The following is a 56149-nucleotide window of genomic DNA, read 5'->3' on the forward strand; positions in this document are numbered from 1 at the left end:
CCCCGGGGTGAACTTCATACTCGGGCATTTCGGCATCCAAACCGGTGGCGTCTACTGTTTCGAGGCATTCTGGATGATCCAGGATTCGACGAACGTCATCGGCGAATCCGGCTGGTTGCTCCAATCGCGGATCGTGGAATTCGCGAAGGAGATGAAGAAGAGCAAAATGGTTTTCGGCACCGACTCACCGCCGAACGAGCCGGGGATGTGGGCGCGCGAGCTCGAGGTCCTGTGCCACGAGCCGCCACAGGGGCTGAGTTTGTCCGAGGACGACCTCGAGGGTTATCTGGGCAACAATATGGCGAAACTGCTCGGGCTGGCCCCGACGCCGCCGCCCAAGGACAAGGCCGAGGCCGAGGCGTATCTGCGCGGCGAGGTCCCACAGGCCTCGGCCACCAACTCGCACGCCGATCATTACAGCGGCTACACCCCGTCGGCCTGGGCCGAGGAAGCGGCATTGGATGCCGCGAAGTAGCCGCTAGCGCGGGGTCTCGACGGGGCGCGTACGACGGTGTGCGCGCCCTGCCGGGTCCGGGGATCCGTCGTCGCCGACGAGCAGCGAGAAGTTTCGCCGGCGCGGTGTGCCGCCGGACCGGTCGTCGCGGGTCGTCGCCTGGGACAGCCGCACTCGAAGTCGGGAAATGTGGCGCCGCGCAACGGTTTCGGCGAACTCCGGATCGCCGGCGGCCATCGCGTCGACGATCTGGATGTGCTCGTCCAGCGCGAGCCGGGGAGCGTCCTTACCGCGCCACAGGGAATGCAGTGCGAGGTGCGACCGGCCGGCGATCGGTTCCAGCGCTGCCGTCAGGTGGGCATTCGCGGCGATGTCACGCAAGGTGCGGTGAAACCGGACATCCAGCTCGATATGCGCGGCGTTATCCGCGCCGCTGCCGAGGACGCGTTCGTGTTCGGCCACGATCTCGCGCAACGTGGCCAGACCGCCCTGGTCGAGGTTCTCGGTCGCCAGCCGCGCGGACAAGCCCTCCAGCGATTCCCGCACTACATACAGTTGCCGCAGGTCAGCGATATCGACCTTGCTGACCTCGGCGCCGCGGCGCGACACATGGTCGGCCAGACCCTCATAGATCAAACGCTGTACCGCCTCGCGCACCGGAGTGCGGCTCACCTCGAGCTGGCGGGCGAGTTCGGGCACGCTGAGCGCCGTTCCCGGCGTCAGTTGATTACGGAGAATCGCGGCCTTCAGGGCCTCGTAGGTGCGATCGGTGAGAAGTTCGCCGGAAGCGTTGCTCTCCAGCGCTGGCGACTCGGACATGGCGGCACACCTCCCTTTCCGGCAAGTGCCCGCAATATTACATGCAACTTCCACGGCCTCCGTCGAGGTCGTTCTCCAGGCGTCTCGAAGCGCCCGTCCATCCAAGGAGTCAGCTCATGAGCAGCGCAACCGGCACAGGTCGAACCCCATCACCAGGCGCGGCGGTCCCGAAGACAGCCATGGTGCGTGCCGCCCGAACGCACGAGGGAAAGGGCGTCGGCAGCAGCGCGTTGCGGCCGGACGGCGCGCTCAAGGTGACCGGCGAATTCGCGTATTCGTCGGATCTGTGGATCGACGGCATGGTCTGGGCCACCACCGTGCGCAGTCCGCACGCGGCGGCGCGCATCCGATCGATCGATATAAGCAAGGCGTTGGCGGTCGACGGCGTGCACGCGGTCCTGACCCACGAGGATGTCCCCGGCGCGAAGACCTACGGGATGAAGGTCGCCGACCAGCCCGTGCTCGCCATCGACCAGGTCCGGTACCAGGGCGAACCGGTGGCGCTGGTGGCCGCGGACCACCCCGAAACCGCCCGGCGCGCCGCCGAATTGGTGACCGTTGACTACGACCTCATGGCACCGGTCACCGATGCCGAGCGGGCCCTCGATCCGGCGACCCGGTCCATTCACGAGGGGTCGAATCTGGTGCGGCACGTCAAGATTCGCCACGGCGATATGGACGAGGCACGCGCGCGAGCAGAGGTCGTGGTCGTCGGCGACTACGAGGTGGGCATGCAGGATCAAGCCTTCCTCGGTCCCGAATCGGGTCTCGCCGTTCCGGCCGCCGATGGCGGAGTGGATCTGTACGTCTCCTCGCAATGGCTGCACAAGGATCTCGAACAGCTCGCCCCCTGTCTCGCACTACCGCCGGACAAGGTCCGGCTGACCATGGCGGGGGTGGGCGGCGCCTTCGGTGGCCGCGAGGATCTGTCGGTGCACGTCCATGCCTGCATGCTGGCGCTGCACCTCGGCAAGCCGGTGAAGATGGCGTACAACCGCTACGAATCGTTCTTCGGCCACGTTCATCGACATCCCGCGAAGATGCGCTACGAGCACGGCGCTACCCGGGACGGCCGGCTCGTCTACGTCAAGGCACGGCTGGTGCTCGATGGTGGGGCCTACACCTCGACCTCCCCGGTCGTGATCGCGAACGCCTCCTACTTCGTGGCGGGGGCGTACGCGGTCGAGCACGCGGAGATCGATGGGCTGGCCGTCTACAGCAACAATCCGCCGTGTGGGGCGATGCGCGGTTTCGGCGCGGTGCAGTCGGCCTACGGTTGCGAATCCAATATGGACAAGCTCGCCCGCGAACTCGGGATGGATCCGCTCGAACTGCGGCTGAAGAACGCGATGACCACCGGGACCGTATTACCGACCGGCCAAGCGGTCGACGGGCCTGCCCCGGTCCGGGAACTGCTCGAGGCGCTGCGCGCCAGACCGCTGCCGGCGGCGCAGACGAGCGACGACCTGCGCATGCTGCCGGGCGGGGTCGGCAACAGCACCCACGGCGAAGGCCTGCGGCGGGGAATCGGCTACGCGGTGGGCGTCAAGGCGATCGGCTACTCGGGCGGCGTCGACGACATCTCCACGGCCCGGGTGCTGCTTTCCGTCACGGCCGGCGAACCGGTGGTGTCGATCCATACCGCCGCGGCCGAATGCGGACAAGGCATCACGACCGTGCAGTCGCAGATCGCGACCACCGAGCTCGGCGTCACCCGAGTGGTGGTGCTGCCTGCCGACACCCAGATCGGCGACGCCGGTTCCGCGTCCGCGTCCCGGATGACCTGGATGTCGAGTGGCGCCGTGCAGGGCGCGTGCCGGCAACTCGCGTCGGAGCTCGTGCGCCGGGCCGCGGAAGCAACCGGCCGAAGCGCCACCACGCTCGTCCTTCGGGACAACGCGATCGTCGACGTGCTGACCGATGAATCGGTGGTCCCGATCGCCGATATGGTCGGAACGGACACCTTGGAACGGGTCTACGAGTATCACCACCGGCCGACCCAGGGCATCGACCCGGAGCGCGGCCAGGGCAACGCGCACATCGCGTTCGCGTTCTGCGCGCACCGCGCCGTGGTCGACGTCGATGTCGACCTCGGCCTGGTGCGGGTCGTCGAACTCGCCGTGGCCCAGGATGTGGGTAAGGCGATGAATCCGATGGCCGTCGAAGGTCAGATCGAGGGCGGCAGCGCGCAGGGCCTCGGCTTGGCACTGATGGAAGAGATCCTCGTGGATCACGAAGGGAAGGTACGCAACCCGTCGTTCACCGACTACCTGATCCCGACCATTCTCGATGTGCCGCCGATGCCGATCACCCTGTTCGAGTTCGCGCACCCGGATTCGCCCTATGGACTCAACGGAGTGGGCGAACCACCCACGCTGTCCGCCACGCCCGCCATCCTGAACGCGTTGCGCAACGCCACGGGACTGGAACTGCCGCGGATTCCCGTGCGTCCGAGCGACATCGCGTTGGATCCGATGAGGGCGTCGTGACCGGCGGCCGGCTCGGACCGGCTACCGAAGCGCGAGCGCCAGAAAGAAATTCGCTCGGTCTTCGAGGCGGGACAAGTCGCGACCGGTCAGGTCTTCGATGCGCTGGATGCGGCTGCGCAGCGTGTTGACGTGGATGTGCAGCAGCTCAGCGCATCTGGTCCAGGCGCCGGAGACCTCGATGAACTTTTCGAGGGTGTGGACGAGGTCGGCCCGGTGCAGCCGGTCGTAGGTGCGCAGCGGGTGCAGCAGACGGGTCTGGAATATCAGGCGTACGTCTTCGGGGACTCCGGCCAGCAGCAGCGTCCGGGCAGTCAGCTCGTCGTACCCGACGACGCTGTCCCGCCCGCCGCCGCCGGCCGCCAGCCGGCACGCCGCGCGGGCCTGTTCGACCGCTACGCGCAGCCCGGCGCGGTCGGCGACACCACTGACGCCGACCGCGAGCCGACTACCGTGCAGGCCGGGCGCCAACACCGCGACAATCCGGGTGATGTCCTCGACGGCATCCGGGTGAGCCGGCAGCACTGCGATCGCGTGGCCGCCCACCACCGCGACCGCCGGCCCGCCGCCGTGCAGGATCTCGCGTAGCAGCGCGCGTAATTCGTTCGGGCGCAACATATCCGCGTCCATCATCGCCGCCACCGCGATATACGCCGCGGCCGGCGCGAGGCCGGTCAGCTCCAGCCGCACCAGGATGTCCGGGAGTTCGGCCCCGGCCACGATCTGCTCGACGAGCTCCTGCGCGAGCCGCACCTCGGCGCGCTGCTCATCGTCGGCACGGGCATGTTCCAGCGCAACGACAGCGGCCAGATCGGTGACCATCGCGCGCCGCTCCGCGGGCCATTCGGTGTAGTCGGCCGCGAAGACCAGCAGCCAGTCCCCCGCCCGGGCGACGCGGCGCTCATCGACCGCGAAGACACTGCACGGCAGCTCGGCATCGCGCAGCACCACGGGCAGGTTCTCCGCCGCGAGAAAGGCGCTGACCGCGATGGGAGGCGGCGGTGTCGAGCCGGCCACCAGACGACCGGTCGACGACATCACCCAGCAGCGCAGACCGAAGTCGCGTTCGATCAACGTCAGCACCGAGTCGAGCCCGTCGCCGGCCGCCAACTCACGGTTGCGCCGCAACGCCGCACGCAGATCCGTGGCGCGACCGGTGGCGAACATGCGGTTGATGTATTCGGTCACGATCGCGAAGCCGACGGTGACCGGCAGCCGGAACAGCGGTATCCGGTGGCGCCGGCAAGCGTCGACGACGTCCTGCGGCACGCCGCCGTACCGGGCTTGGCCCGCGACCAGGCCAGCCACTCCCGCGTCGGCCAGCGCCGAGACGAACGACTCGCTGTCGGCAGGATGCTGCCGCCAATGCAACCCGGTGAGCACCAGCTCACCTCCGGACAAGTAACGCCGGGGATCGAGCAGATCCGTCGTGACCACCCAGCGCACGAAGCGGTCCTGATCTTCCTCGCCGACAAGGAGTTCCAAGCCCAGGTCAGCCAGGGTGAGCAGGGATCGCAATCGCACAGTAGCCAACTTACCGGCGGCGATTCAGAACTGTCCCAGATATTTTGGCGCGAACATCCACGACGACCGGGCGGTGGTGCGGGGCGTGCGCTACCGATCAGCACGACGGTGGCACAGTGAACCGCGCACGGGCCCGAGCGAGGAGGAACTGACCATGAGCGGACGTATCCCCAGTCAGTGGGAGCAGCTGACCGCTGCCAACCCTGCGCACTCGACGTCTTATGTGGAACGCTTCCGGGCTCTGGCGGCCGATGGCACGGACATCTTCGGGGAGGCGCGGCTGGTCGACGCGATGCTCGAGCGCGGCAGCCGGGTGCTGGACGCGGGGTGCGGCCCGGGACGCGTGGGCGGCTACCTGCACCGCGTCGGCCACGTCGTGGTCGGCGTCGACGTCGATCCGGTGTTGATCGCCGCGGCGGAGCAGGACTATCCGGGGCCGACCTGGATAGTCGGTGATCTCGCCGAGCTGGACTTGCCGAGCCGCGGTATCGCCGCCGACTTCGATGTCGTCGTGTGCGCGGGCAACGTCATGACCTTCGTGGCGCCATCCACCCGGCAGGCGGTGCTGGCCGGATTCGCCCGCCATCTCGCGCCGTCCGGCCGGGTAGTCGTCGGGTTCGGCGCCGATCGTGGTTACGAATTCCCGCAGTTCCTGACCGACGCCGAGGCCGCCGGACTCACGGTGGATTCGCGGCTCTCGACGTGGGATCTACGCCCGTTCACCGACGAGTCCGACTTCTTGGTGGCGGTGTTCTCGCGCGCGGGTGCATGACGAGCCTGGTTACGAATCCAGTCGCCCGCCGGCCTCCGGGACAGTCGCTCGCGGCTCGGTATCGAGGCTCGCCGACCGGATCCGGGTTCGGGTGCTGACCATACGACGTGCCCCGCCCGTGGCCACGATGTTGCCCAAGACCAGGCCCGCGCCTATGGCCAAGGTGGTGAGTACCGAAAAGGCGAACGCCACTCCTGATCCTGGCGAATGCCCGATGAACTGCAGTAATGAGTGGGCAACCGTCAGCGATGGGAGCAGGGCGCCGCAGAATGCGGGAACAACTATCGATGCCGGGGAAATGCGGAGCCGGGCGGCCGTCCATGTGCTGAGCGCGCCGAGTATCGCCGCACCGAGCATCAACGACATTTGCAGGCCGATATGCGCACGGGCACACAACTGCACAATCAACTGGGTGAATACGGCGACCGCCATAGAAATAGGCACCACCCGCGCGGTCGCCCCCTGAGCGAAGGCATTGGCCGCGGCCGCGATCGCCGAAGCAAAGAGCGCCCAGAACGGCGTCAAGCCGGTCAAATGGATCGCCGACGGATCGACTTCCAGATCGGCCCACCGGGTCGAAATCAGGCCCGCCTGAATGCCCGTGACCATCCCGAGCACCACCAGACCGATGCCGAGCCCGCGCACCAGAGCCAGGCTCCGAAATCCGGAAATCGCGTCCTGCGCCGTCGCGACGATCGACGGGTGTGGCAGCAGCAGCACCACACACGCCGCGACCATACTGGCCGCCTCCCCCGGATTGATCGGGCTGTACGCCATCGCCACACTGCCGGCCGCCGTCGCCAGCGCCATTTGCGCTACCGCGACGAAAAATGTTGGAAGATAACGTCTCCCGAGTATGCGACCGAGGTAAGTCAGCACGAACAGCAGAACGAACGCGCCGGCGGCCGACCAGTAGGTCCCGCCTGCTTGCAGCGCGACGACAATGCCCAGAACTCCCATTGCGCCCGCGACAACGCGATACGGCCATCGCGGATCCGACCGTATCTCCTCGACGAGTCGCTGGCTGGCCTGAGTCATATCGGTCCGATGGCCGACGATATCGTCGACAACGCCGTACACGTTGTTGAGCCGGTGCAGGTCGGCGCCCGTGTCCCGCACAGCCCGCAATCCGGCGATGGTCGGCTCGTCGGGCACGGCATACACCATGTGGATCGACGAGCCGGGAAAGTCGAGTTCGACCGCCGCCAGATTCCAGGTCGCCGACACCGCGACGATGGCCACCTCGACACTGCGCGCATCGGCTCCCGACGACAGCATCACCTCGCCCAGATCCAGACAGAAATCGATGACCTGGCGGGGCGAATACTCTTCTCCGGTCGCTGTCGGTGACGGCGACACTCCCGCGTAAATGCTCCCGCGCAGCAGCAGCGCGATATCGCGCCGCTGTTCGGCCGTGGTCACCCGTGGTCGACGCTGCCGGGCGGGACGCCGGGCACCCATCCTGGGCATGATCTCCAATCCGGTGCTGGACAGAATGATGAAACCAGTGATTACCGCCGCAGTGTGCTCGACCCTCGGGCCCGGGAGCTGCTCGAGCCCGCCCTCGACGGTGCTACCGCTGATGTGCACCGCCCACACCAGCATCGCCATTCATTACCCGTCCGCAATGACAAGATCGCGAATTGTGACGACACTAACTCCCCCACCGTGCGCAAGTGGGACTGGGGAGAACACCCACGCGCTGGTGAGGGAACGACGTATCCGTCTCCCCACTTGCCGACCTTGACCTGGCCGGCCGTCCGGCCGCAGATTTGTTTCCCGAGAAACGAAACACCGTTTCTCACAGTGAAACACCGGAGTTACATTGAGGATCCAACGCCTGCTGGTCGCCATCGGCCTGATCGCCGTCGCCACCGCATTCACCATTCCCACCGCCACCGCTGATTCCGCGGTCACCAAGGTGGAGAACACCGTCGAAATCCGCTGTGCATTCACCACATTGCGCCAGAGCAGCGACTGGTATTTCCCCGCGGGGACACCCAAGGCGCTGCTGTGGCTGCAACACGGCTTCGCCGGCGCCAACGACTCGATCGAGGACACCGCGAGAAAGTTCTCGGCGCAAGGCTTTCTGGTCTTCGCACCCACCCTGCCCACCGCGAACGCCCTCGGTTGCACCCTGGAGAACCTGGGCAACAACACCAACTTCCTGCACAACGTGGCCGATCTGTTCGGCAAAGCCGCCGACCCCGGTGACAAGCTCGGCCGCAGCTTCGCCGATGCGAAGAACAAGGCGAAACGCCCGGATCTCACCCTCCCGAAAGCCATGGTATTCGCCGGGCATTCGGCCGCCGGTGAAGCCGTTCCCTACGTCGCTCAGGTGCTACGTTCCGACTACTCCGCAGCGTTCGCCTCGGTGCGGGGTCTCATCCTGTTCGATCCCGTGAAGAGCTTCGTCGGCAACAACCTCGGCAGTTCGCTCAACCACCTCAGCAACACCACGCTGCCGATTCTGGCCCTCTCCTCCCCGCCCTACCTCTGCAACGGCAATGGCAGCGGCACCAAGGAGTTGATCGGGCAGATCTCCCGGCCGTTCGTCGGCGTCCGGCTCACCACCGGATCGCATGTCGATGTCGAAGCCGCGAGCGCACCCACCCCGGACAGGGTCGCCTGCGGTGCGCCTCAGGCGAAGAATGTCTCCGCACTGCAAACGCTGTCCGTCGCCTGGGCCGGTGACTTCGTCTCCGGAACGACCAGCGCCGACTACTACCCCGGCGGAACCTATTACGAAACCCAGCGTTCGGCCGGAACCCTGCAAACCCTGCCTTGATCAGCCGGAAGACGGGACGGCCAGCGGATTTTCCGGTGGCCGTTGCCGTCCGTGGTCAGTGCGCACCCAGCAGTTGTCCGGCCCCCTCGACCCGGTCGTCGAGCCCGTGCTCGCGCAGCGCGTGCCAGAGGGTGGCGGCGTTGATCGCGACCACGGGTTTTCCGAGTTCACCTTCCAGCTGATCCGCCAGTCCGACGAAAGACAGATTGGTACCGACCTGGACGATCGCTTCGACGTCGGGTCCATCGACTTCGGCGACGATCTCCCGCAACCGGTCGCCGCCGACCCTGGCGATGTCCATGGCGGTCGGGCAGCGCAGTCCGGTGATCGCGGCGACGTCGAAGCCCGCCTCGGTGAAGAACCGGCCCACCTCGACATCGGCGACCGGCTGATACGGCGAAAAGACCGCGATGCGATGGCAACCGAGTTCACGCAAGGCAGCGCGGCACGAACTCGCCCCGGTGGTCACGGGCAATCCGGTCCGGTCCCGCAGTCCCTGCTCGAAGGCCGCGTTGCCCGCGACCCCGCCCCAGAACGTCTCGGCGGACATGCCCATGACCAGCCGATCGGGTTCGGCGGTGAGCACATCGCGCACCGCGGTGTCGATCGAGGCGCGGATCTGGCCGAGCAGGGCGCGGAAGTCGTCGTCGTTGCCCATCACCGGATCCGGGATGTACATCGAGCCGGCGCGATAGGCGACCCCGGGCAGTCCGGCCCGCCAATAATCGTGTTCGACAACGGTATTCGTGCTCGGCACGATCACACCGAAGACGGCTCGAGACCCGACCGCGTTGGTCATCGGATCGAACTCACCAGCCGGGCCAGTACATCGTCGACCGCGCGGTGGGCCCGCTCCCGCCCGGCGTCTCGGCCGAGCAGCAGCGTGTCGACGAGCAGCGGCGAAACGATCGCCATGGCGGCCTCGTCGACCTCGCCTTCGTCGGTGACGCCGATCGCGCGGACCGACCTACGGATCGGGGCGAGTAGGTCCAACACATACCGTCGACGCAGCGGTACGCACTCCGGATCCGTCGACGAGGCGGTGACCAACGCGCGCAGAAAAGCGCCAACCGGCTTGTCGCGCAACCGATCACAGAGCAGATCCAGTTCGGCGCGCAGGTCGGCGACCGGGTCGCCGCTCGGTTCCGCCGCCTGATGCGGTGCGACCGAGATGAGGGCCGCGAGCACGTCGCGCGGCGTCGGCCAGTGCCGGTAGATCGTCGTCCGGGCGACGCCGGTGACCGCGTGCAGGCGCTGCGGCGTCAACGCCGAACCCCCTTCGGTCAGTACAAGTTCCAGGGCAGCGGTCAACACGATCTCCTCGGTGTCGGCGGCGGGGCCGACCGGGCGTCCGGGCTTGCTCACTCAATAAACGATACATCTTGTTTTGAATATTAATAACCAGTACATTTTGTATCGGTAATACTGCTCGCCCGAGGAGGACCCATGCGTCCACATGTCGAACTGATCGATGAACGCGATCTGATCCAGCACACCGCCGAGTTCCAGCACGCCACCGGCAGCGCCGAGCAACGCAACCTCAGCTACGACGAGGAGGACGGATCCGCCTCGCTCAAGGTTCGCTTCACCAGCGATTGGTCGCGGCCGGCAGGCGTGCAGCACGCCGAGACCGAATGGTTCGTGCTGTCCGGACAGGTCACGATCGGCGATACCGTGCTCGGCCCCGAGGGCTTCTGGATGGCGCCGAAAGGTGTGTGGACACCGCCGATTTCCGTCACCGCCGAGACCGAGATCCTGCTCTTCCGGGAAGGCGGAGACCACCGGTTCGAGCCGGCCGACGGTGACCGCGACTTCGTCCGTGCCGACCAGGAACTGGTCGTGCTCGACACCGCGGCGATGCCGTGGATCGACGTCAAGGACGGCAGCCCGATGCGCTTCGATCTCGGCGGCACTCCGGTCCCCGGGCTCTATATCAAGCTCCTGCACCGCGACCAGCAGACCGGCTTCTACACCCGTCTCATCAAAGCCAAGCCGGGTTGGCGCGAAGAACCCCTGGCCCATCACCCGTGCAGCGAGGAGGCGTACTGCCTCGACGGCGGATTCGACTACAACTTCGGCAAGATGTGGCCCGGCACGTATTTCTGGCGGCCCGCGCGTATTCGCCACGGCGACTTCACCGCCGACGCGGAACGGGGCTGCACGTGGATCGTGCGTTCCGATGCCGATCTGGTGGACTGGTATACCGACAACGCCAAGATCGAGGTGTCGGGCACGCCGACCAACTGGGGCCCGGACCTGCCGCACAGCCTCGCACCGCGCCCGGTCGAGCCGGTCCGCTCGCGCTCCATCGGGCAGTGGGCCGATCCCACCTATCAGTAGTCGTCACGCCGCTCACGGCCGGCCGCGGCGCAGGTACCGGCCGTGCGCGCCACCATCCACCTCGCCGTCACGGACAATGTGGCTGCCGCGCAGAAACACGTCGGTGACCGCGGCATTCATCTCGAAGCCTTCGAAAGGTGTGTACTCCTGCGCGGATTCGGAATCCGCCGCGCGTACCGTCCACCGCACGGCAGGGTCGACCAGCACGATATCGGCGTCGAACCCCGCGGCGAGGTCTCCTTTGCCCGAAAGTCCATAGCGCCGGGCCGGGTTCGCCGCGGTCAGTGCGGCGATCCGACCCAGTGGCAGGCCGCGTTTCAGTCCCTCACCGACCAGGCCGGGCAGCAGATACTCCGCGCCACCGAAGCCGGATTTGGCCAGGAACACGTCGTCACGGTCGGCGCCGAACTTCTCCTCGTCCCGGCAGCACGCGTGATCGCTGACCACCCAGTCGATATCGCCGGCCAGCAGGTGCCGCCACAGCGCCTCCACATCGGAGCGCTCACGCAACGGTGGATTCACTTTGCCGCCGATGCCGTGTGCGGTGTCGACGTCGGCGAGTAGATGACCGATGGTGACCTCCCGGCGAAAGTTCACCCGCGGGAAGGCCTTTGCCATCGTCATCGCGGCTTCGACCGCCTTCGCCGAGGACAGGTGGAGCAGGTTGATGTCGGCCAGGCCGGTCTCGTGCGCGAGATAGGACGCGATGGTGATCGCCAGCCCCTCGGAATGCGCCGGACGTGCGGCGCTATAGGCGCGCAGCCCGCTCTGCGTGCCGTCTTGTTCGACCAATGCCGTGTAGGCGGCCATGATCTCGGCGGTCTCGCAGTGCAGCGACAACGAGAGATGGTCGCCGAATCGTTCGCGGGCGCGCTGGATTCCGCGCATCACGAACTCGAAATGGGCCAGGTCATAGCGTTCGTTCGGCGGGATCATCAGGAAGTCGGACTGGTTCGATGATCGGCCGTGCAGTCCGTGGCCGCCGTAGAACATGAAGATCTTGAACGAGGTGATCCCGAATTCCTCGACCAGGTAGGGGATTTCGTCGATGTGCTCGGCGGTCATCGGGGCCAGATGCAGGCCGTAGTCCACCAGTGATCGTCCCGCCATCCGGTCGAGGACCTCGGGGACGAAATCTCGATACGAACCACCACGGTTGAGGTAGTAGCGGCCGGTCCGCAGATAACTCAGTGACGTGGTGACGCCGCCCTGCGCGCAGGCGCGGCTTTCGCTCTCGGTATCGGCCGCGAGGTCACGGTAGATGCCCCAGTGCTGATGCGCATCGACGACACCGGGGAAGGCGAGCAGGCCATGCGCGTCGACCACCCGCGTCCGCGCACCGGCGGCCAGCTCGGGACCGATCGCCTCGATCACGCCCGCCGAGACAGCGATGTCGAGTGGTTCCCGGTTGTCCGGCGACGGATCGCTCGCACGGACAACACGGGCATTGCGAATCAGGAGCTCGGGCACGACACTCTCCGGTTTCTCTGTACGAAACGCTGTTTCCAATCTGCCGATCTTCGCAGTACGATGCGCTGGTAGTCAACGCCGCGAGTTCGCATCACCGTTTCGGTGCGGGAAACAGATTGCGGCGCAAGGGAGGACCGATGGTGGCGCAACCGCTGGCCGGAATCCGAGTACTCGACATCGCGACCCTGTTCGCCGGCCCGCTGGCGGCCACGCTGCTGGCCGACTTCGGCGCCGAGGTCGTCAAGATCGAGCACCCGGACGGCGACCCGGTGCGCGGTCACGGCGCCCAGCGCGCCGGGGTCGGACTGTGGTGGAAGCTGCTCGGCCGCGGCAAGAAGTCGGTGACGCTGTATCTCGGCGAACCGCGCGGCCAGGAGATCTTCCGGCGCATGGTCGCCGACGCCGATGTCGTGATCGAGAACTTCCGCCCGGGAACCCTGGAACGATGGGGCCTGGGCTATCCCGAACTACGCGCGCTCAATCCGCGGCTGATCCTGGCCAGGGTCACCGGATTCGGCCAGTTCGGACCGTACGCCCGGCGTCCCGGCTTCGGCACCCTGGCCGAGGCGATGAGCGGATTCGCGGCCGTGACCGGCGAACCGGACGGCCCGCCGACCCTGCCGCCGTTCGGCCTTGCCGACGGAATCGCTGCACTGACAACGGCTTTCGCGATCATGACGGCGTTGCGGGCGCGGGAACGCGACGGTACCGGGCAGCAGATCGATCTCGCCATCATCGAACCGATTCTCACCCTGCTCGGTCCGCAGATCATCGCCTACGACCAACTCGGCGAACTACAACCGCGCATGGGCAACCGCTCCTCGAACAACGCCCCGCGCAACACGTATCGCACCGCCGACGGCGGCTGGGTCGCGGTCTCGACCAGCGCGCAATCGGTGGCCGAGCGGGTGCTGTGGCTGGTGGGACGCCCCGATCTGATCGACCAGCCCTGGTTCGCCACCGGCGCCGAACGGGCAACGCACGCCGACGAATTGGATGCCGCGGTCGGTGGCTGGATCGGCCGGCACAGCACCGAAGAGGTGCTGACCGCGTTCGAGCGAGCCGAGGCCGCGATTGCGCCGATCTACACCGCCGCCGACGTATTCACCGACCCGCAATTCCTGGCCCTCGGCTCGATCGTCGCCCTGCCCGATGCCGAGCTCGGCCAGGTGCGCATGCAGAACATCTTGTTCCGGCTGTCGGCCACTCCGGGCGGAATACGCTGGACCGGACCGCCTTTGGGAGCTCATACCGACGAGGTACTCGAGCATTACGGCGTCGATCAGGCCGGGCTCGCCGAGCTACGATCCGCCGGAGTGATTCGATGACCGGCACCGAGCCCACCCCGGAGCGGACCGCACCCGAACACCCTGCCGCCGAGGGTGATCCACTGATCACCGCGGTCCGCGGCAACCTACAGCTGATCGAGTTGGGTCAGCCCTTCTTCACCGGCATGCCGTGCTCGCCGAATCATCCCGGCTTCCGAATGACCCTGGCGCGCAGGCACGGTGACACGGTCCGCCCGGACGGCGGTTCGGCCGCGAACGAGCTCATCGTCACCGGCGGGCATGTCGGCACCCACATCGACGCACTCAGCCACGTGAGTCACAACGGTGCACTGCACGGCGGAATCGATGCGCAGGAGGCTCAGCGCAGCGGCAGGTTCAGCGCGCATGGCGCCGAGCACCTACCGGGCCTGCTGCGTCGCGGCCTACTGCTCGATATCGCCCGCTTACACGAGATCGACACGCTCCCTGGCGGTTACGAGATCACTCCGGACGATCTGGAATCGGCGGCCAGGCAAGCGCGAGTCAGGGTGCGAGCAGGCGACGTCGTGCTCATCCGTACGGGCTGGTCAAGGCTGTTCGACGATCCGAATGCCTACCTGGGCACCGAAACCGGCGTGCCGGGACTCGGCGTCCAGGCCGCGCACTGGCTGGCCGTTCGCGACGTGATCGCCACCGGTTCGGATACCACTGCCTACGAGTGCATTCCGCCTGGCACGGGTCACCGCGTGTTACCCGTGCACCGAGTTCTGCTGGTCGAGTTCGGCATCTACATCATCGAACATCTCGCGCTCGAGGACCTCGCCGCGAGCGGGATCAGCGAATTCGCCTTTCTGCTCGCCCCGTTGCGCATAGTCGGCGGCACCGGCTCGCCGGTTCGACCACTCGCGGCGGTGAGTCGATGAGCCGGCCGACGATCGTGCAGCGGCTGGCCGCCTTCGCCGCGTCCGCCCGTGACGGTGGCCTCGATGACGAGCTACGCGCCGACGCCGCACGACGAATCCTCGATGTGCTGGGCAACAGCGTGGCCGCGCTCGACACACCGGCCGCCCGCGCGGTGGTGACTCTGGTCGAGGACTGGGGCGGCAACCCACGGTCGACAGCACTCGGGCTACCGGGGCGATGGCCTGCCGCGAGCGCGGCACTACTCGGTGGAACCCTGGCGCATGCCTTGGATTTCGACGACACCCACCTGCCGTCGGTGTTGCACCCGTCGGCGACCGTGGTTCCGGCCGCCCTCGCCGTCGCCGAGGCCCGCAACGCCGGCGGCGCCGCCCTGCTCGACGCAGTCGCGGTAGGAGTGGAGATAGCGGTCCGGGTCGGTATGGCGGGTTATGACGCGGCACTGGGCAATTCGATCTTCTTCGAACGCGGACTGCACGCGACCGCCATCTGCGGCACGCTCGGCGGGGCCGCGGCGGCCGCCATGCTGGCCGGCGCCGACGCGACAGTTGTCGGGCACGCGCTCGGTATCGCGGCGAGTATGGGTTCAGGACTGCTGGAGGCAAATCGAACCGGTGGAACCGTGAAACGGGTGCACTGCGGATGGGCCGCGCATGCCGCGGTCGTCGCGGCCGAGCTCGCGTGCGCCGGGCTGACCGGACCGCCGACCGTGTTCGAGGGGAGATTCGGCCTGCTCCAAGCCTTCTGCGGTGAGCAGAGCAATCCGGCCGCGATTCTCGACGGCCTCGGTGCGCGGTGGGAGTTACCCAAGGTGTTCTTCAAGCCCTATCCCTGCAACCATTTCACGCACGCGGGCATCGACGCGGCGCTGCGGTTACGGGCCGGGGGCATCGCCACCGCAGACATCGAGCGTCTCGAACTCGGCGCACCGACCGTCGTGCTGCGCACCATCGGCGAACCGCATGCGGACAAGGCGCACCCGAAATCCGGTTACCACGCGGCGTTTTCCGGTCCGTACACGGTAGCGGCCGCGCTGCTCGGGGGCGGCGGGCTCGGCGTATTCCACCAGGACTTCACCGACACAGCGGCCGCTGCCCCGGAACGGCTTGCCTTGGCGGGCCGCGTCACCTGCGTCGCGGACGCTCGGTGCGACGCCATATTCCCGCATCAGTTCCCGGCTGTGCTCACCGCATGGCTGCGTGACGGGCGCGTGCGCACCGAACGAGTGGAGGTCAACCGCGGTGGTCCGGGAAATCCGCTGTCCGCCGGCGAGCTCGCCACCAAGTTCCGCCTGAACACCGAGCAGGTGCTGTCCGGCAGCCGCATCGACCGGATCACCGGGCTGGTGCTCGATCTCGCCGGGCAATCCGACCTCGTCGAACTGATGTCACTGCTGCGGACCTGATCGGTCAGCAAGGCGGGAACAGACCTGCCCGGCCGAGCAGCGCGGGCACCGGCCTGCCGAGCAATTCGCCCAGCCACAGACCGGTTTCGATCACCGGCTCGATCCGCACACCGGTGTGCGCGCCCATCCGGTCCAAGGCGTACAGGACGTCCTCGGTGGCGATATTGCCGGTCGCGGCCGGCGCGAAGGGGCACCCGCCGATACCGCCGGTGCTGGTGTCGAGCACGCGGACTCCGGCCTCCAGCGCCGCAACGGCATTGGCGTAGCCGGTATTTCGCGTGTTGTGGAAATGGCATCGCAGGGTTACCTCCGGCGCGATCCGCGCGGCACCGGCCGCCAGCGCGCGCACCCGATCCGGCGTGCCGACGCCGATCGTGTCGGCCAGCGCGAGCTCGTCGGGCTCCGCCTCGGCGACGCGGCGGATCAGTTCCAGCACAGTAGCTTCGGGGACTTCCCCGGTGAACGGGCAACCGAACGCCGCCGCGATCGTCACCGTGCGGAAGACCCCTGCTTCCCGTGCCCTGGCCGCCAGCTCCGCCCAGCGCGCTATTCCCTGCGCGGTCGAGCATCCCTGATTACGCATGCTGAACGAATCCGTTGCCACCACAACAACATTGATCTCATCGACGCCCGCGTCCAGTGCCCGGTCCAAGCCTCGGTCATTGAACACCAGGCCCGCATAGGACACTCCATCGATCCGCGGAACGGCGGCCATGACCGCCTCCGCGTCCGCCATCTGCGGCACTCGCCGCGGATCGACGAAGCTGACCGCCTCGATCCGGCGCAAACCGGCGTCGACGGAGCGTTGCACCAGCCGAATCTTGTCCTCCGCCGACACGATTTCCGATTCGTTCTGCAGGCCGTCGCGCGGCGCGACCTCGACCAACGTGACCTTCACTTGCCCTCCACGGTGCGACCCACCTTGCCACTTTGTTTCACTCAGGGATACATTGTATCCAATTCCGGTGATCGTGATCCGCCCTCGCGAAATCGACACGAGCGTCCGGGTGCGCAACAGGATGGAGACTGCGACATGGCCGCCGAATCAGCGAAATCGTCAGGGCCGCTTGCGGATCTGCGGGTGGTCGAGATGGGGCAGCTGCTCGCCGGCCCGTTCTGTGGCCAGTTGCTCGGCGACCTCGGCGCCGAGGTGATCAAGCTGGAGTCCCCGGGCACCGGTGATCCGATGCGGCAGTGGGGTCGCGAGCAGTCCCAAGGCAAGTCCCTGTGGTGGCCGGTCGTCGCCAGGAACAAGAAATCGGTGACCTGCAACCTGCGCGAAGCCGCCGGGCAACGACTGGCACGGCGGCTGATCGAGCGCGCCGACATCGTGATCGAGAACTTCCGGCCCGGCACGATGGAACGCTGGGGTCTCGGCTTCGACCAGCTGCGCGCCGATCATCCCGAACTGATCATGACGCGCGTCACCGGATACGGCCAGACCGGCCCCTACGCACCGCGCGCCGGATACGGCTCGATCGGCGAGGCGATGGGCGGAATACGCTATGTCACAGGTGATCCCGACCACGCACCGGCCAGAACGGGCATCTCCCTGGGCGACTCGCTCGCTGCGGTGTTCGCCACCATCGGCACCCTCGCCGCGGTGCACCACCGGGCGAATACCGGACGCGGCCAGATGGTGGACTCGGCGATCTACGAAGCGGTACTCGCCATGATGGAATCGCTGCTGCCCGAATGGGCGATCACCGGATATCAGCGCGAACGCACCGGATCGGTGCTGCCGAATGTCGCCCCCAGCAACGTCTATCCCACCGCGGGCGGCGAGATGATCCTGGTCGCCGCCAACCAGGACACCGTCTTCGCCCGGCTCGCCGAAGCCATGGGCCGTCCCGAACTGGCGGGCGACGCAAGGTATTCCACCCACATCGCCCGCGGCGCGCGGATGGCCGAACTCGATGAACTGATCGGCGCGTGGACCGCGACCATCGAGACCGATCGGCTGCTCGATCGACTACACGCCGCGGGCGTGCCCGCGGGCCGCATCTTCACCGCGCGAGACATGTTCGCCGACCCGCATTTCGCCGCCCGCGAGGCGATTGTCCGGCTCGCCCACCCGGAGTTCGGCGAACTGCCGATGCACAACGTGTTCCCGAAGCTGAGCGAAACCCCCGGCGCCGTCCGGCATCCCGGCCCCGAACTCGGCGAGCACAACCAGGAGGTCTACGGCGGACTGCTCGGCCTCGCCCCGGACGACCTCGAACAGCTCGCCGCCGACGGCATCATCTGAGGAGCAGGGCACCGATGACCGAGCGCGCCGCCGACTACCGCCGTTCCGGCTACAGCGCCCGCCTCGGCGCGGGACGCTCCCCCGCCGTTCTGGTGGTCGACATCTGCGCGGCCTATCTGACCGACGGCTCACCACTGCGCGCACCCGTCGCCGCCGCCGTGCGGGCCGCCGCCGAAATCGTTTCCCAGGCAAGGCATTCCGGCTTGCCGGTGATCTTCACCCGGGTCCGCTTCGAGCCCGGCGGCCCCGACGGCGGGCTGTTCCGCCGCAAAGTGCCGGCGCTGCGGGTATTCGACGCCGGTAACCCGCTCGGCGACTTCCTCGATGATCCCGCGCCGGCACCCGGCGACACGGTGATCACCAAGCAGTACCCCAGCGCCTTTCACGCCACCCCGCTGGCCGCGACGCTGACCGCCGAGCGCATCGACACGCTCGTCATCGTCGGCCTCACCACCAGCGGATGTGTGCGTGCCTCCGCGACCGACGCGTTGCAGCACGGTTTCCGGCCGCTGGTCGTCGCCGACGCGTGCGGCGATCGGGCCGCCGCGCTGCACGAGGCCAGCCTGCTCGATCTGGACATCAAGTACGCCGACGTGCTGAGTCTCGCCGAAGCCCTCGCGGTCTTGCGCTCGGCCTCCGTCGACGACCGGACACCAATTGTTTCCGAGACCGCCGCCGACGCGGAACTCACGTAGCGACAAGAGGATTCCATGGGTCAACACCCGCACGGTTGGTGGATCGTGCTGCATCTGGTGCTGTTCGTGTTCTGGCTCGGCGGCGACCTCGGCGTGTTCTATTCCAGCCGGTTCGTGATCGATCCCGAGCTCAGCGCCTCGGCTCGGGCGACGGCGCTGGCGATCATGAGCGGCCTGGATCTCGGACCCAAAGTCTGCCTGGTCCTGTTCCTGCCCAGCGGCGTCACGTTGATGGCGTTGGAGCCGCACGGCGCGACGATGTTCGGAATCGACTTGTTCCCTTGGTGGTTCGTTGTCCTGGTGTGGATCTTCGGCGCCGGATGGCTGATGCTGACCGTGCTCACCCACCGCACGCACGGACGGCTCGCCGCGGTACGGCGAGCCGATCTCGTCATCAGATTCGCGGTCATCACCGTGCTGGCCGGTACCGGCGGCTACGCTCTGCTGGCCCGCGATCCGTTCGGCGTGACCACCAACCCCCGCTGGCTCGGTGCCAAGATCCTGCTGTATACGGTCGCCGTTGCGGCTGGACTCGGCATCCGAATGACGTTGCGCCCCTTCGGTCCCGCGTTCGGCACCCTGATGACCGAAGGTTCCAGCGAACCCGTCGAGCGCACCCTGCGGCGCAGCGTCGACGGCTGTCTACCGTACGTCTGGCTGATCTGGGGCAGTGTGCTTGCCGCGGCGACACTGGGCGTGCTCAAACCCGGGGCCCAATTGTGAGCCCCCGCCGCGGTTACGGCGTGTAACCCAACTGAGCCGATACCGCCCCGGCCGCCTTCAGCAGCATGGGGACACACTCGTCCATCCGTGGCTGGAACCGCGACAGCGGCCCGCACACGCTGATCGCGGCCACGACCCCGCCGTCGTGGTCGAGGATCGGCGCGGCAATGGAGGCTGCTCCGATCTGCCGCTCCCCCAGCGAAATCGCGTAACCACGTTTCTTGGTGGCGTTCAGCTCGGTGCGCAACTTGCGCACGGAGGTGATCGTCGCGTCGGTGAACGCGGTCAATTCGTGCCGGCCCAGGTACTCATCGATCTCGTCCTTGCGCAGCAGCGCCAGGATCACCTTGGAGGAGCTGCCCGCGTACAGCGGATACGGCACCCCGAGGGCTACCTCCATCCGCAGTTCCTGTTCCGGCACAACCTGATCCACGTACATCCGGGTATCGCCGCGACGGATCGAGAGCGTGGCGGTCTCCCCGGTCACCGAGGCCAGCCTGCGCAGCTCCGGTGCGGCCATCACCCGAAGGTCGGTGCGCGCCAGATACGCCCGGCCGAGGGCGATGGCGGCATGCCCGAGCGCGTAACGGCGCGTGGCGGGTTCGAACGCGATGAGGTCGCGATTGCGCAGCGCGGTGAGGATGCGGTGCACCGCGGCCTTGGTGATGCCCAGCTCGGTGGCGATCTCGGTGACGCCGAGATCGGCCCGGCCGCTGCGGCCGAACAACAACAGCACGTCCATGGCTCGTTCGACCGCGGCGATCGACCGGCTCTGGTTGTCGGATTCGGTTTCGGACACGCCCCGAGTGTAAGCGGTGGATTTCCCTATGGGAAACATCATCGCCATCCCGGCTCGCCTTGCGCCGACCCCACGCCGGGCGTTACCTTGTGCGTAACAGCGTTTCCACTATCGAAACGGAACAGCGGTGGAACCCAATCATCTTCGCGCGGTGCTGGCGCAGTGGGCCAGCGGAGTCGTGATCGTCACCACGGTCCGGGCGGATGGCGGCAGGCACGGCATGACCGCCAGCTCGTTCACCAGTGTGGCGCTGGATCCGCCACTGATCTCGGTGTGCCTGGTTTCCACCAGCACGACGTGCCGAATGATCCGTGCGAGTGGCGTTTTCGCGGCCAACGTACTCGGGCACGATCAGCAGCACATCGGCCGGCGTTTCGCGTCCACCGTCTGGAACGCGGCGACCGATCGCTTCGGCACCGGACAGTGGGACACCGCGAGCACCGGCGCCGCCGTCCTCACCGACGCCGTCGCCTGGCTCGATTGCGCACTCACCGCCTGCTACCTCGCCGGTGACCACACCATCATCGTCGGTGCGGTGCAGGACGCCGCCACCCCGCGGCCCATCGCGCCACTCATCTACCACGACCGCACGTATCACGAGGGGATAGTCCGATGATCGGTGAACGACTCGTCGAGGACATGACCGACACCGAACGCGAACGCGCCCAACGGGTCGACGCGGTGCTGCCCGCGCTGCGTGCGGCCGCCGAGGAAGCCGATCGACTCGGCGTCTTTCCACCCGGCCATGTCGGACTGCTCCGCGACGCGGGCCTGCTCGGGCTGGTGGTGCCGGAGAAATTCGGCGGACTGGGCGGCACGCTCCGGGATCTGGCCGCGGCCACGTTCGCCATGGGCACCGCCTGCCCCTCTACCGCGCTGGCGTTCTTCTTCCACAACACCAGTGCCTCGCGCGGGCTGCTTCCGCTGGAGGCGATCGACGCCGGACTGTTCGCCGACACCGAGATTCCGGTCGTGCGCGCCTTCGCCGAGAAGGTACTCACCCGGATGGCCGAGGGCAGCTGGCTGGCGAACTTCGCCTCCGAGGCGGTCAAGACCGCCGCCGCGAACATCACCATCGCCACCACCGCACGCAAGGTCGGCGGTGGCTGGATCTTGCAGGGCGAGAAGTCATTCGGCTGCGCGACCGGTGTCGCCGACTTCTATCTCACCTCGGCCAAACTCGACGGATACGACACCGCGGAAGGGCTCGCGACCTTCTTCGTCCCCAGGGACGCGCCCGGCGTCGGGGTGCGCGCCCCGTGGGACGGACTCGGGATGCGCGCCACCGCCAACAACGGCATCCGCCTGGACGAGGTGTTCATCCCGGACGATGAGGCATTGGCAGTGCCGGGCGCGTTCACCAAGATGCTCACCATGAGCAGAGGCAGTTTCGTCGGTAACCAGCTCGCCATCGCGGCGGTCTACACCGGGTGCGCCCAGCACGTCTACGACGAGACGCTGGCCGCGACCACCGCGAAGACCTTCGCCGACACCGGCGACCCGATCGCTTCCTCACCGGTACATCAGGTGCTCATCGGCGAGATGACCAGGCAGTTGCAGACCGCATACCTGTGGTTGCGCTATCAGTTGACGATCGAGACCGCCCAGCCGCCGATCAAACCCAAGCCCGAGGTGTTCACCCAGTGGCGTCTGGGCAAGGGCGCGGTCACCGAGGCCTGCTTTCAGGTCGCACTCGGCGCGTTCAAGGCCGGCGGGACGTCCGCCGCGGCGATGGGCGGAGTCGCGGGCCGGGCGCTGCGGGACCTGGCGATGGGCTTGGTGATGACCTTCCCCGCCGAGCGCGGCATGCTCGAGGTCGCCCGCATCGTCACCGACGCCAAAGCGAACGAATTGTTCGCCACCGCACCGGCGAGCGCGGACCGATGAGCACCGACCTACCCGCGATCACCGACCTGATCGACGACGAATGGGGCACACCGGAGATCGATCTCGGTGTCGCACTGCAAGATCCGGCCACCAGCCGGCCCGTCGCCCGGGCAGTCGCCACGGCAGCCGACCGCGTCGAGCGTGCGCTCGCGGTCGCCGAAGCCGCCGCCGGCCGGATCGATGCCACCATGCTCGACGCGATTGCCGCCGATCTGGACGCGCGGTTGCCGCGGATCGCGGAACTGGACGCCCGCGCAACCGGTGTACCCATCAGCCAAACGGTTCCGCTGGCCGCGATCGTGTCCGGCTCGTTCCGCCTCGCGGCCGAACAACTCCGCGCCGGAGCGCTGCGCCAGGATCAGGACGGCGTCGAAGTGCATCGGCTACCGCTCGGCCCGGCACTGTGCCTGGTTCCGTGGAACGCACCCGCGCCCATGGCCGCGCACAAGGTGGTCAACGCCCTCGCCGCGGGTTGCCCGGTGATCCTGAAAGTCAGCGAACTGGCGCCCTACAGTTCGGTGGTGCTGGCGGAGGCGATCGCCGAGCACGTGCCCGCGGGAATGTTCCAGCTGGTGCAGGGCGGTGCGCAGGTCGGCGCGCAGCTGGTCGCCTCGCCCCGGATCAAGGCGGTCTCGTTCACCGGCGGACTCGCCGGCGGACGCTCGATCGCGACCGCCTCGGCCGCGAGCTTCCGTCCGTGTCAGCTCGAACTCGGCGGGAACAATCCGCTGGTCGTTCTGCCCGACGCCGATTTCGACACCGCCACTCGGATCGCCGCCGAACTGCTGACCACATTGAACGGCCAATGGTGTCGCGCCTTGGGCAGATTGATCCTGCCGGCGAAGCGCGCGGGCGATCTGGTCGAGGGGATCGGCAAGCGGCTCGCGGCGCTACGGGTCGGGGCACCGATGGATCCGCTGACCGAGTTCGGACCACTGGTGCACGCGAAACACGCGCAGGCCGTGCGGGCTTCGTTCGACGGCCGCGAGATGCGCAGCTTCGGCAACATGCCGGAAGCCGGAAACTATCTCGCCCCAACACTTCTGGACGGCGACCTGGCGAAGGAGATCTTCGGCCCGGTGGCCGGCGTCGTCACCTATGCCGACATCGAGGAGGCGGTGGCGCTGGCCAACGCGGTCCCCTACGGATTAGAGGGCTACGTCTGCGGCGCAGACGAACAACAAGCACTCGGCATCGCGCGCCGAATCCGCGCCGGCGAGGTGAAGGTGAACGGTTCTTCGATCATGAGCCTGCACCTGATGACCCCACGACCCGCCTGGGGGCTGTCCGGACTCGGCGAGGAGGGCACGGCGGAGACACTGCGCTTCTTCACCGGCGCCCGCGTCGTCGGTGTCGAGGGCCGCTTCGCCCTGCACGCCTCATGACTACCCCGGCGATCGTGGTGGTCGGCGCCGGACCGGTCGGACTCACCGCCGCACTGACCCTGGCCCGTCGCGGAATTCCGGTCACCGTGCTCGAACAGGGCGACGAGCTCGCCACCGAATCACGGGCTTCCACGTTCCATCCGCCGACCCTGGAGCTGCTGCGCGACCTCGGCGTCCTGGATACATTGCTGCACAAGGGAGTCGTCGCGTCGACCTTTCAATACCGCGACCGTGGCGGCGGCGAGATCGCGACCCTGGATCTTGCTGTGCTGAGCCAGGACACCCCGTTCCCGTTCCGGGTGCAATGCGAGCAGAGCAAGCTCACCCCGATCCTGCTGGACGCCCTCGATACCGCGGATGTGCGCTTCGGCTGCCGGGTGAACGGATTGCGGCACACCGACGATTCAGTGGTGCTGAGCACCGGCACGGGCCCGATCCACGCGGACTGGGTGATCGGCGCGGACGGTGCGCACTCCGCGGTCCGGCACGGGCTGGGCGTGGACTTCGATGGCAGCACCTATCCGGAGCGGTTCCTGGTGGCCTCGGTCGAGGAGGATCTGGCGCGCGCGCTGCCCGGCATCGCGCCGATCAATTACCTTTTCGACCCGGACGAATGGCTGGTGCTGCTGCGCACCCCGCACCATTGGCGGGTGCTGCTGCCGACTCCCGCCGACACCGACGACGAGTACGAATTGCGCAGACTGCCACAGCGTTTGGCCGCGGTCGCCGACTTGGGTAGGCCGTGGAACACAGCGCACGCCTCGCTGTATCGGGTGCATCAGCGAGTCGCCGGGCGATTCCGGCACGGCCGGGTCCTGCTGGCGGGCGACGCCGCGCATCTCAACAACCCGCTCGGCGGATTGGGCATGAACAGCGGCATCCACGACGCCGTCCAGTTCGCCACCGCGCTGGCCGATGTCCTCGGCGGCGCCCCGGACGAACGGCTCGACGAGGTTGCGGCACACCGCCGTACCGTCGCTGTCGACCACGTACAACGGACCAGCCATGACAACTGGAACCGGCTGCGCGGAGCCGACGGCAGCGGGCGCGAGCAGTTGCGGGCGCTGGCCGCCGACCCCGCCGCCGCCCGCGCGTATCTGCGCCGGGCCTGCCTGCTCGACTCGCTCGGGCCGCGGCCGTGAGGATCGAGCGGGAGAACCCCGCCCACCCGCGCGAGATCGTCGGCACGGTGAACCAGACGCCGCCGGAAGCGGTCGACGCCGCAGTGCGCAACGCGCACCGGGACTTTCACGAGTGGTCACGACAGCCGGTCGCGGCTCGACTCGCCGCGCTCGGCCGCGCCGCGGACGCGCTCGATGCCGGCAAGGTCGAGCTGGCAGTGCTGCTGGCGCGCGAGTCCGGTAAACCGGTTTCCGACTGCCGCGGTGAAATCGGCTTCGCCGCAACCTATCTGCGCTGGGTCCGCGATCACGCGGCCGAAGTCCTGCACCTGCACGGCACCGATGATGCGCAGGGCCGAATCACACCGGTGCGGCGAGCTTTCGGCGTGGTCGCCGCGATCACGCCGTGGAACGCACCCATCATCCTCTCGATGCTCAAGCTCGGTCCCGCGCTCGCCGCGGGGAACGCGGTGATCCTGAAACCGTCTCCGCTGGCGCCGCTCACCGTGTCCGCGGCGGCCGAACTCTTGCCCGCGACAACGGTTTTGCACGGTGGCGCGGATACCGGTCGAGCGCTGGTCACCCACCCGCTGGTGCGTAAGGTCGCGTTCACCGGCGGCGAGCAGGCCGGACGTGCGATCGCGGCGGCCGCGGGCGGCGCGCTCACCCCGATACTGCTCGAACTCGGCGGCAACGACCCCGCCATCTTCCTGGACGACTTCGCATTGACGCCGAACGACTTCGAGCGGCTCGTCCTCGCCTCCTTCGCCACCGCAGGTCAGGTATGCATGGCCGCGAAACGCCTCTACGTACCCGAGACCAGGATCACCGAGTTCGTCGAATCGTATATCGCTGCCGCACAACGCATCCTGACGGTCGGCGAGCCGACGGACGGGAACACCACCATGGGCCCGGTGGTCACCCGCATCGCCGCCGAACGCGTGAGCGGACTCGTCACCGACGCCGAAACCCGGGGCGCGCGCATCATTCCGCTCGCCTCGGCGCCGCCCAGCGACGGCTACTTCCTGGACCCCATCCTCGCGCTCGGCGCGCCCGACGACGCCGACCTGGTCCGCCTGGAACAATTCGGCCCCGCCGTCCCGATCCTCACCTACCGCGACGAGACCGAAGTCCTCACTCGCGCAAACGATTCCGAACTCGGCCTGGCCGCATCGGTCTGGTCCGCCGACGAAGAGCACGCCTTCTCCGTGGCCGCCCGCATCGAAGCAGGCTTCACCTTCATCAACACCCACAACCGCACCGGCATGTCGCTACACGCCCCCTTCGGCGGCACCAAGAACAGCGGATTCGGCCGCGAATACGCCGAAGAAGGCCTGCTCGAATACGTCCAGACCACCGTCACCCACGCACCCGCCGCCTTTCGCGCCGGCGGTGCGGGTCTGCCCGCCGGCGCTTATCCTGGTTGACCGCGTGCCCTCAGGTGTTCCGTCCGCGCCGGCGCGCGACGACGAGGACGACCGCTGCGACGATCACCACCGCGCCGACACCGATGCCGATCGCTGCGGCGGTGTTGCGGTCCGAGTCGTCGGGGTCCACTGAAGCACTGCTTGCCGCAGTGGGTTTCGGGGTTTGCGCCGCTGGCCCGAAGGTCAGCGGAACCGAGGCGATGATCTCGGTGGCGTTGGTCAGGCTGGTGACGCTGATCGTGCACGCGCCGGGCGCGACGGTGCAGTCGGTGCCGCCGACATCGGCCACCAGAGTGATCGATCGCTTGTCTCCGTTGGGTTGCCAATTGCCCTGCCCGTCAGCGGAGCCGAGCATCGAACCAGGCAAGTTGCAGTCCCCCGGACCCGCGATCTGCGGTTTGCATTGGCCCACCGCCACGGCGGCCATGTTCGCGGGCAGGCCGTCCAGGGTCACCGTGATCGCTTGCCCCGCAGTCAGTCCGGTGGATTGGCTCACCTGCAATGTGGGGGCGGCCGCGGCGGGACCCGCGCCGAACACTGCGGCGACGGTTACGCCTGCGAGGATCCCGAGTCTGGTGGCGATGTGCTTCATACTTCCTCCTGATGGATTCACCGTCGCCGCCGATCGGCGAACGCCGAGCCGGCGACTAGGACGAGTAGGGCCGCGGTTGCCGCCCACAGCACCGTGGATGGGCCTTCGGTGTCTGCCTCGGGTTGCGCTGTCGCGGTAGAGGTGGGTGCCGTAGTCGCCGTCGGTAGGCGTGAGCCCGCGAAAACAACCGACACCGCAGCGGAATTGGCGGCGATGATCTGGGGTGGTTCGGTGCCGGGCAATGGCGCGGCGGCGATCACGCACTGCTGCTCGGTGCAGTCGATGTCGTGAAATCGGTGGTGTGCGGTCAAGGTCAGTGGACCGAAGGCGCCGTCGCCGCCGATGTTGACGAAGGTCGCGCCGCCGTCCAGGTCGCAGTCCTTCAGCCCATTGCTGAAGCCCTGTTTGCACATGCCTACCGCGACGGCGGCGAGCCCTGCCCGAAAGCCGCTACCCTGCACAGTTATTCGTTGCCCCTCGGCCAGGTCCGCAGTCGTGCTGACCTGGATTTCGGCCGGTTCGTCAGCGGTGGCCGCCAGCGGCGACACCACCAGGTATCCGCTGAGGAATCCGACTACAGCGGCACGGGTCGCACCGGCGAACATGCTCATGACACGCCGCCTTCGACCGCCGTGCGCATCCGCTGTCGCGCACCGCTCCGGACCGCCGACCACACCACGACGAGCACGCAGAGCGCCGACACGGTCAGCGCGGATCCGGCGCCGATGAGCCGGCCGAGCAGATCGACAACTCCGAGCGCGGCCACCCCCGAGAGCGCCGCGACCGCGGCGGTGACGCCCGCGGCGGCAGTTCGCTCGGCACGCACCAGGCTCAGGCACACACCTTCGTCCAGCGTCGTCACCGCACGGGTACCCGCCGAAAGAGTGAGCGCGAGACCGATGATCAGCGTCGCCGGCCCCGGCGCGGTCGCGACGAGCACCATCCCGCCCGCCGCCAGGATCAACAGCACCGGCACGGCATCCGGTCGCCGCCTGGGCACGATGATCGCGACGACCGCGGGTGCGGCGGCAATCGACAACCACATGCACTGCGCGGCGCCGAATTCGTTCCACCGGAACAGCAACAGGTGCAGCGCGGGCAGCGTGGCACCGCCGATCGCGATACCGGCCGCAAGATATCCGGGTAACGCCGAGCGGACGCCGACACCGATCGCCGCGCGGCGTACCGGCGGGAGCGCGCCGACGCCGCGGCGGGCAAGCAGTCCGGTTGCCAGCCCAAGCACGGAGGTGAGCGCACCGGCGATGATCAGTCCGCCGCCGGGGTCCGCGTAATAACGGCCGGCCAGCCACGCGGCGGCGGCCATCCCCACCATGGCCGCCGCGTGCACGCGCACCAGTCCTCCGCGCCCGAGGTCGAACGCGAGCGCCCGACCCACGGCCAGCAAGGGCCCGGTTGCCGCACCGGCCACGAGCACCGCGATGGTGAACACGACGACACTGTCGACCGCACCCGCGACGATCACCGCGAATCCCGCGAGAACCCCACACGCACTTGCTGTTCCGGCAGCGGACCGCAACCGCCACAGCCAGAGTGCGGCGACGAGCAGACCGAGCACGGCGGCGGTGAGCACGATATAGCCGACCACCGCGCCGGGCACGCCGATCAGGCCGCCCAGCGGCTTTCCGAGCAGGACCAGCTGGCCACCGGCTACCGGCCCGGCCGCGATCGCGCAGAGCGCGGCAGCTCCAGCGCTCGCTCGGACGCCGTTTCGAGTCCCGATGGCGTGGTGATCTATTCGATCCGATGGTGTCCGTGACCGGCGACCGCTGTCGATATTTCCCAGGGATGCGCGATGCCTCGTCATCCTCAACCTCCACTCGCGTTCCACTGAGGGAAACGCAGTTTCACGATTGCCATATTGAACCCGCGGCGCCGACCAGTGTCAAGACAAGCGAAAGAGGCGACGTTTCCGGGAATTACGGCCGCGTGAAATGTCGGGCCACCCCTGGACAGATCCTTCGCCGGGGTACAGAATCGAGACCACGATGGAAACATCGTTTCGTTGTACGAAACACGATGTCCTACGAAACAGCTTCGAATGGAAGGGTCCTCGTTCATGACCCGAGTCGCGGCCGCACAACTCGCCGCCGGAACCGATGTCGCGGTCAACCTCGACGCCTGCCTCCGGATGATCGACGAGGCCGCCACCGCGGCGGCGGAACTGGTCGTCCTTCCCGAATTCTGTAACCATCTATCTTGGTACGCGGACCGCGCACACGCGCACCGAACGGCGTGCACCGTCGGCGACCCGTTCCTCACCGCGATCGCCCAGCACGCACGACGACACCGGCTCTACGTGAAGATCGGCGTCACGCTCGCCCGCGCCGGCGGCCGCACCACCGGCACCGGTCTGCTGTTCGGACCCGGCGGCGAGCTGCTCGGCGAGTCCGACAAACAGATCCTGATGGGTGCGGAGAACGACTATCTCGATCCCGGGCAGCGCGAATCACCGGTCATCGCAACACCATTGGGCCGCATCGGCATGTACGCCTGCATGGAGGGCGTGCTCAACGAGGTCACCCGATCGCTGGCGCTACGCGGTGCGCAGCTGCTGCTCAACAGCCTCAACTCGTTCGCCATCGATGAGGCGAGCCTGCACATTCCGGTACGCGCCGCCGAGAACAAGGTGTGGGTGGTGGCGGCGAACAAAGTGGGTCCGCTGCTGCCTGCCGCGCAGCTTCCCGCGATCGCCGCCCGGCTCGGCGTGCCGCCGGATCGGTTACACGGCGCGGGCGAAAGCCAGATCGTCGGCCCGGACGGCATTCCGGTCGCCGTGGCACCAGTCACCGGGGAGGCCATCGTGGTCGCCGATATCGATGTCGCCACGGCCGACGACAAGCACCGCCCTGACGGCACCGACATCCTGGCCGCACGCAGGCCCGTGCTTTACGCCCCGCTGTCCGGAGCATCGCGCGTACGCCGCGCACCGGCCGGAGCCCCGACGCTGTCGGCCGCTGTTTCGGTTGCAGACACCGCGGTGCTCGCCGTCCTCGCCGCCGACGGTGTCGACCTCATCGTGCTGCCCGAACTCGCGACCGTGCCGATTCCGGAAGTCGTTCGCGCACTGCGTGACACGACAGCGCACGCGGTACTCAGCGTGCGTGCCGGTGACGCGCATCATGGCGTGCTGGTCAACGCGGACGGGGTGGTCGGCCACCAGGCACAACTGCACCCGACGAATCGCCACCCATGGCTCACAAACCCCGGCGGTGAATTGACCGTCTTCGAGTTGCCCTGGGGCAGATTGGCCATCGTCGTGGGGGACGACGCGCTGTTTCCGGAATCCTTCCGCCTGGCCGCGGTTCAGGACGCGGACGTCGTCGCGGTGCCCTGCTCGCCCACCGAACCGTGGGAACTGCCGCTCGGACTCGCGGAGCGGTCGGCGGAAAACAGGCTGAACGTAGTGGCGGCGGGCACTGCCGAAACGGGCGGACTCGTCGGCGCGATCTATGCGCTCAGCCCGGATTTCACGCTCTGGACCGCGTGGAGCGGACCGTTCACCGGTGTGATCAGCCATCCGGTCGTGACCGGCGTACCTCCCGGCTCGACGAGCGTGCGGGCGATCGTGCGACCCGCCGAAGCCGTGCATCGCAACGTATCCAAGGGCACCGATCTGGTCGCCGACCGACCGCTGTGGCCGCTGGACGCCATGACGAAAGAAGCTCAGTGACAACACAACCCGGAGCGACGATGAGTGAAACCGTGCAACATGTCGAGCAGCTGGTCGACGCGTCCGCCAGGACAGACGTCACCGAAACCTTCCAGGAGTGGCGGGAGTTGTTGCGCGGGTTGAAGTCCCGGATCGCCGAGCGCTTCGAACTCACCCGGGACCCGTGCACCGAGGAGTTGGACAGCTATGGCGACCCGGCGGCCGGCCCTTCGGGCAGCCTGGCCGCCTACTCCGGTCCCGAGATCGATTGGCTCGTGCATTCCTGGATCGGCGACCCCGCAACCGGTTTCGTCAACCTGCATCTCACCGCCTGGCTCGGACCGCGGGTCAGCGTCCCGCACCTCGGCATCGCGTTGCTGCTGTGGCCGCAGGGCTGGTTCTACGTCGACGCGATCCCGCGCGGTGATCTGGTCGGCGACGGAACCTATTTCGACAGCTACTACGCCGAGAACGATCCGCCGTGGTTGGCATTCAAGGAAGAACATCCCGATTTCACCTGGTTCACCAGCCGCACCGGGTTCATCCGGGCCAGCCTGTCCCCCACCGCGTACTGCTATTCCTTCCCGGCGAACCGCGACAATCGCGACGCCGTCGCCGAGCTACTCACCGCGCGGGTCGACCAGTGGCTCGGCTGGGTCGATGCCGCCGAACCGGTCCCCACCGAGCGGCGCGCGGCACTCGCCGACCGGGATCTGGCGATCCGCCGCAACATCGCCGAACGCGATCCGGCGAATGTGATGGGCGAGCGAATGTTCGGGCCCGACCTGACCCAGCGTCTGGTGCGTGCGCTGTGGGGCGGCGACCGCATCCTGCCGAGGCCGGTCGCATGAGTATTGTTCGTTCGCTCTGGTGGTCGGCGCGTACCGCGGGCGAGGCGCCCTTCGACACCGCGCACCTGAAGGTCTACTACCCCGCGATCAGCACCGGTTCCGACACCGAACGACTCTCCGGAGTCTTCGCACCCGATCCGGCGGCCGCACCGTATCCGGTGGTGCTGTTTCTGTCCGGAGTCAACGTCGGCCAGGACTCTTATCGCAGGTTCGCCACCGCGATCGCCGAAACCGGTTTCGTGGTGGTCACTTTCGATCGGGTAGCCGAATTGTTCGGCGGTCAGCGCGGATTGACCGTCGGCGTCGACCTGGACGCGGCCCGGCCCGAGGCCTACGGCACCAGACCCACGTGCCCGACGATCGGCGCGATCCTGGCCGCGGTCGCGGAGCTGAACGATCAGGGCCCGCTGGCCGGCACGCTCGACCTGGATCGGGTCGCGCTGGGCGGGCACTCCGCGGGCGGAACCGTCGTGCTCCAGTCCGCGCGCTTCTTTCCCTCGGTCCGTGCGGTTTTCGCGTGGGGCGCGCACACGATGGTGGCGACCATGCTCGGCTGGCCCGCGGGCACCGTGCTGCCCGCCCAAGTCGACTGCCCGGTGCTGCTCGGGGTCGGCACCAACGACGGCGTGATCAAGGGCAGTGCCGATCGTTACGGCGAGGACGGCGACCTTCGCCCCGATCCGGTGGCCAGGACGTTCGACGAGGCACTGCCGCCGGGGGAACATCTGCTCGCGGTCGTACCGGAGGCCAACCATTTCGGCATCGCCGACGTCGATCCGACCGCCGCACGGGCCTTCCTCGACGGCCCGGACGATGCGGACGCGCTCGCGCCGTTCGCTCGACTGAGCTCTGCGTTCCTGCGCACCCACCTGGGTGGCTCGGCGACGGCCCGCACCGAACTCGCCGAATTCACCGCCGCGGGTGTGCTGCGACCCCAACTATCGGAGCCCGAACAATGCTGAAAAACTTTTGGTACGCACTGGAATTCGCCGACCGGGTCGGTCGGACCCCGAAAAAGGTGACCTGCCTCGGTCAGGACTTCGTGCTGTATCGCACCACGGCGGGCACCGCGGTCTGCCTGTCGGATCTGTGCGTACACCGCGGTGGTGCGCTGTCGATGGGCACCCTGACCGGGGACTGTATCGCCTGTCCGTACCACGGCTGGCAGTACAACGCCGAGGGCGCCTGTGTACGGATCCCGGCGAACGCCGAGGACCGGCTCATCCCGAAGAAGGCCCGGGTCGACGCCTACCCCACCCAGGAGCGTTACGGCATGGTCTGGGCCTTCCTCGGCGACCTGCCCGAACCACAACGCCCACCGATACCGGACATCCCGGTGCACGACGATCCGGCCTTCCGGATGGTCCAGTTCGAGATGGAGATCGAGGCCAACTACGAACGGACCTTCGAGAACGTCGTCGACGCCTCCCACACCCCCTTCGTGCACGGCACCAGATTCGGCAACCCGGACAAACCCGAGATACCGAATTTCACCATCCGCAAGGATGATTGGTCCGCCGAGGCCGATATACAGCTCAGTCCGCCGCCGCCGAGCGGCCTGTGGGGACTGCTGTTCCGGAACAAGCCCCGGCCCGAATTCGTGACGGTCACCAACGGCTGGTACCTGCCCAACGTGGTCAAGCTACATATCCGGCTGCCCATCGGTGATCTGCTGCTCTACGACTTCAATATTCCGCTGTCGCAGGACCGCACCCTGGTCAAGATCCTCGGCTACCGCAACTTCTTCACCGGCCGCTGGGCCGACGCCGACACCCGCCGGAGAATCAAAGACATTCTGCTGCAGGACAAACCGGTGGTCGAATCGCAGCGACCGGAGTTGCTCCCGTTCGACCTGGCCGACGAGCTGCATGTACGCAGCGACGCTTTGCAGATCGCCTACCGGCGCAGGCGAACCCAGCTGATCAAAGACGGCTGGTGGCTCGGCGACGACGACATCATCACCGGCGACGGACCGCGCCGCACGGCCACCGTCATCGCCTCCCCCGCCCGCCGCGACCATCCCGAACTCGATCAGGCCTGGGTGCACAAGGCCCGCAACGGAGGACTACCGCAATGAGCCTGCCCACCGAACTCAGCGAGCGCACCCTGCGGCGGCTGAGCACAGCTCTGGAACTCGTTGCGACCGAAGACCTCTCGCTGACCAGTCCGATGTCACCGGAGCCGGTCGGCAGGCTCCGGGTGTTGCGCGGGGATCCGATCGACAAGCTCGTCACCGTCGACCTGGTGGTCCCCGCGATCGGCCTGGACAGCCATATGATCTTCGCCTTCACGCCGGCCGATTCCGCCGTCCCGCATTTCACCCTGGATTCGGTGCGGTCGGCGGAATACCACGCCATGCATCTCGATCTCATCCCACGCGCCGATCTCGCGGTGCACCTCGCCTACCTCGATGCCGCATTCCTGCCGCTGACCCCGCTGTTGGAGGCGGCTTGGCAGGTAGCGGGGGTGTCCGCGGCGGCCGTCGGGCCTCGGCAGCGGGCGATGATGTCGCCGTGGATGGTCGTGTGCCGCGCCACCGAAACCGCCTTCCGCACCCTCGGGACCACGGTCGACGACTATCTCCGGCACTGGCTCACCCTGGTAGACAAGGGAGTTCCCGCGGTCGAGAGCGATGTCGCCGCCCGTGACCGCGCCAACCGCGCGAATCTGTTCAGCCCGGAGGTAGATCCGGTGTGGGCACAGGTGACCCGCCTGCTCGGCGACGAACAAGCCGAGCGGGTGCGGACGGAGCTGCTCGGATGACCGCCACCGAAGCGCCGAGCCAGTGGCAGCAGCGCATCGCCGGTGAATGGGTCGGCAGGCCGTCACTGTTCGCCGCGGACGGCGCCTGGCGTGGATTCGAGGACATCCGCCGTTCCTCCGTATTCGCCGACGGGACAACGACGTACTACATGGACGGCGGTCTCACCGGCGGTGGTGAGCTCGCCGGGCGGTTCGCGCTCGGTGCGCCGTTCGCCTTCGAGGTGGTGGACTCCGACCAGGATCGGCTCTACACCGGTCCCGACTTCTACGGCGCGGGCAGGCCTTACGGCGGATTCGTGGATGCCCACTATTACGGTCCCGGCTGGCAGGTGGGTTTGAACACGTGGAATCAGACCCTCGGTGATACTCAGGTGTATTCCTCGGTGCTGTACCAGGGGCCCGCCATGGTCGGCGTGTTCAACGGCGTCTACACCCGCGACCCCGAGCTGGCCGACGACCTCGTCGAGCGCGAAACTCGCTGCGGTGCCACACCGTTCGTCCTGCCCACCAAGGACGACTGCGGCTATTCCGGCGACTGCGAGTTGTGGGGCGTCGATCAGCAGCGCCGCGGCACCGTACGGATCGACCTCGAGCTCACTCCGCTGAGCCTGTTGACCGCCGAGCATCGCGTTACCTGGAGCGGGGCGCTCGACCGCACCTACGAGGCCACCGTGCGCCGCGACGGCGTCCGCTCCTTCCATGAGGGACCCGGTGTCTGGGGCAACGCAACCGCTTACGGCCGCGCCAACTACCCCGTATTGCACCTCCCCGACGGCGGCAAGATCAACGGACGGGAATTCATGATGGACGCCGCACCGGGAATGGGTGCAGGCACCGAGCTTGCCGTGGTCTATGAACTGTTCGAGCACAACAGTCTCAGCGCTGTGCTGCACGGCGTCCTGGTGCGCACATGAGCGAGCAGACGACACGCACCGTCGTAGTAACCGGCGGCACCCGCGGTATCGGACTCGGCATCGCCCGTGCGCTACTCGATCGTGGTCACCGAGTCGCGTTGTGCGGCACCGACATCGAGCGGATAGATCGGCTGCGATCGGACCTGCCCGACACCGCACTGCTGATTCCCGCCGACGTCACCGAACGCGCCGAACTGCAGGCGCTCTGGGATGCGGCCACGGCCCGCTTCGGCCGGATCGACGTGTGGATCAACAACGCGGGCATCTCCCACATCCGCGCCCCGGTCTGGGAACTACCCGCCGACGAGGCCCGAAAAGTGGTCGCCACCAACCTTGTCGGCGCGATCAACGGCTCCGCCGTCGCTATCGCGGGCATGGTGAGCGCCGGCGGCGGACACGTCTGGAATATGGAAGGCCTCGGCAGCGACGGCCGCACGGTACCGGGTCTGTCGGTCTACGGCGCGAGCAAACGAGCACTCACCTATCTGACCGAAGCGCTGGCCAAGGAAGTCCCGCCGGGCGTCTCCGTCGGCCTGCTCAGTCCGGGCATGGTGGTCACCGATCTGCTGACCCACGGCTACGCCGATCCGGCGGAATTGGCCAAGGCGCGCAAGATCTTCAACATTCTCGCCGACCGGGTCGACACCGTGGCGCCCTGGCTGGCCGAACGCGCCGTCGCCCCCGCGCGCAACGGGGCACATGTCCGCTGGCTGACCACACCGAAGGTGATCGGTCGCTTCGCCCTCGCGCCGGTGCGGCGGCGCGACCTGTTCATCGAATGAACACTGCGGCACGGGCTACCGAGGCGGTACCGGAAATCAGCATCGAGAACCAGGAGAGGCACTATGCCTGACGTATTGGGCTGGAGAGCGAAGTTCGGGGTACTGGCCCCCTCGACGAATACCGTGGTGGAACCCGACTTCGCCCGCATGGGTGTGCCGGGAGTATCCACACACTTCGGCCGCATCCACATCCGCGACCAGAACATGGGTGACGACGCGGGCATGGACCGTCTGCTCGACCAGATTCGCGCCGAAATGGACGCGACGTGCGCCCGTGTGCTCACCTGCGAGCCCGACTACATGGTGATGGGCATGTCGGCCGAGACCTTCTGGGGCGGCGTCGAGGGCAACCAGAAGTTCGTCCGGCAGATCCACGAGGCGACCGGGTTACCGGTGGCCACCGGGGCGGAGGCGTGCCGGCGAGCGCTGACGTTGAACAATGCGACGCGCATCGGAGTCGTCACGCCGTATCAACCGATCGGCGACGAGAACGTAGTGCGGTTCTTCGGCGAGCTGGGATTCGACGTGGCCGCGATCAAGGGGCTGCGCTGTCCCACTGCGGTTTCTATCGCCCAGGTCACCGAGACGCAGTTGCGCGACGCGCTGCGCGAGGTCGACAGCGACCGCATCGATGCGCTCGTTCAGTGCGGCACGAACCTGTCCATGGTCGGCCTGGCCGACGCCGCAGAGCGCTGGCTCGGCAAGCCGGTCATCGCGATCAACGCGGCGACCTGGTGGATGGCGTTGCGCGACAACGGCATCCATGATCGCATCGAGGGCGCGGGGGCACTCCTGCGCGATCATTGATCCCCGTAGCACCGGAAGCCGGCGCCCTCGATACGGCGGCGCCGATCCGGAGGCCGACCCCGCGCTATCCGGCCCGCAGCGCGGGCCTCATGTGCCCGTTCGGCTAGCGCCGCCACCATCGTGCTGAGCCGAGTTCGCCAGCAGGCGGCGCGCCCGCCGGACTACTGCCAGGTCCACCATGCGACCCTCGTCGTCCAGCGCTGCCCCGCCCGCGGCGTCGAACCGGGCCACAAGCGCTCGCGCCCGTTCGATATCGGCCGGGTCCGGCGCGAACACCTCGTTCACGACCGCGACCTGGGCGGGGTGGATGCAGGCGCGGCCTCGAAAACCCATGCGCGCCAATGCCATCGTCGAGACCTTCAGCGCTTCGAGGTCACCGAAATCGGTGCGGACCGGACCGAGCGGGGGCGCGATGCCCACCGCGGCGCTGGCCAGCACCACCTGCGAGCGCACTGCCCACAGCTCTCGATCGTCGGGGCTGGGATCGACACCGATCTCGGCGCACAAATCTGTCTCGCCGAGTTGTAAACGATCGATGCGCGGCGCGGCGGCGATCTCGCGGGCAGCCAGCACAGCGGACGCGCTTTCCAATATCGGACAGATCCGGATGCCGCCGGGACACGGCTCGAACTCACGCAACACCGCGCCCGCGACGTGGACCTGGGCAGCGGACTCCGTTTTGGCCAGGCACACCGCGGACACGCCGGCCACCGCCACCGCCGCCAGATCGGCCTCGCCGATCGACCCGGGGTTCACCCGCACCCAGATCCGTGGTCCGCTCGCGCGACTCTCGCTCAACCAGGCGGCAACCGCGGTCCTGGCCCGATCTTTGGCGGCCGGCGGAACCGAGTCCTCGAGATCGAGGAGCACCACGTCGGCACGACTCGACATCGCCTTGTCGAAAAGTTCGGGGCGGCTGCCCGGCACGTACAACGCCGATCTCACCGGCACACCTTCCGTCCGTTGGGCATACACGTCATCGGCGGTCGGTGACTGCACGCTATCCAGACGGTACCCACGGGGTCGACAGTTTGGCAACAGCGTTTCCCTTGAAGAAACAGAGAATCAGACACCTCAACCGTCCCGGGCCGACACCCGCCAGAGGGATCTCCGGCCGAGCAGTTGACAGCGCTGGGAACTCGAGCGCTAATTGAGACCAAGAAAGAAACGCTATTTCGCATCAGGAAACAGCGTGCGCGTCACTGGAGTCATGTTGAACCTCCGAGGTCCGGCCACCGCCGCCATCGCCCTGTGTCTCGTCCTCGCCGCCGGCCCCACCGCCCGCGCCGAATCCACGACGATGCATGAGACCATCCCCATCCCTTGCGCTGGAACAACTTTGCCGGTTCCGGTGGACTGGCATCTGCCCACCGGCGCACCCAAGGGCCTGATCTGGTTGCAACACGGATTTGCCCGCAGCAACATCAATATCGCCGGTCTCGGAACCGCTTTCGCCGACGCGGGCTATCTCGTCTTCACGCCGAGCCTGCCGTTCCTCGACTTCGCGGGCTGCACGTTGCAGAACCTCACCGGCAACACCGAGTTCCTCGGCGCGCTCGCCACGCTCTTCGCTACCACACACGACCCCGGCAACGCACTCGCCCAAAGCCTTTCCGCGGCAGCCGCGCACGCGGGCCGGCCCGAGCTCCGACTGCCCGGGCAGTACACCTTCGTCGGACACTCGGCCGGCGGAGAGGCCGTAGAGTACGTCGCCCATCGGTTGCACCGCGATCATCCCGGCAACTGGACCGGGCTACGCGGGCTGGTGCTGCTCGACCCGGTCAAGTCCTTCGTCGGCGACAACACCGATCGAGCCCTCGCCGACCTGGACGACACTTCGCTGCCGATACTCACCGTCTCCGGTCCGCCGTCGCTGTGCAACGCTTTCGGCAGCGGCACCAGCGCACTGCAATCCACGCTGCATCGCTCCTATCTCGGCATCCGCATCAGCACCGGCGTGCACACCGACGCCGAAGGGACCAGCGTCGACACACTCGGCAGCATGCTCTGCGGCACACCGGAATCGGTGAACATCACCACCCTGCGCACCCTCGCCCTCGGCTGGATCGGCGACTATTTCACCGGCAGCCGTTCCGCCGACTACTACCCACCCGACGCCCCGCTCGCCGACGCGCAGGCCGCCCGCGCCGCCGTCGCCCGGGTCGCGGCCGCGCCCGATGCCCAAATACTCTCCGGCGCTTCCTGATCGCCGGAGAAGTACCGACGTCAGGGTTGCCTCCGCCGGTCGCCTCAGACTCGCGTCGCCGAGCGATTCAGGCGACGCGCGCGAGGCATCCGCGGCCGATTTCATGAGCCCCGATGCACAATCGGTGCATCGCACCGCACTCTGGCGCGTCTTCCGGCGAGTGTCGCCGGGCGAGTACTCGGACTGGACTCGCGCGGTTGCCGCCCATCGATCGCGGGCCCAGCGTCTCGGGTGACTACCCAGCTTTCGGCACCCATCGGCAGACCTCACAAATCGGATCATATTCACTATCGACGCATAGTTCGTATACCTACCCGAATTTCCCAGCGCGGCATGGAGTTTATGAAACCATTCACCGAGCCGCACCGGCATGGGTACCATCGCGCGGTCGGCCGACCAACAGTGAGGAAACCCTGTGATCGAAAACGAGCCACCCCCGTTCGCTCCGGTATCGCCTCCTCCTTTTCCCGAAGTTCAGCCTGCCCGGCGGCGCATCGGGAGACGCAAGTTGGCGACTATCGCAAGCGTGCTACCGCTGAGCGCTATCGCCGTCGGCTCGACCGCTTTCCTCCGCAATCCCGGGGATGCACAGTCCGTCGTTGCCGAGACGGCCACCACGGCGAGCACCAGCACGAGCGCCCCCGCAGCGTCCATCAGCACCATCACGACAAGGAGCGCGCCCGCGGCCGACCTCGCTCCGGAGATCTCGCGCATCGGCAGTCGCCACATCGCCGCATTGCATTCTATTCACAACTACATCAATCACACGTGGACTTATCACGCCCAATCACTGGATGCGTATTTCGCCGGAGCAATTGATTCCGCAACCGGTGCACATCGCCAGCAACTGATAGATACTCAACGAGCGACCCGCGATTATCTGTTTACGACCAATAGTCGTAGCGAGGTGATCGAATTCAACTGCGGATTGCGGGCGATCACCGGCACCACCGCGCTCGGTATCGGCTATGTCAAACAGTCGTCGACCAGCGATCTCGCACCGAACCCAGCAATTACCCTGATCGCGACAATCGTCACCGCGGAAGAGCAACCCGACGGGCGGTGGCTGATCAGCGATCTCCAACGTATTTCGACCTAGCGCCCGGGGGTGACAACAGCCGATCATGCCTGACCTGTGACAAGCGATGCATAATTGACGCGCTGACCGACGCCCCCGAGTAGCGGGAGTTTCGGTGGCGTGGAACGGACATTCGCCAGAGCCACGACCGAAGCGGTGGCAGCGATGCCCGCCGGTTCTATCACTGGAATAGGGTGCTCACGGATCTCTGCCGAAGCTGTGACTCCGCGACAGGGCATGGGAACGGTGGCACGTGGTGAGGTGGACTGTTTCGATACCGAAACCGGGGTCGATGCCGCCGTCGGCGGCCGGCCTCGACGGCGACGCACCCTCCATCGAGCAGGCCGCCCATGCCCTCGTCGAAGCCGCGCCGCCGGATGTGCGCAAGTGCATCCAGCCGAATGCCCCATCTCCCGTACCCGGTACGGGTGCACGGACTTGCCGCCATTTCATTGATACAAGCCCACGAAACCGCGGGTCGCGATGGCAACGGACATCCCGGTGAACGGGTACTAGCGCGGGACACTCAAACAGGCGACCCTCGCACCAGCCATGCCTGCACTGCCGTCGGTGGTGTCGGTCTTCTTCTCGTGCAAGACAATCGAAGCGGGCTGCCCCTTGCGGAAGGACCATTTCACGGTGGAAACCTGTGCTGCCTTACCATCCTTGTCGGTGGTGAAGTCGAGCCAGAGCTCGTTCTGGGGATTGGCATATCGCGCGTCCATGGACATCTTGTCCTTGGCGTTCGGGTCCTCCACATTCTGGTAGTGGAAGCCGGAGTCGGCTGGTTTCGCGCCACAGGGCTTCAGGTGTGCGTGCGAGCCGTAGACGCGGTTGGGGAGCAATCCGCTGACGAGCAGGACGGCCGTGGTCTTCTCGTCGTCGCTGACGGCGACAACCATGGCGCGGCTGCCGGCGGGGGCCAGCTTCTCGTCGTAAGTGACGGCGTCGGCGCCGTCCCGCCATGGCGCGAAGGTCCCCGCGGAATAGATGGGTTCGGCGGCGCTCGCGGGCGCCGCGGGAATCAATAGGACGGCGGCAACGGCGCCGAGAAATAGCGGCTGGTAATTCATGCGACCAGGCTCCGCCGCGGTAACAAACCACGTCAATGCACCCGTGTGGGGAATGCCCGCATCGGACGGTCCGCGCCCTGCTGGCGCGACCGACAGCGATAAGCATTGCGCGAGTGGGGATTTGATCGCGAACCCAGAATCGCTCGGCCCACCTCCGGCGATACCAGCGTTCGAGTCGTTTCGAGGTGGGGTCATGTGCCTGTGGGTTCACACCGCAGCGTCTCTAGCTACCGCCGACCAAGGGTCTTGTGCGCCACGCGAGGCCTATTGTTCTGCCCGGGTGCGGGATTCGGACCGTTCGCCGGCCTATATCAGACCGGCGAACTGGCGGCCGAGTTCAGGGTCGCAGGGTTGCCTCGATGATCGAGAACGGGCTGGGTGTGTCCACGATCCGGTCGAGCGTAAATCCACCGGCGCTCAACAGGTCTCGATACTCCGCGGCGGTTCGTTCCCCGCCGGTGTTCACCGCGAGCATCGTCAGGTCGACCATCTTCGTCAGGTGCGCAACGTCGCCTTCGGGAACGATGCCTTCGACGATCAACAGGCGTGCACCGGGTTTCGCGGTAGCCGCGATGGACCCGAGTATGCGCAGGGCGGAGACATCGTCCCAATCGTGCAGGATGTAGGCGAGGACATAGATATCGGCTTCCGGCACCTCGGCGAAGAAATCGCCCCCCGATGTCACAACCGTATCGGCAAGTCCGGACTCGCGGATACGCGCTTCGGCCGTGGGAACTATCCCTGGCAGGTCGAAGACAATGCCCCGTCGCCCGGGATGCTGCGCCAGCAATGTCAGCAACACCGAGCCATCCGCACCGCCGATGTCCGCGACCACGTCACCGTCGGGCAATGCGTAGCCGTCGAACATCCCGGCCCGAAGCCCCGCGGTCACTTCGGCCATCGCCCGGCTCTGCAGCGCGGAGCGATCCGGGTCCGCGGCGACCCAGTGGAAGAAATGCTCGCCGAGCTGGTAGGTCGCTGCGGTCTCACCGGTGCGCGCCGTACGCAGCACGTCTACACCGCGGTTCCCGATGCGCGCCTGCTCGAGATCAGCGCGTGAGTGGCACAGCGATCCGGCCGGGGAACCGCGGGTTCTCCGCTTCGTCGAGCATCGCGGCGGCAACGGTGTCCCGGCTCACCATGATGCGGAAGATGCTCTTGGGGGAGACATCGAGCCCGACGGTGCGCCGGTCCGGGCTGATCGGTTTGTTCGACAGGGGTCCTGCGTGGAAAACCGTCCCGCCGGCTTCGATGACCACGGCGTCCGACTCGATCTTGTCGGCGACCTCCGCTCCGAGTCCTTTGAGGACCAGCCGGTTGAGCGCGCTTGCCACCGCGGCCGAGGGGCCAGTGCCGTACGCGCCCAGCCAAATGACCCGGGCACCCGACGCCACCGCCGACCGGGCACCCGCGGTCAGCACGCCCGGCTTGGTCCCCTTGGGCACACCCAGTCCGGACAGCACCAGCTCACTGCCTTCTAGCGCCGAATCGATCTCGTCGGTGCGGAACACGTCCGCGACGACTTTGGTCAGCCCCGGGGCGTCCGGAACGCTGATCCGGTCCGGATCGCGGGCGATGGCCCTGACGATGTGGCCGCGTTCGAGGGCTTGCCGGGTGAGGGAAAGTCCGGTCGGGCCGGACGCGGCGAGCACGGTGAGATACATGAAAATCTACTCCTGGGGAGGCCTGTCCCGGCCTTCGGGGGCGGGCGCACTGTGCAGGTGCGCCCGCCCGCGGCGTAATCGACCGAGCCGGATTTCAGTCGAGGATGTTCGGTTGTGCCGATGCATCCGGGGTATCGACCGGATCGAGGTAGAAGCGGACCGCCGCGGCGCGGCCGTTCTCGACCCGGATGATGACTGTGCCGCGGATGGTCTCGACGACCCCGTCGGCCCGCGTGCCGATCATCTCCCACTCCGTCCACACCCGGTCACCGTCCACCACAGAGTCGACGACCCTGGCATCGAAACCGTTCGAATACCGGGCGAAGATCATCGTGTAGTTCGCGCGAACCCGGTCGGCACCGCGGAAGGAGCGCTCGGGGTGCACCGGCACCACGCACTCGAAGTCGTCGAGGTAATTGAGCACCAGCTTTTCGACGTCACGCTCGGACATCGCCGCGGCCATCCGAAATGGAACGGCGCGCACTTCGTCGGTCGATGTACTCATTTCGCGCCCACTTGTCTGCCGTCCCCGCGGCGATCGCGTACAGCTCGGGGTTGCCCGCGAAAGGAGCTTTCCGTACGACACGAATGCGCCTCAACCGCCATTCATTATCGACCCGCTGTAGGTCGACGTACCAGAAAGCACGCGCGACGAGCCAGTCGACTGCGTCGGCGGGAACGTGGTGATAGGCCACCACGAAACTCCGATAGCCGGCGTGATCGCCCTCGATCTCGACGATGACGTTGGAGGTCGAATGGTGAGTACTCTGGAACCCCTCCCGCACCGCCCGGCTGGCGGCCACGAAATCGTCGGCACTCAATTCTTGCGACGGCGCGCCCAAGTGCTCGGAAACGTCCATTGTGACGGTATCGGCGAGGATCGCACGCAGTCCGTCCCAATCCTCGAGATCCTGTGACCAAGCGAAACGGGCCACGGCCTCGGTGACGGCGACCCGGTCGGCGAGATAGTTGACATCAGTCATGAAATTCCTTCAGCGAGAACACGATCGGCAGATCATCCGGAGAGGAGCGCGTGTGCACATAACTCGCGTGCACTGTCTCCGCCTCCTGTCGGTCACTCTTCCGGACTTCGGCCGTCCTAGCCGGGGCCAGGATGTCCCCCGCTAACGGATGCCGTTGATATTCTTCGGTCGTGTCGGACGTGCGCATGTTGGGAACGGTGTTGCGGGAGCGACGTGAACGCACCCGACCAGAACAAGTAGGTGTGGTCGGTCACGGCCGCAGGCGCACTGGCGGCCTGCGCCCAGAAGAGCTCGCCGAACTGGCCGGCGTGTCGGCGGACCACTTGAAACGCATGGAGCAGGGTCGTCGGCATCCCTCGCCCGCCGTGTTGAACGCCTTGGCCCGAGCACTCCGGATGAGCAGGGCCGAGTACGAACACCTATGCGCGCTGGCCGGTTACGCGCCGGCGCAAGGGCGGGTGCCGCGGCAGCTCAGTGATGGCGCGCGCCGGCTCGTAGACCGGATAGAGAGCACGCCGGTGTGCGTGCTCGACGCCACATGGACGGTCGTCGGCTGGAACCGGGCTTGGGAAACGCTGGCCTGCGGGGTGCCCTCGCTCCACCCGCGCGAGGGCAACATCCCCTGGCGGGTGTTCGTCGGCCAGGACCACAGGGTGACGCGGTCGCCAGAGGACGCCGCCCGCTTCCAGCGCCTGCTGGTGGCCGAACTGCAAGCGGCCTCGACCCGCTACCCCGCGGACGAAGACCTGGCGTCTTTGACCGCTGACCTCCAACGCGCCAGCCCAGCGTTCGCCGAACTCTGGGCGAGCACGCCCACCCCCGGGCAACACGACAGCCGAATGCTGGTCCAGCACGAGGATCTGCGGCAGATCGCACTGGACTGCGACACCATCCACATTCCCGACGGCGACCTGACGGCGGTGGTGTTCACGGCAGCCCCGGGCTCAGCCGATGCCATTTCACTGACCGAGTTTCTGCTGGACGCTGGCAGCGCGCACTCCGGCCACCAGCAACTCGATGACCATTAGCTCGCCACATGACGCGGCGACACCACCAGCCGATCAGTTCACCATTCGTCGTACCCGTTCCGGGTGGATCACCACCCGCACCCATTCCTGCGCCGCCATGCCCGCGCGCCGCACAAGGCGAGACACCAGGCCGCTGGCACGGCTCCATGTCGGTCTGTTCTGTCGTAGTCCTGCGATCTCCGCTCTCAGTCCTGGTCGATGTTGGTCAGCCGCCCTTTGATGAATGCCACCGTTTCAACGAGGACGCGCTCGTGCCCATCCGCCGGGAGTGTGTCGTGCTCGATGTCCAACCGGTTGAGCACCTTCTCCACATGCCGGTCAGCAAGTGCACGGAATTCGATATCGGTATCTCGCGGCTTGCAGATACCCAGCGGAAGGCAAGGGTCGAGGACGGTTCGCAGGGTCCAGTCATAGTTGAAACAGTGGCCAGTGACCAGGTCTTCAAGCTGTTCGACGCGGCGCGGGGTCGGCTGGCTGGCCGCGGTATTCCAGTGCGGCTTCGTAGTAGGCGAGCGCGTCGGGCACACTGCGGTCGATCAAGACGACGTCAGCTTTGGACCATGCTTCGATCTCATTGCTGATGCCACGGGTGATGATCCACAGCGTCGAAGCCCAGGTGCGGCCAGACAGAATTGGCAGCCCATTCTGTTGCGCCTGCAAGCCGAGGTCGGCGACCTTGGCGACCTCGATCCTGTTGCGGCGCAGCTCGTTTGCCAGACGCTTGATCCACGTGGTCTTGCCAGTCGAATGCGTGCCGGTCAGAGCGATCGTGACCGGACGTACGACCTCGGGGCGCGGTTCGCTCACCATAGGCCGCCTTCCGGATCGGGCCTGGGAACGAACTCCTTCGGCGCCGCTGCGCTCACAAGCCCTGTCCAATCCAACCCACGGTCCTCGACGAGCCTGCACAGCAGTCGCCACGCAGCCCACGCGTCATAGCCCGCACGGTGGTAGCCCTGCTCAGCAACCGCAGACATGTCCAGCCCCGCGTGTTCGATGAGTTTGTCCAAGCTGTAGCTGGGCAGGTCACGCCACACCGCCTTCGCCAGGCGCAAGGTGTGCAAGACCATCGGCGGACTCCAGTCCGGCAAATGCGAGGCGAGTACCCGTTGTTCGACTCCAGCGTTGTGCGCGACGAGGGTTCGCCCGGCCAACGCGGCATCGATGTCGGGCGCGATCTCGGCCCATCCCGGACACGACTCGACGTCGGAGTTCTTGATGCCGTGCACTTTTCGAGTGACGATCTGGGTGATCGGCCGTTGCGGCTTGATCAGCCACGCCCGCATGTCTTCGATGTTGACCGTCTCGCCAGAGACCGCCAGGATGGCAATCTCGATGATCTCCGGTGGTGTCTGACCATTTCCTTCGACATCTACAACTGCGATGTCCTTGCCGCGCAGCGTGTTCGGGATCGCGTTCACAACGTCTCCTTGATCGTGGGCCAGCCAAGGCCAAGACAAGAGGACTAACGGCTCGCGCTAGCTCCGCGCAGCGCCTTCGGGCCACACAATGTCCACCGGAACACCTCTCGTGTTCGCCAGCTCTACGACCGTGCCCGTCCCACCCTTTTCGCTGGCTCCGCCATCCCACACAGCTACCAGTCGGTTGCACGAGGAGAGCATCGATTCGTTCGCCGCCTCGTACGCCTCCCTACCCGCGTCCTCGAAATCCATAACGTGAACAGTCTCCGCGGCACCGATCAGCCGATCGAACAGCTCCGCATGATCCGCCTTCACCTTCCGCTCGCGATAGTTTCGCGAGGGCAGCACAACCTCGAGCGTGCCTCCGGCATCGAGGACAGCCTGAGCGAACACCGAGTCAGCACCACGCGCAATGCAGCTGACACCAACCAGCCCGGCGGAATCCGCACGCTCGCTGAGCAGCTTGCTGATCGCGTCGTACACCAGCGGTGCAGTGTCTTCGGTGATGTTCATGTGCCCGGTAACCCCGATACGCACCACTCAACTCCTCCTATGCCGTCGCGAGCAACAACGGTTTCATCTGACCGCGCAGCTCGGCAACCCGACCGACTTGCACGAACTGCTCCGTCGCGCGATACACCTTGATCAGCTTCTTCTGCACCCGGTCCGACGCTGTCTTGCCGACCGCTTCAACGGCAGTCTCCCCGATCCTGCATGCCTCCTCCACTTCGCCCTCGATGAGCCGGGCCTCCATCATTCCCAACTGATCCAGCGCGGCACTACGTCGTCGACCAGGACGGCGCAGTTGGATGGCGTGGCCGATCTGCTCGGCCGCCGCAGCCGCGAACGCGGGTTCTCTGCGCGCCATTTCCAACAGCCGCCCGCCGAGGGTGCCCGCCAGCTCTGCGGCATCGAAGTAATTGATCCAGTACGGATCGGCGCTCGGGTCCGACTCATTGAGGGCTTCGTGGGCTCGATCGCCGGCTCGGTGAAACGCGGTGGGCCGTCCCAATTTCCCGAATGCCCACGCTTCCCGTGTGTGGAGCATCGCACGGGTAGTCGCTGTGATGCGGTGGCCGAATTGGTCTTGCGCGAGCCGGATCAGTTCGAGCGCGTCCATGGCTCGCTCGCGCTCCACGCTCTCGCGCCTGGCCGCTAGCCCGTAGTGATCGAGTGAGAGAAGCTGACGAGCCATGCCGGCGATGGCGTTCGCACACAACGCCGGATCGTCGGCTTCCTTCGCCGCGCGAACTGCCATGGCGTAGTACTGCTGTGCTTTGCTCTGGCGGCCCGAGTCCCACGACATTGTCGCTGCGGTCTCCGCGAGCAGCGCCTTTGTTCTGGTCAGACGCCGTTTGATCTCGGGCGGGTGGGAATCCCGCAGCATCTCGTTGACCTCGCTGAGCTGACCGATCACGGCCTTGCGGCGCAGGCCGCCACCGAACTGGTCATCCCATTCGCGGAAGATTCGGGCCGCGTTCTCCAGCTCGACTGCCTCTTGGAAGCCGACCCCGACGGCGGTGACTCTGGGTGGCGTCACGTCCGAAGACGACAGCAACCAACGTTCCAGAGGTTCGAGAAGGTGCGTGCCTACAACTACACCGAGCAGGGCTCGGCCGACTTGGCGGCGATCCAAGGTGAGGTCCTCTCTAATCAGACTGTCCGCGACCGCCGTCGATTCCGCCGTCCAAATACCTGGAACCCACAGGGCAGCAACGGGTTCGGTCGGCTCGTCGGCGAGTTGGCTTTCAACTGCGGCACCGAACCGGGCACGTTGTTCGGATGTCGCGCGAGCGAGCATCGTGTCCAGGATTGCGGCACACTTGTCGCCCAGCACGATGGCGCCGCCACGGTGCTTCCATTTCGCCACGGTGCTCTTGGCGATTCCGGCACGGCACGCGAACCGTTTCTGAGTGAGCCCCAGCGCTTCTCGCAAGGCTGTGGCTTCGGTACCGGTCCATTTGACCTGCATACCCAACATTCGCTCCCTGTAGTGGCCTGGGACACCACGAGTAGACCAGAGTAGACCGCCGGTTAGACCAGAGTAGACCGAAAACCCCTTCCGACGTGCGCAAACAGGCGCGATGGTTGTACCGGCCCCGACGCCGGGTAGAGGGAATTCCCCCTTTGGCACATGGCCGACTTGCATTGTGAGCCGCCGGTCGGTGTGCACGCCTCCTCGGCGCCGGGTGCTTTCCAACCGACGAGCGAGCAGGAGGCGCAAGCGATGGGTTCGGACGACGAACTGCGTTCACCGCTGGGGGTGACACCGCAGCAGCACTACTACGTACGGCGGTACTTCCTCGAGCAACACGGCACACCCGAGGAGGCCGCCGAGTTCTCGGCCGGTGGGCCACCGCCGCCGAGGCCGGCGGACGGGGTAACCGGCAAGATCCTGTACTACGAGGCGAACCTGCCCACGGTTGAGGAGTTCGCCGGACTTCTCGCGGAAATGGAAAAGGGCGGCTGGATCACCAGCGAAGTTCAGGAGAAGGTCGCGGGGCTGCCTCGCGCGGACGGCGTCGCCGAGCTGAAAGCTCGCATGATCGAGCGGGATTCCGACGAACGACAACAAGCGGCCGGGACGGAGTGATCCGACATGGCGAACACCGAGCTTCTGCCTGACCGGCGTGCTGCTGTTCTGGAGTCGCGGCGCAAATTCTCCATAGTCACGTGCGGTTTGCCTGCCCGCGTGCGGCCCGAGTTCGCACGGATCGAATTCACGGTCGGGAGCGTCGGCGCGGTCACGATGCCCGCGCAGCTCGGCGCGAGACATCGCACTGTTCGCAGAGTTGTTCCGCCACAACGTATCTGTCGTTCCCATCGGCGGTGAGGTCGCGTTGCCTTCACCACAATTCGATTCGATGCTGGGATACCGCGAGTGGGCGCACGAGCCTAGCGACGGATACCGGCCGGCAGGCACTGAGGTAGTGAACGCAATCCGTTGCTGCATGTCGCCGATGAGGCAGTGAGCACCAAGTGGCAAGCAAAGTGCGCGCAGCAGATGAGCACGACCACTCCGATCCACGAGGCGCGGCCCGGAGCCGGGCCTGTCGAGGCCCAAACAGGGTACTGGGCGCGCGAAAGGCGCTCAGACAGAAGAGAGGTGGGGGAACCACCATGCTATCTCGTTGTAACGCAATCATTTTCGCTGGACTACTCGGCTTCGCCCTACACGCCAACATACCGGCCGAGGCCATGTCTACTGCATACCTCGAGTTCGTCTCCGCCAAGTCTTGCGGGTTTGAATTCACCTACAGTCGGCCATCGGTCTATCCGCCGATGATCACGGGTAACGGCGTCGCTCAGTGCGACGCGCCACCCGACGAGCACATCCTGACTCTGGCGCTGGAATACCAGCAGGGCGGTGGATGGGAGACTGCCACCTACATCACCGATTCGGCGATCCCGCCGGGTCCGCCGAATTCCAGGTCCTACGAGGTGCGCGCAGCCTGTTACGCAGGAACCTGGCGTGTCAGTATGAGCGTAACCGGCCGCCTGCAAGGCCACCCGTTCGCGTTCAGCGACCACTCGATGACCCGTGACGTACCGACCAGCCAATGCCCGAGCCGATGAAAGGACCCCCGATGCCAGACCCCATCGACGTGACCACGTCTCGGGAACTGCGAGACAAGATCCAACCGATCTACGAGGAAACAGTCGCCCTACTCGGCGCCGAGCACCCGGCGGCAGTGTCACTACAACAGGCAGCAACCGAACTCGCCGCCGCCGCGCCCATCCCCCGACGTTATGGCGGCTATGACCCGAGCTGAAATGCCAAAGAGCGCCCCGACCTGGTCCTCACACCGACGCCGAGCGAGCTTGGAGTCTCAGACGAAGTCTTTCGCCGACTTGGGTGCGAGCCCCTCGATGCCGGGTTCATCGAGATCGTCGAGTCCATCGGCCTGTTCCTCGATAGGTTTGTCGGCCACTGCTTCAGTCCTTCGAGTTGGATGCCAGTTGAGATCGACGGCACACTCGCGCCCCCTGAGCCCATTTATTCACATTGGGCCCTCAGACCACATCACTTGGTGGTGACCGTCCGCCTCGTGGGGGTTCAAATCGCCTACCGATACAAGAAAAGCCGAAATCCCTTGCGTTGCAAGGGATTTCGGCTCAAACTGTGTCCGGAGGGGGACTTGAACCCCCACGCCCGTTAAAGGGCACTAGCACCTCAAGCTAGCGCGTCTGCCATTCCGCCACCCGGACCGGTGGTGCTCAGCAAGATTATAGGATCTCGCGGCGTGGACCAAATCGCGGGTTGACCACGCGTTTTGCGGAGGTTCGGTCCACCGAAGACGCCCGCGGCCCACCTGCATACACTCGCGCGCATGTCTCGCCGCGCCGACAAGACCATCGGCCTCGTTCTCGTGACGTATCAGAGCGCGGAATACCTTCCGCGCCTGCTGGAATCACATCAACCAGAGCGTCACGGCGACCGGCGCCGAATGAATCTTGGTCGCCAACCACGAAACGAGACTTGAACCCGGCCCGACAGCCGCGCTGATCAAGCCCGCGATGACCGATGACTCGACCGAACTACTCACTGCCGCAGGATGTTCCGACGCAGAGACCTGACCTCGGCCTTCCCCTGCTCCCAGGCAGGCGATGGCCGAACAGCATGTCCGGCTAGGGTCGTTTGCGCTACTTGCTAAACTACGCAATCAGAGGACCGATCCCGTGCCGACGAAAGGTATAGCAGTGCCAGGTTTGAGTAGGCCGCTGTACCAGATGAAGGCCGATTTCTTCAAGACGCTCGGCCACCCCGTACGGATACGGGTGCTGGAACTGTTGAGCGAGCGCGAGTACGCCGTGTCGGAGATGCTCGGCGAAATCGGCGTGGAGTCGGCGAACTTGTCGCAGCAGCTGGCGATCCTGCGCCGGGCCGGCCTGGTGCGCGCCCGCCGCGAGGGCTTGTCGGTGACCTATGAGCTCACCTCGCCGGAGGTGGCCCAGTTGCTGGCTACCGCGCGAGCCATTCTCACCGGCGTCGTCGCCGGGCAGGTGGAAGCGCTGGAACAACCCGCCTGAGTCCAACCGCTCAGTCAGGGTGTAAGACTGTCATCTATATGCAGATTTTCTAAAGTAGATATCTAGTAGTTCACGAAGGAGAATCGACGTGACCGACCAATCCATCGCCATCCGGACTCCCTCGGCGCCGACTGACCACGAGGGCGTGCTGGCCTGGGTGGCCGAGGTCGCCGAGTTGACGGCACCGGATCGGATAGTGTTCTGCGACGGTTCCCGGGCGGAGTGGGACCGATTGACTACCGCGTTGGTGCACAAGGGCGCTTTGGTGCGGCTGGCCGGCAAGCCGAACTCGTTCTGGTGCGTGTCGGACCCCGACGATGTGGCCCGGGTGGAGGACCGCACGTTCATCTGCGCCGAGGATCGCAACGATGCCGGGCCGACGAACAACTGGGTCGATCCGGTCGATATGCGCACGGTGATGACCGAGCACTACCGCGGGGCCATGGTCGGTCGCACCATGTTCGTGATCGCGTACTGCATGGGGCCGCTGGATGCGGAGGACCCGAAATACGGTGTGCAGATTACCGATTCGGCCTACGTCGCGGTTTCGATGCAGATCATGACCCGGTCCGGCACCCCGGTGTGGAAGCAGCTCGCCGAAGGCAGCGAATTCGTGAAGTGCCTGCATTCGGTCGGCGCCCCGCTGGGCGAGGGACAGCTCGACGTGGCTTGGCCGTGCGACAAGACCAAGTACATCGCGCATTTTCCGGACACCCGCACCATCTGGAGCTACGGCTCCGGCTACGGCGGCAACGCGCTGCTGGGCAAGAAGTGCTTCGCCCTGCGGATCGCCTCGGTTCTCGGTCGCGACGAAGGCTGGCTCGCCGAGCACATGCTGATCCTGAAATTGACCTCCCCGCAAGGCAAGACGCACTACATCGCGGCAGCCTTCCCATCCTCCTGCGGCAAAACCAATCTGGCCATGCTCGAACCGGCATTGCCGGGCTGGAAGGCCGAGACGATCGGCGACGACATCGCTTGGCTGCGCTTCGGCGCGGACGGTCGCCTGTACGCGGTGAACCCGGAGGCCGGGTTCTTCGGAGTCGCGCCAGGCACGGGCGCCGAGACCAATCCGAACGCGATCGCCGCGATCGAGCTCGGCAATTCGATCTTCACCAACACCGCGCTGACCGACGACGGCGACGTGTGGTGGGAGGGCCTGACCGAGGAGAAGCCGGATCATCTGATCGATTGGCACGGTAAGGACTGGACGCCGAAGTCGGAAATGCCTGCGGCGCATCCGAACTCGCGATACTGCACGCCGATCGAGCAGTGCCCGTCGGTCGCCCCGGAATGGAACGACCCGACCGGGGTGCCGATCTCCGCGATCTTCTTCGGCGGTCGCCGGGCCACGACCATCCCGTTGGTGGCCGAGTCGTTCGGCTGGGAACACGGGGTGTTCACCGCGTCGGTGTTGTCGTCGGAAACCACCGCCGCCGCGGCGGGGAGGGTCGGGGTGGTGCGTCGCGACCCGATGGCGATGCTGCCGTTCCTGGGCTACCACGTCGGCGACTATTTCGCGCACTGGCTCGAGCTCGGCGCGGCCGCCGATCCGGCGAAGCTGCCGAAGATCTTCCAGGTCAACTGGTTCCGCCGCAGTGCCGACGGAAAATTCCTGTGGCCCGGTTTCGGCGACAACGTGCGCGTGCTGAAGTGGGCGCTGGAACGTCTGGACGGCAGCGCCGACGCGGTCGAGACGCCGATCGGGTACGTGCCGACCGTCGATGCCCTGGATCGGTCCGGCCTGTCCGGCGGATACCGCGAGTTGGTTGCCGACGCGTTGGCCGTGAACAACGCGGAATGGGTGGCCGAGACCGCCGCGATCGACGAGTGGTACGCCACGATCGGCGGCAACCGCTTGCCCGAGACGCTCCGGGAACAACTCGCGGCGCTCAAGACCCGGCTCGCAGTGGCAGGCTGATTGTGCGCGCGCTGCTGCCAAGCTGGTCGGACTGGGCGCACGGGGTCCGCGCCCCTGGCGCGGACCTGCTGTCGGGCTTGATGGTCGCCTTGGTGGCGCTGCCGTTGGCGTTGGGTTTCGGCATCTCCTCCGGCCTCGGCGCGGCGGCCGGCTTGGCCACCGCCGTCGTCGCGGGCGCGGTGGCCGCGGTCTTCGGCGGCTCACGCTTCCAGGTCTCGGGGCCGACAGGCGCAATGACCGTCGTGCTCGTCCCGATCTTTCATCAGCACGGCGCGAGCGCTGTGCTGGCGGTGGGGCTGCTGGCCGGCCTCGTGCTGGTGGCACTCGCGGTCGCCAGGGTCGGGCGTGCGGTGCGCTTCATGCCCGCGCCGGTGATCGAGGGGTTCACTGCGGGTATCGCGGTTGTTATTGCACTGCAACAGTTTCCGTCCGCCCTCGGCATCGCGCACGCCGACGGGGAGAAAGTGTGGCAGTCGGCCTTCGATGCGGTGCGCCAATACATTTCGGCGGCCAACCCGGTGCCGCTGGTCACCGCGGCGGTGGTTGCCGCGATCGTCCTGGCCGGTGGCCGATTACTGCCGAAGTTGCCGTTCGCGCTGATCGCGGTGGCCGGGGCGACCGTGGCCGCGCGGCTGTTCCATCTGGACCTCATCCCGATCGGTGCCATCCCCTCCGGATTGCAGGTTCCCACATTGGGATTCGTGCACCTCGAGCAGTTGAGTTCGTTGATCGCGCCGGCGCTGGCGGTGGCCGCGCTGGCCGCCTTGGAATCGCTGCTGTCGGCGACGGCCGCCGACGCGATGGCCGTCGGCACCCGTCACGATCCCGACCGGGAACTGCTCGGGCAAGGCCTGGCCAATATCGCCGCTCCCCTGTTCGGCGGCGTACCCGCCACCGGCGCGATCGCCCGCACCGCGGTCAATGTGCGCTCCGGTGCGCGGTCCCGGCTCGCGGCCCTCACCCACGCGGTGGTGCTGGCGGCCATTGTCTGTCTGGCCGCGCCACTGGTCGCCGACATTCCCCTGGCGGCGTTGGCGGGCGTCCTGCTGGCGACTACGGCACGCATGGTCGAGACGGCTTCACTGGCCGCGATCGCGCGGGCATCGAGAGGCGACGCCGCCATCATGGCCGTCACGTTCGGTGTGACCGTCGCGCTCGATCTGGTGACCGCGGTGGCCGTCGGCGTCGGATTCGCTGTGGTACTCGCGCTCCGTTCAGTGGCGAAAGAGGCTCGGCTGCGGCAAGTTCCGCTCGAGCTCCCGGTCGATGACTCCGATCATCTGGTCGAAGAACATGAACTACTGCACGACCACATCGTCGCCTACCGCATCGAAGGGCCGTTGTTCTTCGCCGCCGCACACCGGTTCCTGCTGGAGCTCGCCGAGGTATCGGACGTGCACGTGGTGATCCTGCGCATGTCCCGCATCACCGCGTTGGACACCACCGGCGCGCTGGTGCTCGCGGACGCCATCGGCAAACTCGAACACCGGCACATCACGGTGCTGATGTCCGGCCTGCGCGAGCACCATCACCGTCGACTGGCCGCGATCGGCGCATTGCCGACCGGCGGTGATGAGCGAATCTTCGAACACACGCCAGCGGCCATCGCCTACGCGCGGGGGTACCTGCCGAGCACCGCCGGACGGGCACCCGAATGAGCGATCGAACGAAACCGACTCCGGCACAACGAATTCGCTACATCTGCGGCGGGACGTTACCGCCGTCCATGGCGCAGTGGGTGATCGACGACCTGACCGGCCCCGGAGCGGCTCGCCGGTACCTGCTGCGGATTCTGCTACCGGTGCTCGCACCGTTGTGCCTGTTCCTGCTCATCCCCGGGCCGTCGTGGATCGGACCCGCGATGATGGCCCTGCTGTATCTGCCGCTGATCTACTTCACCGCGGCCCTGATGCACGTCTATCGACGCCATCGCCTGACCGCGCACGGACTCGATTCGACGCTGGCCGACGCCCGTGATCGCGCGCGGTCGGCCGCTGAACGTGCAGCGTATGAACGCCGCCACGGCCGAGGCTGAACGAGCACGGTGGTCGTGGCGGCGCAGTAAGGAGAACCCGAGGGGAATTCAAAGGCCGACGTAGCCATCGGCGAAAGCATCTTGATGGGCCCGTGAGATAGCCAGATCGCGTAGCCGCGCCTGTTGCAGTTCGAGCCGGTGGGCGCGTTCGGAGGGGCCGCCGGCGGGTGGATGAAGCAGGTCGATCATCCAGTGCGAGAATTCCTGGGCGCGCTGGATGCGCGGCCGGTGCTGCGCCGAATACCGTTGCAGTGCAGTCTCATCAGCGTTTCGCACGGCGTCGATGAGCCCCTCGGCGAGCAGTTGCGCGCCGACGATGGCGAGGTTGGCGCCCTTGGCCGCGGACGGGCTGATCGAGGTGGCGGCATCCCCGACCAGGAACAACCGGCCGGATTGGAGCGTGTCCAGAATTTGCGAGCGCAGCCGCACCAACCGACGTTCGATGATCGGCCCGGTGACCAGTGCCGGGGCGCCGGGTGCGGCCAGCCGGCGCACCAGTTCGGCCCAGATCCGCTGCTCGCTCCATTGCTCGGGGTCGGTGGCCGGATCGCATTGCAGGTAATAGCGGGTCACCTCGGCGGTACGCGGCATATGCCCGGCGAACCCCGCCGCGTGCACGCCGTAGATGATCGAATCGCCGGTGGGCGGCGCCTGGGCCAGCAGTGCGAGCCAGGTGATGCCGTGTTCGCGGGACGCGACCCGGGCCGGCACCGCGGTCCGCGCCACCCCGCGTGCGCCGTCACATCCGGCCAGGTAGCGACCGGTGAACCGGAGTTCACGGCCGGTTTCGTCGCGGGC

General features: G+C 66.9%; 57 protein-coding genes and 1 tRNA gene (2 of these 58 only partly in view). 34 read left to right on the top strand and 24 right to left on the bottom strand.

Annotated features, from left to right (window positions below):
* Nucleotides 1–475, top strand: the 3' portion of a protein-coding gene (locus AB0M22_RS22860; RefSeq protein WP_150401778.1) for an amidohydrolase family protein. It extends 521 nt beyond the left edge of the window; 475 of the gene's 996 nt are visible here — the last part of the coding sequence; its start codon lies beyond the left edge, outside the window; its stop codon occupies nucleotides 473–475.
* Nucleotides 476–478: 3 nt separating this feature from the next.
* On the opposite strand, the gene AB0M22_RS22865 is transcribed toward AB0M22_RS22860, so the two are convergent.
* Nucleotides 479–1273: a GntR family transcriptional regulator gene (locus AB0M22_RS22865; RefSeq protein WP_364730248.1), complete on the bottom strand. Its 795-nt coding sequence runs from the start codon at nucleotides 1271–1273 to the stop codon at nucleotides 479–481.
* 116 nt (nucleotides 1274–1389) lie between these two features.
* On the opposite strand from AB0M22_RS22865, the gene pucD reads away from it, so the two are divergent.
* Nucleotides 1390–3762: a xanthine dehydrogenase subunit D gene (gene pucD / locus AB0M22_RS22870; protein ID WP_364730251.1), complete on the top strand. Its 2373-nt coding sequence runs from the start codon at nucleotides 1390–1392 to the stop codon at nucleotides 3760–3762.
* A 21-nt stretch (nucleotides 3763–3783) separates the two neighbouring features.
* Here pucD and AB0M22_RS22875 read toward each other — a convergent pair whose 3' ends face one another.
* A complete protein-coding gene (locus AB0M22_RS22875) occupies nucleotides 3784–5283 on the bottom strand; it encodes a PucR family transcriptional regulator ligand-binding domain-containing protein (RefSeq protein ID WP_364730254.1) in 1500 nt (499 codons plus the stop codon).
* Between the two features lie 154 nt (nucleotides 5284–5437).
* Here AB0M22_RS22875 and AB0M22_RS22880 point away from each other — a divergent pair, with 154 nt between their 5' ends.
* Nucleotides 5438–6055 carry a class I SAM-dependent methyltransferase gene (locus tag AB0M22_RS22880; RefSeq protein ID WP_364730257.1) on the top strand — a complete coding sequence of 206 codons (618 nt, stop codon included), beginning with the start codon at nucleotides 5438–5440 and terminating at the stop codon, nucleotides 6053–6055.
* Between the two features lie 9 nt (nucleotides 6056–6064).
* On the opposite strand, the gene AB0M22_RS22885 is transcribed toward AB0M22_RS22880, so the two are convergent.
* A complete protein-coding gene (locus AB0M22_RS22885) occupies nucleotides 6065–7666 on the bottom strand; it encodes a threonine/serine exporter family protein (RefSeq protein WP_364730259.1) in 1602 nt (533 codons plus the stop codon).
* Nucleotides 7667–7880: 214 nt separating this feature from the next.
* Here AB0M22_RS22885 and AB0M22_RS22890 point away from each other — a divergent pair, with 214 nt between their 5' ends.
* Nucleotides 7881–8843 carry a hypothetical protein gene (locus tag AB0M22_RS22890; protein ID WP_364730262.1) on the top strand — a complete coding sequence of 321 codons (963 nt, stop codon included), beginning with the start codon at nucleotides 7881–7883 and terminating at the stop codon, nucleotides 8841–8843.
* 55 nt (nucleotides 8844–8898) lie between these two features.
* Here the strand turns inward: AB0M22_RS22890 and AB0M22_RS22895 are convergent, their stop codons facing one another.
* A complete protein-coding gene (locus AB0M22_RS22895) occupies nucleotides 8899–9642 on the bottom strand; it encodes an arylmalonate decarboxylase (protein ID WP_364730264.1) in 744 nt (247 codons plus the stop codon).
* Nucleotides 9639–10208, bottom strand: coding sequence for a TetR-like C-terminal domain-containing protein (locus tag AB0M22_RS22900; protein WP_364730267.1), 570 nt, complete (start codon nucleotides 10206–10208; stop codon nucleotides 9639–9641). The genes AB0M22_RS22895 and AB0M22_RS22900 overlap by 4 nt, the downstream gene beginning before the upstream one ends.
* 81 nt (nucleotides 10209–10289) lie before the next feature.
* Between AB0M22_RS22900 and AB0M22_RS22905 the strand changes: the two genes are divergently transcribed.
* Complete coding sequence (locus AB0M22_RS22905; protein ID WP_364730269.1) at nucleotides 10290–11183, top strand: DUF4437 domain-containing protein; 894 nt, start codon at nucleotides 10290–10292, stop codon at nucleotides 11181–11183.
* A gap of 12 nt (nucleotides 11184–11195) precedes the next feature.
* Here AB0M22_RS22905 and AB0M22_RS22910 read toward each other — a convergent pair whose 3' ends face one another.
* Complete coding sequence (locus AB0M22_RS22910) at nucleotides 11196–12653, bottom strand: dihydroorotase family protein (RefSeq protein ID WP_364730272.1); 1458 nt, start codon at nucleotides 12651–12653, stop codon at nucleotides 11196–11198.
* A gap of 137 nt (nucleotides 12654–12790) precedes the next feature.
* Here AB0M22_RS22910 and AB0M22_RS22915 point away from each other — a divergent pair, with 137 nt between their 5' ends.
* From AB0M22_RS22915 to AB0M22_RS22925, 3 genes are read left to right on the top strand one after another with little or no spacing between them, the layout of a single operon-like run.
* The gene (locus AB0M22_RS22915) at nucleotides 12791–13981 is read left to right on the top strand and encodes a CoA transferase (RefSeq protein WP_364730275.1); all 1191 of its coding nucleotides are present in this window, start codon (nucleotides 12791–12793) and stop codon (nucleotides 13979–13981) included.
* The gene (locus AB0M22_RS22920; RefSeq protein WP_364730277.1) at nucleotides 13978–14844 is read left to right on the top strand and encodes a cyclase family protein; all 867 of its coding nucleotides are present in this window, start codon (nucleotides 13978–13980) and stop codon (nucleotides 14842–14844) included. Before AB0M22_RS22915 ends, AB0M22_RS22920 begins: the two co-directional genes overlap by 4 nt.
* On the top strand, nucleotides 14841–16247 hold the full coding sequence (locus AB0M22_RS22925) for an MmgE/PrpD family protein (RefSeq protein ID WP_364730280.1): 1407 nt from the start codon (nucleotides 14841–14843) through the stop codon (nucleotides 16245–16247). Before AB0M22_RS22920 ends, AB0M22_RS22925 begins: the two co-directional genes overlap by 4 nt.
* A gap of 4 nt (nucleotides 16248–16251) precedes the next feature.
* Here AB0M22_RS22925 and AB0M22_RS22930 read toward each other — a convergent pair whose 3' ends face one another.
* Nucleotides 16252–17145, bottom strand: coding sequence for a hydroxymethylglutaryl-CoA lyase (locus AB0M22_RS22930; protein ID WP_364730283.1), 894 nt, complete (start codon nucleotides 17143–17145; stop codon nucleotides 16252–16254).
* Between the two features lie 135 nt (nucleotides 17146–17280).
* Between AB0M22_RS22930 and AB0M22_RS22935 the strand changes: the two genes are divergently transcribed.
* The 3 genes from AB0M22_RS22935 to AB0M22_RS22945 are packed head-to-tail and all read left to right on the top strand — an operon-like array spanning nucleotide 17281 to nucleotide 19913.
* Nucleotides 17281–18495 (top strand): CoA transferase, encoded by a 1215-nt coding sequence (locus AB0M22_RS22935; RefSeq protein WP_364730286.1) that lies wholly within the window; start codon nucleotides 17281–17283, stop codon nucleotides 18493–18495.
* 14 nt (nucleotides 18496–18509) lie between these two features.
* Entirely contained in the window at nucleotides 18510–19190 is a 681-nt protein-coding gene (locus AB0M22_RS22940) for an isochorismatase family protein (RefSeq protein ID WP_364730288.1), read from the top strand.
* A 15-nt stretch (nucleotides 19191–19205) separates the two neighbouring features.
* Entirely contained in the window at nucleotides 19206–19913 is a 708-nt protein-coding gene (locus tag AB0M22_RS22945; protein ID WP_364730291.1) for a hypothetical protein, read from the top strand.
* A gap of 13 nt (nucleotides 19914–19926) precedes the next feature.
* Here AB0M22_RS22945 and AB0M22_RS22950 read toward each other — a convergent pair whose 3' ends face one another.
* Complete coding sequence (locus tag AB0M22_RS22950) at nucleotides 19927–20712, bottom strand: IclR family transcriptional regulator (protein ID WP_364730294.1); 786 nt, start codon at nucleotides 20710–20712, stop codon at nucleotides 19927–19929.
* A gap of 127 nt (nucleotides 20713–20839) precedes the next feature.
* Here AB0M22_RS22950 and AB0M22_RS22955 point away from each other — a divergent pair, with 127 nt between their 5' ends.
* From AB0M22_RS22955 to AB0M22_RS22975, 5 genes are read left to right on the top strand one after another with little or no spacing between them, the layout of a single operon-like run.
* Nucleotides 20840–21328 carry a flavin reductase family protein gene (locus tag AB0M22_RS22955; protein WP_364730296.1) on the top strand — a complete coding sequence of 163 codons (489 nt, stop codon included), beginning with the start codon at nucleotides 20840–20842 and terminating at the stop codon, nucleotides 21326–21328.
* Nucleotides 21325–22599: an acyl-CoA dehydrogenase family protein gene (locus AB0M22_RS22960; protein WP_364730299.1), complete on the top strand. Its 1275-nt coding sequence runs from the start codon at nucleotides 21325–21327 to the stop codon at nucleotides 22597–22599. Before AB0M22_RS22955 ends, AB0M22_RS22960 begins: the two co-directional genes overlap by 4 nt.
* Nucleotides 22596–23984 (top strand): aldehyde dehydrogenase family protein, encoded by a 1389-nt coding sequence (locus tag AB0M22_RS22965; protein ID WP_364730302.1) that lies wholly within the window; start codon nucleotides 22596–22598, stop codon nucleotides 23982–23984. Before AB0M22_RS22960 ends, AB0M22_RS22965 begins: the two co-directional genes overlap by 4 nt.
* On the top strand, nucleotides 23981–25126 hold the full coding sequence (locus AB0M22_RS22970; protein WP_364730305.1) for an NAD(P)/FAD-dependent oxidoreductase: 1146 nt from the start codon (nucleotides 23981–23983) through the stop codon (nucleotides 25124–25126). The genes AB0M22_RS22965 and AB0M22_RS22970 overlap by 4 nt, the downstream gene beginning before the upstream one ends.
* Nucleotides 25123–26532: an aldehyde dehydrogenase family protein gene (locus AB0M22_RS22975; RefSeq protein WP_364730307.1), complete on the top strand. Its 1410-nt coding sequence runs from the start codon at nucleotides 25123–25125 to the stop codon at nucleotides 26530–26532. The genes AB0M22_RS22970 and AB0M22_RS22975 overlap by 4 nt, the downstream gene beginning before the upstream one ends.
* 10 nt (nucleotides 26533–26542) lie before the next feature.
* Here the strand turns inward: AB0M22_RS22975 and AB0M22_RS22980 are convergent, their stop codons facing one another.
* Genes AB0M22_RS22980 through AB0M22_RS22990 form a run of 3 tightly spaced genes read right to left on the bottom strand, consistent with a single transcriptional unit; the run spans nucleotide 26543 to nucleotide 28949 of the window.
* The gene (locus tag AB0M22_RS22980; RefSeq protein ID WP_364730309.1) at nucleotides 26543–27124 is read right to left on the bottom strand and encodes a neocarzinostatin apoprotein domain-containing protein; all 582 of its coding nucleotides are present in this window, start codon (nucleotides 27122–27124) and stop codon (nucleotides 26543–26545) included.
* Nucleotides 27125–27141: 17 nt separating this feature from the next.
* Nucleotides 27142–27735 (bottom strand): GPS-CTERM domain-containing protein, encoded by a 594-nt coding sequence (locus AB0M22_RS22985; protein WP_364730312.1) that lies wholly within the window; start codon nucleotides 27733–27735, stop codon nucleotides 27142–27144.
* On the bottom strand, nucleotides 27732–28949 hold the full coding sequence (locus tag AB0M22_RS22990; protein WP_364730315.1) for a hypothetical protein: 1218 nt from the start codon (nucleotides 28947–28949) through the stop codon (nucleotides 27732–27734). Before AB0M22_RS22990 ends, AB0M22_RS22985 begins: the two co-directional genes overlap by 4 nt.
* 252 nt (nucleotides 28950–29201) lie before the next feature.
* On the opposite strand from AB0M22_RS22990, the gene AB0M22_RS22995 reads away from it, so the two are divergent.
* The 8 genes from AB0M22_RS22995 (at nucleotide 29202) to AB0M22_RS23030 (ending at nucleotide 36911) form a co-directional block, all read left to right on the top strand.
* Nucleotides 29202–30815, top strand: a complete 1614-nt coding sequence (locus AB0M22_RS22995; protein WP_364730317.1) for a carbon-nitrogen hydrolase family protein — start codon at nucleotides 29202–29204, stop codon at nucleotides 30813–30815.
* Nucleotides 30816–30835: 20 nt separating this feature from the next.
* On the top strand, nucleotides 30836–31645 hold the full coding sequence (locus AB0M22_RS23000; protein ID WP_364730320.1) for an oxidoreductase: 810 nt from the start codon (nucleotides 30836–30838) through the stop codon (nucleotides 31643–31645).
* Nucleotides 31642–32607: an alpha/beta hydrolase gene (locus tag AB0M22_RS23005; RefSeq protein ID WP_364730322.1), complete on the top strand. Its 966-nt coding sequence runs from the start codon at nucleotides 31642–31644 to the stop codon at nucleotides 32605–32607. Before AB0M22_RS23000 ends, AB0M22_RS23005 begins: the two co-directional genes overlap by 4 nt.
* Nucleotides 32601–33722 (top strand): aromatic ring-hydroxylating dioxygenase subunit alpha, encoded by a 1122-nt coding sequence (locus AB0M22_RS23010; RefSeq protein WP_364730325.1) that lies wholly within the window; start codon nucleotides 32601–32603, stop codon nucleotides 33720–33722. The genes AB0M22_RS23005 and AB0M22_RS23010 overlap by 7 nt, the downstream gene beginning before the upstream one ends.
* Nucleotides 33719–34408 (top strand): hypothetical protein, encoded by a 690-nt coding sequence (locus tag AB0M22_RS23015; RefSeq protein ID WP_364730328.1) that lies wholly within the window; start codon nucleotides 33719–33721, stop codon nucleotides 34406–34408. Before AB0M22_RS23010 ends, AB0M22_RS23015 begins: the two co-directional genes overlap by 4 nt.
* A complete protein-coding gene (locus AB0M22_RS23020; RefSeq protein ID WP_364730331.1) occupies nucleotides 34405–35322 on the top strand; it encodes a hypothetical protein in 918 nt (305 codons plus the stop codon). The genes AB0M22_RS23015 and AB0M22_RS23020 overlap by 4 nt, the downstream gene beginning before the upstream one ends.
* Nucleotides 35319–36104 carry an SDR family oxidoreductase gene (locus AB0M22_RS23025; protein WP_364730334.1) on the top strand — a complete coding sequence of 262 codons (786 nt, stop codon included), beginning with the start codon at nucleotides 35319–35321 and terminating at the stop codon, nucleotides 36102–36104. The genes AB0M22_RS23020 and AB0M22_RS23025 overlap by 4 nt, the downstream gene beginning before the upstream one ends.
* Nucleotides 36105–36167: 63 nt before the next feature.
* Nucleotides 36168–36911, top strand: coding sequence for an arylmalonate decarboxylase (locus AB0M22_RS23030; protein WP_364730337.1), 744 nt, complete (start codon nucleotides 36168–36170; stop codon nucleotides 36909–36911).
* An 87-nt stretch (nucleotides 36912–36998) separates the two neighbouring features.
* On the opposite strand, the gene AB0M22_RS23035 is transcribed toward AB0M22_RS23030, so the two are convergent.
* The gene (locus AB0M22_RS23035) at nucleotides 36999–37856 is read right to left on the bottom strand and encodes a CoA ester lyase (protein ID WP_364730340.1); all 858 of its coding nucleotides are present in this window, start codon (nucleotides 37854–37856) and stop codon (nucleotides 36999–37001) included.
* Between the two features lie 265 nt (nucleotides 37857–38121).
* Between AB0M22_RS23035 and AB0M22_RS23040 the strand changes: the two genes are divergently transcribed.
* Nucleotides 38122–39117 carry a hypothetical protein gene (locus AB0M22_RS23040; protein ID WP_364730343.1) on the top strand — a complete coding sequence of 332 codons (996 nt, stop codon included), beginning with the start codon at nucleotides 38122–38124 and terminating at the stop codon, nucleotides 39115–39117.
* A gap of 415 nt (nucleotides 39118–39532) precedes the next feature.
* Entirely contained in the window at nucleotides 39533–40216 is a 684-nt protein-coding gene (locus tag AB0M22_RS23045; protein WP_364730346.1) for a hypothetical protein, read from the top strand.
* 491 nt (nucleotides 40217–40707) lie between these two features.
* On the opposite strand, the gene AB0M22_RS23050 is transcribed toward AB0M22_RS23045, so the two are convergent.
* From AB0M22_RS23050 to AB0M22_RS23070, 5 genes are all read right to left on the bottom strand, one after another.
* Nucleotides 40708–41268, bottom strand: a complete 561-nt coding sequence (locus AB0M22_RS23050) for a superoxide dismutase (RefSeq protein ID WP_364730349.1) — start codon at nucleotides 41266–41268, stop codon at nucleotides 40708–40710.
* 337 nt (nucleotides 41269–41605) lie between these two features.
* Nucleotides 41606–42280: a methyltransferase gene (locus tag AB0M22_RS23055; protein WP_364730352.1), complete on the bottom strand. Its 675-nt coding sequence runs from the start codon at nucleotides 42278–42280 to the stop codon at nucleotides 41606–41608.
* A 37-nt stretch (nucleotides 42281–42317) separates the two neighbouring features.
* A complete protein-coding gene (locus AB0M22_RS23060) occupies nucleotides 42318–42932 on the bottom strand; it encodes an NAD(P)H-binding protein (protein ID WP_364730355.1) in 615 nt (204 codons plus the stop codon).
* A 94-nt stretch (nucleotides 42933–43026) separates the two neighbouring features.
* Nucleotides 43027–43383 carry a nuclear transport factor 2 family protein gene (locus AB0M22_RS23065; RefSeq protein WP_364730358.1) on the bottom strand — a complete coding sequence of 119 codons (357 nt, stop codon included), beginning with the start codon at nucleotides 43381–43383 and terminating at the stop codon, nucleotides 43027–43029.
* Nucleotides 43370–43915, bottom strand: coding sequence for a nuclear transport factor 2 family protein (locus tag AB0M22_RS23070; protein WP_364730361.1), 546 nt, complete (start codon nucleotides 43913–43915; stop codon nucleotides 43370–43372). The genes AB0M22_RS23065 and AB0M22_RS23070 overlap by 14 nt, the downstream gene beginning before the upstream one ends.
* A gap of 170 nt (nucleotides 43916–44085) precedes the next feature.
* On the opposite strand from AB0M22_RS23070, the gene AB0M22_RS23075 reads away from it, so the two are divergent.
* Nucleotides 44086–44943: a helix-turn-helix domain-containing protein gene (locus AB0M22_RS23075; protein ID WP_364730364.1), complete on the top strand. Its 858-nt coding sequence runs from the start codon at nucleotides 44086–44088 to the stop codon at nucleotides 44941–44943.
* Between the two features lie 185 nt (nucleotides 44944–45128).
* Here the strand turns inward: AB0M22_RS23075 and AB0M22_RS23080 are convergent, their stop codons facing one another.
* The 5 genes from AB0M22_RS23080 to AB0M22_RS23100 form a co-directional block, all read right to left on the bottom strand.
* Nucleotides 45129–45254, bottom strand: a complete 126-nt coding sequence (locus AB0M22_RS23080) for a hypothetical protein (protein ID WP_364730367.1) — start codon at nucleotides 45252–45254, stop codon at nucleotides 45129–45131.
* 130 nt (nucleotides 45255–45384) lie between these two features.
* Nucleotides 45385–45753: an AAA family ATPase gene (locus AB0M22_RS23085; RefSeq protein WP_364730369.1), complete on the bottom strand. Its 369-nt coding sequence runs from the start codon at nucleotides 45751–45753 to the stop codon at nucleotides 45385–45387.
* Nucleotides 45747–46364, bottom strand: a complete 618-nt coding sequence (locus AB0M22_RS23090; protein ID WP_364730372.1) for a 3'-5' exonuclease — start codon at nucleotides 46362–46364, stop codon at nucleotides 45747–45749. The genes AB0M22_RS23085 and AB0M22_RS23090 overlap by 7 nt, the downstream gene beginning before the upstream one ends.
* Before the next feature lie 57 nt (nucleotides 46365–46421).
* Nucleotides 46422–46877 carry a hypothetical protein gene (locus AB0M22_RS23095; RefSeq protein ID WP_364730375.1) on the bottom strand — a complete coding sequence of 152 codons (456 nt, stop codon included), beginning with the start codon at nucleotides 46875–46877 and terminating at the stop codon, nucleotides 46422–46424.
* A gap of 37 nt (nucleotides 46878–46914) precedes the next feature.
* Nucleotides 46915–48342 carry a hypothetical protein gene (locus AB0M22_RS23100; protein WP_364730378.1) on the bottom strand — a complete coding sequence of 476 codons (1428 nt, stop codon included), beginning with the start codon at nucleotides 48340–48342 and terminating at the stop codon, nucleotides 46915–46917.
* Between the two features lie 156 nt (nucleotides 48343–48498).
* On the opposite strand from AB0M22_RS23100, the gene AB0M22_RS23105 reads away from it, so the two are divergent.
* The 3 genes from AB0M22_RS23105 to AB0M22_RS23115 all read left to right on the top strand — a co-directional run bounded on the left by AB0M22_RS23105 (nucleotide 48499) and on the right by AB0M22_RS23115 (nucleotide 50137).
* Nucleotides 48499–48957, top strand: coding sequence for a hypothetical protein (locus AB0M22_RS23105; protein WP_364730380.1), 459 nt, complete (start codon nucleotides 48499–48501; stop codon nucleotides 48955–48957).
* A gap of 689 nt (nucleotides 48958–49646) precedes the next feature.
* Nucleotides 49647–49940, top strand: coding sequence for a hypothetical protein (locus AB0M22_RS23110; RefSeq protein ID WP_364730383.1), 294 nt, complete (start codon nucleotides 49647–49649; stop codon nucleotides 49938–49940).
* An 11-nt stretch (nucleotides 49941–49951) separates the two neighbouring features.
* Nucleotides 49952–50137: a hypothetical protein gene (locus AB0M22_RS23115; RefSeq protein ID WP_364730385.1), complete on the top strand. Its 186-nt coding sequence runs from the start codon at nucleotides 49952–49954 to the stop codon at nucleotides 50135–50137.
* 351 nt (nucleotides 50138–50488) lie between these two features.
* Here AB0M22_RS23115 and AB0M22_RS23120 read toward each other — a convergent pair.
* Nucleotides 50489–50573, bottom strand: a tRNA-Leu gene (locus AB0M22_RS23120).
* Nucleotides 50574–51095: 522 nt separating this feature from the next.
* Here AB0M22_RS23120 and AB0M22_RS23125 point away from each other — a divergent pair.
* The 4 genes from AB0M22_RS23125 (at nucleotide 51096) to AB0M22_RS23140 (ending at nucleotide 55351) form a co-directional block, all read left to right on the top strand.
* Nucleotides 51096–51395, top strand: a complete 300-nt coding sequence (locus AB0M22_RS23125) for a metalloregulator ArsR/SmtB family transcription factor (protein WP_364731926.1) — start codon at nucleotides 51096–51098, stop codon at nucleotides 51393–51395.
* Nucleotides 51396–51483: 88 nt separating this feature from the next.
* On the top strand, nucleotides 51484–53316 hold the full coding sequence (locus AB0M22_RS23130) for a phosphoenolpyruvate carboxykinase (GTP) (protein ID WP_364730387.1): 1833 nt from the start codon (nucleotides 51484–51486) through the stop codon (nucleotides 53314–53316).
* 2 nt (nucleotides 53317–53318) lie between these two features.
* On the top strand, nucleotides 53319–54974 hold the full coding sequence (locus AB0M22_RS23135; RefSeq protein WP_364730389.1) for a SulP family inorganic anion transporter: 1656 nt from the start codon (nucleotides 53319–53321) through the stop codon (nucleotides 54972–54974).
* Nucleotides 54971–55351 (top strand): DUF5313 family protein, encoded by a 381-nt coding sequence (locus tag AB0M22_RS23140; RefSeq protein ID WP_364730392.1) that lies wholly within the window; start codon nucleotides 54971–54973, stop codon nucleotides 55349–55351. Before AB0M22_RS23135 ends, AB0M22_RS23140 begins: the two co-directional genes overlap by 4 nt.
* 48 nt (nucleotides 55352–55399) lie before the next feature.
* On the opposite strand, the gene AB0M22_RS23145 is transcribed toward AB0M22_RS23140, so the two are convergent.
* Nucleotides 55400–56149: the 3' portion of a 4-hydroxybenzoate 3-monooxygenase gene (locus tag AB0M22_RS23145; protein WP_364730395.1), read on the bottom strand. 441 nt of this gene lie beyond the right edge of the window; only the last 750 of its 1191 coding nucleotides appear in the window; the start codon falls outside the window, past its right edge — the gene reads right to left on this strand; it ends in the stop codon at nucleotides 55400–55402.

This window comes from Nocardia sp. NPDC051756, assembly GCF_040681495.1.
Taxonomy (GTDB): Bacteria; Actinomycetota; Actinomycetes; order Mycobacteriales; family Mycobacteriaceae; genus Nocardia.

Bases quoted from the DNA above. Each gene is read 5' to 3' on its own strand.
- AB0M22_RS22960 (WP_364730299.1), top strand. From the start codon at position 21,325: ATGATCGGTGAACGACTCGTCGAGGACATGACCGACACCGAACGCGAA.
- pucD (WP_364730251.1), top strand. From the start codon at position 1,390: ATGAGCAGCGCAACCGGCACAGGTCGAACCCCATCACCAGGCGCGGCG.
- AB0M22_RS22920 (WP_364730277.1), top strand. From the start codon at position 13,978: ATGACCGGCACCGAGCCCACCCCGGAGCGGACCGCACCCGAACACCCT.
- AB0M22_RS22980 (WP_364730309.1), bottom strand. From the start codon at position 27,124: ATGAAGCACATCGCCACCAGACTCGGGATCCTCGCAGGCGTAACCGTC.
- AB0M22_RS22940 (WP_364730288.1), top strand. From the start codon at position 18,510: ATGACCGAGCGCGCCGCCGACTACCGCCGTTCCGGCTACAGCGCCCGC.
- AB0M22_RS23050 (WP_364730349.1), bottom strand. From the start codon at position 41,268: ATGAATTACCAGCCGCTATTTCTCGGCGCCGTTGCCGCCGTCCTATTG.
- AB0M22_RS22865 (WP_364730248.1), bottom strand. From the start codon at position 1,273: ATGTCCGAGTCGCCAGCGCTGGAGAGCAACGCTTCCGGCGAACTTCTC.
- AB0M22_RS22885 (WP_364730259.1), bottom strand. From the start codon at position 7,666: ATGGCGATGCTGGTGTGGGCGGTGCACATCAGCGGTAGCACCGTCGAG.
- AB0M22_RS23060 (WP_364730355.1), bottom strand. From the start codon at position 42,932: ATGTATCTCACCGTGCTCGCCGCGTCCGGCCCGACCGGACTTTCCCTC.
- AB0M22_RS22970 (WP_364730305.1), top strand. From the start codon at position 23,981: ATGACTACCCCGGCGATCGTGGTGGTCGGCGCCGGACCGGTCGGACTC.
- AB0M22_RS23115 (WP_364730385.1), top strand. From the start codon at position 49,952: ATGCCAGACCCCATCGACGTGACCACGTCTCGGGAACTGCGAGACAAG.
- AB0M22_RS23000 (WP_364730320.1), top strand. From the start codon at position 30,836: ATGAGTGAAACCGTGCAACATGTCGAGCAGCTGGTCGACGCGTCCGCC.
- AB0M22_RS23125 (WP_364731926.1), top strand. From the start codon at position 51,096: ATGAAGGCCGATTTCTTCAAGACGCTCGGCCACCCCGTACGGATACGG.
- AB0M22_RS23030 (WP_364730337.1), top strand. From the start codon at position 36,168: ATGCCTGACGTATTGGGCTGGAGAGCGAAGTTCGGGGTACTGGCCCCC.
- AB0M22_RS23140 (WP_364730392.1), top strand. From the start codon at position 54,971: ATGAGCGATCGAACGAAACCGACTCCGGCACAACGAATTCGCTACATC.
- AB0M22_RS22880 (WP_364730257.1), top strand. From the start codon at position 5,438: ATGAGCGGACGTATCCCCAGTCAGTGGGAGCAGCTGACCGCTGCCAAC.
- AB0M22_RS22915 (WP_364730275.1), top strand. From the start codon at position 12,791: ATGGTGGCGCAACCGCTGGCCGGAATCCGAGTACTCGACATCGCGACC.
- AB0M22_RS23025 (WP_364730334.1), top strand. From the start codon at position 35,319: ATGAGCGAGCAGACGACACGCACCGTCGTAGTAACCGGCGGCACCCGC.
- AB0M22_RS23020 (WP_364730331.1), top strand. From the start codon at position 34,405: ATGACCGCCACCGAAGCGCCGAGCCAGTGGCAGCAGCGCATCGCCGGT.
- AB0M22_RS23010 (WP_364730325.1), top strand. From the start codon at position 32,601: ATGCTGAAAAACTTTTGGTACGCACTGGAATTCGCCGACCGGGTCGGT.
- AB0M22_RS23015 (WP_364730328.1), top strand. From the start codon at position 33,719: ATGAGCCTGCCCACCGAACTCAGCGAGCGCACCCTGCGGCGGCTGAGC.
- AB0M22_RS22965 (WP_364730302.1), top strand. From the start codon at position 22,596: ATGAGCACCGACCTACCCGCGATCACCGACCTGATCGACGACGAATGG.
- AB0M22_RS22935 (WP_364730286.1), top strand. From the start codon at position 17,281: ATGGCCGCCGAATCAGCGAAATCGTCAGGGCCGCTTGCGGATCTGCGG.
- AB0M22_RS23005 (WP_364730322.1), top strand. From the start codon at position 31,642: ATGAGTATTGTTCGTTCGCTCTGGTGGTCGGCGCGTACCGCGGGCGAG.
- AB0M22_RS23085 (WP_364730369.1), bottom strand. From the start codon at position 45,753: ATGGTGAGCGAACCGCGCCCCGAGGTCGTACGTCCGGTCACGATCGCT.
- AB0M22_RS22985 (WP_364730312.1), bottom strand. From the start codon at position 27,735: ATGAGCATGTTCGCCGGTGCGACCCGTGCCGCTGTAGTCGGATTCCTC.
- AB0M22_RS23040 (WP_364730343.1), top strand. From the start codon at position 38,122: ATGTTGAACCTCCGAGGTCCGGCCACCGCCGCCATCGCCCTGTGTCTC.
- AB0M22_RS23110 (WP_364730383.1), top strand. From the start codon at position 49,647: ATGATCACGGGTAACGGCGTCGCTCAGTGCGACGCGCCACCCGACGAG.
- AB0M22_RS22925 (WP_364730280.1), top strand. From the start codon at position 14,841: ATGAGCCGGCCGACGATCGTGCAGCGGCTGGCCGCCTTCGCCGCGTCC.
- AB0M22_RS22945 (WP_364730291.1), top strand. From the start codon at position 19,206: ATGGGTCAACACCCGCACGGTTGGTGGATCGTGCTGCATCTGGTGCTG.
- AB0M22_RS22990 (WP_364730315.1), bottom strand. From the start codon at position 28,949: ATGACGAGGCATCGCGCATCCCTGGGAAATATCGACAGCGGTCGCCGG.
- AB0M22_RS22905 (WP_364730269.1), top strand. From the start codon at position 10,290: ATGCGTCCACATGTCGAACTGATCGATGAACGCGATCTGATCCAGCAC.
- AB0M22_RS22895 (WP_364730264.1), bottom strand. From the start codon at position 9,642: ATGACCAACGCGGTCGGGTCTCGAGCCGTCTTCGGTGTGATCGTGCCG.
- AB0M22_RS23070 (WP_364730361.1), bottom strand. From the start codon at position 43,915: ATGACTGATGTCAACTATCTCGCCGACCGGGTCGCCGTCACCGAGGCC.
- AB0M22_RS23095 (WP_364730375.1), bottom strand. From the start codon at position 46,877: ATGAACATCACCGAAGACACTGCACCGCTGGTGTACGACGCGATCAGC.
- AB0M22_RS23105 (WP_364730380.1), top strand. From the start codon at position 48,499: ATGGCCGACTTGCATTGTGAGCCGCCGGTCGGTGTGCACGCCTCCTCG.
- AB0M22_RS23065 (WP_364730358.1), bottom strand. From the start codon at position 43,383: ATGTCCGAGCGTGACGTCGAAAAGCTGGTGCTCAATTACCTCGACGAC.
- AB0M22_RS22995 (WP_364730317.1), top strand. From the start codon at position 29,202: ATGACCCGAGTCGCGGCCGCACAACTCGCCGCCGGAACCGATGTCGCG.